Genomic DNA, 57,671 nt, shown 5'->3' with positions numbered 1-57,671 from the left:
GTGCTGTGGCTGGCGTCGGACGCGTCGAGCCACGTGGTCGGGCACGACCTGGTCGTCGACGGCGGCGCGACCGCCTGACGACGCTTTTCGGGGCGGCCCACGGGGCAGACTCAGTCCATGGCGCGCACACCCGACCACGACTCCGATTCCGAGCGCTTCCGCCTCGCCGCGAGGGTCACCAGGAAGTACCTGATCGGGGCGCGGAGCCTGCACGACCACATCGCCGCGAAGCTGCTCCACGAAAAGCCGTCCCGTGTTCTGGACATCGGCTGCGGGGAGGGCGCCCTCCGCGACGCGCTCCCCGACCCGCCGCCGTTCCGGCTCGTCGGGCTGGACGCGTCCGCGGCCCTGCTGCGGGCCCATCCGGGTCCGCGCGTGCGGGCGGACGCGGCTCGGCTCCCCTTCCGGGACGGAACGTTCGACGCCGCCGTCGCCGTGAACATGCTCTACCACCTGGACGATCCGCGCCTCGCCCTCCGCGAGGCACGCCGTGTCCTCGCCCCCGGCGGCGTCCTGCTCGCCACCGCGATCTGCCGGAACGACAGCCCCGAACTGGCGCCCGTCTGGCGGCCCCGGCCGACCACGTTCGACGCCGAGGAGGCCGCCGACCGGGTCTGCGAGGTGTTCGACGAGGTCGAGGTGGAACGCTGGGACGCACCGCTGATCACGCTGCCCGACCACGACGCCATCCGCGACTACCTGGTCGCCCGCCGCGTCCCCCGCCCGGAGGCCGCGGCGGCCGCCCGCCGCCTCCGCACCCCCCTTCCCGTGACCAAGCGGGGAAGCCTCGTCATGGCCCGCCGTTAGGGGCGGCGGCGCGTCCGACGAGACGTCCACCTGCGGCGACCGGAACGGTCCGGCCTCGATCCGCCAGGGGCGCGGAGGTGACGGAACGGAACCGATTTCGGTGAACCGGCCGCCGCACCCGGTGGGGCTGGCGAAAGATGTCCCCGGGACCGGCCACAATGTGGGGCATGGCACGACGCGGATCCCAGGCACCTCCCCCACCGCCGGACTTCGAGGAGAACATCGTCGACGTCGACGTCTCCGACGAGATGCGCGGCAGCTACCTCGAGTACGCCCTGTCGGTGATCTACCAGCGGGCGCTTCCCGACGTGCGCGACGGGTTGAAGCCCGTGCAGCGCCGGATCCTGTACTCGATGAACGAGATGGGGCTGCGCCCCGACCGCGGGCACGTCAAGTGCGCCCGCGTCGTCGGCGAGGTCATGGGCAAGCTGCACCCGCACGGCGACAGCGCCATCTACGACGCGATGGTGCGGATGGCGCAGTCCTGGGCGATGCGGATGCCGCTGGTGGACGGGCACGGCAACTTCGGGTCGCTGGGCGGCGACGACCTGCCCGCCGCCATGCGGTACACCGAGGCCCGCCTGTCGCGCGAGGCGATGCTCATGGTCGCCTCCATCGACGAGGACACGGTCGACTTCCGCCCGAACTACGACGGGCAGGAGACCGAGCCGGAGGTCCTGCCGGCCGCGTTCCCGAACCTGCTCGTCAACGGGGCGTCCGGCATCGCGGTCGGCATGGCCACGAACATGGCGCCGCACAACCTCGGCGAGGTCATCGCCGCGGCCCGGCACCTGATCGACCACCCGGACGCCACGCTGGACGAGCTGATGCGCCACGTCCCCGGACCCGACCTGCCCACCGGAGGCAAGATCGTCGGCCTGGACGGGATCCGCGACGCCTACGAGCGCGGGCGGGGGACGTTCCGCACCCGCGCCACCACGTCCATCGAGAACGTCACGCCCCGCCGCAAGGGCATCGTCGTCAGCGAACTCCCCTACGCCGTCGGCCCGGAACGCGTCAAGGCCAAGATCAAGGAACTGGTCAACGCGAAGAAGCTCCAGGGCATCGCCGACCTGAAGGACCTCACCGACCGGAACGTCGGCCTCCGCCTGGTCATCGAGATCAAGAACGGGTTCAACCCGGAGGCCGTCCTGCAGGACCTCTACCGGCTGACGCCGATGGAGGAGACGTTCGGCATCAACAACGTCGCGCTCGTCGACGGCCAGCCCCGCACCCTAGGCCTGCGCGACATGCTGCAGGTCTACATCGACCATCGCATCGAGGTCGTCCGGCGCCGGTCGCTGTACCGCCGCACCAAGCGCGAGGACCGCCTGCACCTCGTGGAGGGCCTGCTGGTGGCGCTCCTCAACATCGACGAGGTCATCCAGGTCATCCGGCAGAGCGACGACGCCGCGCAGGCCAAGCAACGGCTGATGCAGATCTTCGAGCTCTCCGACATCCAGGCGCAGTACATCCTGGACACCCCGCTGCGCCGCCTCACCCGGTACGACCGGCTCGAACTGGAGAAGGAGAAGGAGCAGCTCGCCAAGGAGATCGCCAAGCTGACCGCGATCCTGGAGTCGGAGCGCAAGCTCCGCGGTGTCGTCTCCCGGGAGCTCGGCGAGGTCGCGAAGGAGTTCGCGACGCCCCGCCGGACGATCCTGCTGGAGTCCTCGGGCCACACCGCAGCGGCGGCCGTGCCGCTGGAGGTGGCCGACGACCCGTGCACGGTGCTGCTGTCGTCCACCGGTCTGCTGGCCCGCACCCAGGACGCCGGTCCGCTGCCCGACAGCGGCCCCCGCGCCGCGCACGACGTGCTGACGTCCGTCGTGCCCACCACGGTCCGGGGGCAGGTCGGCGCGGTGACGTCGCTGGGCCGGATGGTCCGCATCGACGTCCTCGACCTACCTGGGCTACCACCGTCGGCGTCACCACCGTCCCTGGCGGGCGGGGCACCGATCACCGAATACCTCGACCTGGAGCCCGACGAGACGGTCGTGGGTCTGGCGGCCGTGTCCGAGGTGGGAGGCGGCCTCGCCCTCGGCACCGCCCAGGGCGTGGTCAAACGGGTCGTCCCCGACTTCCCCGCCAACCGTGACGAGTTCGAGGTCATCTCGTTGAAGGACGGTGACCGCGTCGTCGGCGCCGTCCAACTGCTCGCCGAGGATCAGCACCTCGTGTTCATCACCACCGACGCGCAACTCCTGCACTTCGCCGCCTCGCTCGTCCGGCCGCAGGGCCGCGCCGCGGGCGGCATGGCGGGCATCAAACTCGGCGCGGGCGCCCGCGTCCTGTGGTTCGGCGCCATCGACCCGACCCGTGAGGCACGGGTCATCACGGTCTCCGGGTCGTCGTCGGCGCTGCCCGGCACCCAGACCGGCGCGATCAAACTCGCCGACTTCGCCGACTTCCCGTCCAAGGGCCGCGCCACCGGCGGGGTCCGCGCGCACCGGTTCCTCAAGGGCGAGGACGTCCTGCTCCAGGCCTGGGCGGCACCGACACCGCTACGAGCCGCCGCCGCGGGCGGCCGCCCGGCGACACTGAACGTGACGATGGGCCGCCGCGACGGCTCAGGCGAGCGACTCGACACCCCCCTGACGTCGATCAGCGGCCCCCTGGGGCCACCACCCCCAGAGGAGGACGAGAGCTGACCGCGGAGAGCCCCAACGCGGCCTGCCCGACCACCAGGCGTAGCGCCCAGCAGCCGACACCGGACCGCCGCATCGGGGGATGAAACGCGGGGCCGGGCCGGACGAGCGGCGCGACAGCCCGCTGACGTCGGCCAGCGGCCCCTGGCGCCGCTGCCTCCGGAGGAGGACGAGAGCTGACCGCGGAGGGTCCCGGATGGATCACGGGCGCGTACCCGCGCGGTTTCCGCACCGGCGCGACGGCACGCGGGACTCGTCGGCCGTCCGGGCCTTCGCTGCTCCCCTGACCGCGTCGGCGTGCGCGACAATGGCGCGCATGGCGATCGAATCCTTCATGGTTCCGCTTGGGTCCACGGTTCCCGCGTTCACGTTGCCGTCCATCGACGGCCGGACGGTGTCGCACGACGACTTCCCGGACGCGTCCGCGCTGCTGGTCATGTTCCTGTCCAACCACTGCCCGTACGTCCGCCGCATCGAGGACGAGATCGGCGCCGTCACGGCCGAGTACGCGGGCAAGGGCCTCGCCACCGTCGCCGTGTGCAGCAACGACGTGACGAACTACCCGGACGACGGCGCGGAGCGTCTGCGTGAGCAGACCGAACGGGCCGGGTTCACGTTCCCCTACCTGGTGGACGAGTCGCAGGAGACCGCCCGGGCGTTCAGGGCCGCCTGCACCCCGGACTTCTTCCTCTACGACGGTGAGCGTCGGCTCGCGTACCGGGGCCAGTTCGACGGTGCGCGGCCCAGGAACGACGTGGCGTCGGACGGGGCGTCGCTCAGGGCCGCGCTCGACCTGGTGCTCGCGGGCCGGGACGTCCCGGAGCCGCACACGCCGAGCATCGGCTGCGGAATCAAGTGGAAGCCCGAAGACGACCCGGCGTAATTTCAGCGCGTGTAATCACAAGGCCTGAACCACACCGGACGAATTACGCCGGAGTGACTTCGCCCTGGCGTGGACGCGGCAACGTCGCCAGGTCGTGTCCCTGACGCGCCTCGCGCGGGCCGTGACGCGTCCCGTGTTCGGCGGACGCCGCCAAGGCCTCAAGGAGATCCGGCGGGCCGCCGTCGACGCTGTCGTAGTGCCAGAAGCGGACGAGTCTCTCGCCTTCGGGCCCCGGATCGAAATGGCCCCGGTCGAAGCAACCGGCGAGGGCCAGGCGGACGATGACGGGTTCGCCGTCCTCCAGTTGCGTCACGTAGGTCGCCGCGTCGATGAGACCGATCGCGGCGCGGGCGTTGCGGCCGTCGTCACACGGGTCCGGACGGTTGATCCGCCATTGCGCGTACGGGCGCAGGTAGTGCGCGATCATGCGGGTTCTGAGCACGGTCCCCATGCTCGGGGCAGCCGGGCGGCGTCGCGCGGGAGTTGACCGAGCTCTTGCCGCCCGATGATCGACGATCAACCCCTGACCACGGAGAACGGGACCGCGCGGGCGGGTGAGGTGGCGAGCCGCCGGTCAGACGTCGATGCGTTCGGCGTCGAGTTCCGAGGCGCCCGCGGTGATGAACGCGCGCCGTGGGGCCACGTCGCTGCCCATCAGCAACTCGAAGATCTTGGTCGCCTCGTCGGCGTCCTCGACGCGGATCCGGCGCAGCATGCGGTACCGCGGGTCCATGGTGGTCTCCGCGAGCTGGTCGGCGTCCATCTCACCGAGGCCCTTGTAGCGCTGGACGGGCTCCTTCCACCGCTGGCCCTTGCGCTCGAACTCCACCAGCTTCCGGGTCAACTCGCCGTCGCTGTAGCAGTAGACGTACTTGTCCTGCCCCTTCTTCGGCTTGACCAGCTCGATGCGGTGCAGCGGCGGGACGGCGGTGTAGACGCGTCCCTCCTCCAGCATCGGCCGCATGTACCGGTACAGCAGGGTGAGCAGCAGGGTGCGGATGTGGGAGCCGTCGACGTCCGCGTCCGCCATCAGGATGATCCGGCCGTAGCGGGAGGCGTTGATGTCGAAGGTGCGGCCCGAGCCGGCGCCGATGACCTGGATGATCGCGGCGCATTCGGCGTTCTTCAGCATGTCGGCGACGGACGCCTTCTGCACATTGAGGATCTTGCCGCGGATCGGCAGCAGCGCCTGGAACTCGGAGTCGCGGGCGAGCTTGGCGGTGCCGAGCGCCGAGTCGCCCTCGACGATGAACAACTCGCTGCGGTCGTCGGTGGCGCGGCAGTCGACGAGCTTGGCGGGCAGCGCCGAGTTCTCCAGCGCGTTCTTGCGGCGCTGGTTGTCGCGCTGAGTGCGGGCGGCGATGCGGGTCTTGGCGGCCCCGGCGACCTTTTCCAGGACGGCCCGCAGCGGCTGCTTCCGCCCGCGCGACGGGTTCTCGAAGACCGCGCGCAGCTCCCGCAGGACGACCTGGGAGACGATGCGGGTGGCGGCGGAGGTGCCGAGGATCTCCTTGGTCTGGCCCTCGAACTGCGGTTCGGGCAACCGGACCGTCACCACCGCGGTGAGGCCTTCCAGGACGTCCTCCTTGACGACGTCCTCGTCGCCGTTCTTCAGCAGCTTGGTGGCGCGGAGCTGCTCGTTGAGCACCTTCAGCACCGCCCGCTCGAAGCCGCGAACGTGGGTGCCGCCCTTCGGGGTGGCGATCACGTTGACGAACGACTTGGTGACCGTGTCGTAGCCGGTGCCCCACCGCAGCGCGACGTCGACCTCGAGGTCGCGTTCGACGTCGGTGGGCGTCAGGTGGCCCTGGTCGTCCAGGACGGGAACGGTCTCGGTGAAGTGGCCGCGCCCCTGGAGCCGCAGCACGTCGATGATGGGGGCGTCCTTGGTCAGGTAGGCGCAGTACTCGCTGATGCCGCCGTCGAACCGGAACGTCTCGTCGACGGTCTCCTCACCGCGCTCGTCGCGGACGTCGATGGTGAGGCCCGGGATGAGGAACGCGGTCTGCCGCATCCGGTCGAGGACGAGGGCCTGGTCGACCGTGGCCTCTTTCAGGAAGATCTGCTGGTCGGGCCAGAAGCGGGTCCGGGTGCCGGTGACCTTTCTGGCGACCTTGCGGATCTGCCGGAGGCCGGACCTCTTCTTGAACCGGGCGTTCGGGCGGCCGTCGTCGGCGAACTCGCCGGGCAGCCCGCGCCGGAAGCTGATCGCGTGGGTGTGCCCGTCGCGGTCGACCTCCACGTCCAGCCGGGCGGAGAGCGCGTTGACCACGGACGCGCCGACACCGTGCAGGCCACCGGACGCCGTGTAGGACACCCCGCCGAACTTGCCGCCCGCGTGCAACCGCGTCATGACCAGCTCGACGCCGGGCAGGCCCGTCTTCGGCTCGATGTCGACCGGGATGCCACGGCCGTTGTCGGCCACCTCGAAGGACCCGTCGGCGCGCAGCGTCACGCTGATGTGCGTGCAGTGGCCCGCCAGGGCCTCGTCGACGCTGTTGTCGACGATCTCCCACAGGCAGTGCGCGAGGCCTCGGCTGTCGGTCGACCCGACGTACATGCCGGGTCGCTTGCGCACGGCCTCCAGGCCCTCCAGCACCGACAGGTGCCGGGCGGAGTAGCCGTGCGGGTCTTCGGTGGTGGCTTCTGCGGTCGCGGCGGTCAACGTGCCTGTGCTCCTCGGGGGTGGGACGGTCGGCAGAAGAGTACCCCCGGTCACCGACAGTCCTCCGAAAGGCTCGCCGCCACGGACGTTCCAGCGCTTCCGCCGGCTCGGCCGCACGACGAAATCCGACCTTTGGCAGGCTACCCGGAACGCTCCCGTCCCGGTCGCCGGTCACGGATCAAGGTCCGGTCACGGGTGTCGCCGCGGCCGTCGCCGCCCTTCTCACGAAGGATCGCGGGCGAGCAGTCGCATGTCCCGTCGCATCGTACCGTCTAATGTGATGTCGGTCACTTATTGGGCCATTCTGCTGTGGGCGTACGAAGAACCAGGTTGGGAACGTCGGCGTCGGGTTAGATGTTGTCCTAAGTACCGACCCCGAGCATGAGGAAGGTGCCGTGACTGGAGCCCTTGCCCCAACCAAGCCGTTGACCGTCGCCGATCGATGCGACCGCTGCGGCGCTCAGGCCTACGTCCGTGCAGTCCTTGTCGGCGGCGGCGACCTCCTGTTCTGCGCCCACCACGGACGCAAGTACGCAGAGGCCCTCCGCGCCAACGGGGCCGACATTCAGGACGAGACCGACCGGCTCAACGAAACCCCGGCCACCGCCCCGACCGACGAGCGGTGATCCCCATATAGCAGGAGCCCCGAACGGCGGCCACCGGAAACGGTGGCCGCCGTTCGCATTTCCACGCCCGTTCAGCCAATCGACCACAACTACATAACGTTATTGATTGATCACGATACGTGGCAGAAAGGTATCGTCCAGTGACGCGGACCACCGAGTTCGTCCAACTCTAACCTTCAGGTGACATTCTTCACCCCTCCCTCAGGCGACCACATGACCGGACCCGTCACCGGCCACCGGAGTGCCGCAGCCCGCCGTCGGCCCCCCGATTCAGCCACCAGGTTCGGCCACGACGCCCTCTGGGACCTGCTGACGGAGCCGGGGCGCCCGGTGGTCGGCTGCGCCCGACCGGCCTGCGGATACGCGCCACCACAGGCCGCACCACACCGTCCGGCACCGTGATCCGGCAATCGGGTTCGGCCACCGCGGCTTCTGGAAGCTGGTGGTCGCCTGCGCCCCGCGTCGCGGCGGTGGCGGACGTCGTCGAGCCAGGGAGGGCTGTTGTCGTAGGGACGTGCGCGATCGTCCCTAGGGGGCCTTCGGCTCCAGGCGGTAGCGCGAAAATCAGGGCCCCTCCGAGAGGAGGGGCCCTGAATTCGTGCCTGTCGGGTGACGGTCAGTCGAGGTAGTCGCGCAGGACCTGCGAGCGGGACGGGTGGCGCAGCTTCGACATGGTCTTGGACTCGATCTGGCGGATGCGTTCCCGGGTCACCCCGTACACCTTGCCGATCTCGTCCAGGGTCTTCGGCTGGCCGTCGGTGAGGCCGAACCGCATCGACACCACACCCGCCTCGCGTTCGCTGAGCGTGTCCAGGACGGAGTGGAGCTGCTCCTGAAGGAGCGTGAAGCTGACCGCGTCCGCCGGGACGATGGCCTCGGAGTCCTCGATGAGGTCGCCGAACTCGCTGTCGCCGTCCTCACCGAGCGGGGTGTGCAGGGAGATGGGCTCGCGGCCGTACTTCTGGACCTCGACGACCTTCTCCGGGGTCATGTCGAGTTCCTTGGCGAGTTCCTCCGGGGTGGGCTCGCGGCCCAGGTCCTGGAGCATCTGCCGCTGCACGCGGGCCAGCTTGTTGATGACCTCGACCATGTGCACCGGAATGCGGATGGTGCGGGCCTGGTCGGCCATCGCGCGGGTGATCGCCTGCCGGATCCACCAGGTGGCGTACGTGGAGAACTTGTAGCCCTTGGTGTAGTCGAACTTCTCCACGGCGCGGATCAGACCGAGGTTGCCCTCCTGGATCAGGTCCAGGAACAGCATGCCGCGGCCGGTGTAGCGCTTGGCCAGCGACACCACCAGGCGGAGGTTGGCCTCCAGGAGGTGGTTCTTGGCGCGGCGGCCGTCCTCGGCGATCCACTCGAAGTCCTCCAGGTCCTCCTCGGACATGGCGGACGCGGCGACGGCGAGGCGTTCCTCGGCGAACAGCCCGGCCTCGATGCGCTTGGCGAGCTCCACCTCCTGCTCGGCGTTGAGCAGGGGAACCTTGCCGATCTGCTTGAGGTAGTCCTTGACCGGGTCGGCGGTGGCGCCCGCGGCCGCGATCTGCTGCGCGGGGGCGTCCTCGTCGTCGTCGCCGAGGGTGAAGCCCTCCTCCTCGTTGGCGGCGCCCTCGGTCGGCTTGCCGGTGGGCGCGGCCTTCGCGGCGGGCGCGGCGACGGCCTCGTCGTCCTCGGGGGTCTCCACGACCTCGGCGGCCGCGTCGTCCTCCAGGTCGACGTCGAGGTCGGCGAGGTCGGCGTCGATGTCGACGTCCACGTCGTCCTCGACCTCGGGGTCGTCGGACGCCTTCTTGGCGTCGGGCTTGGCCGGGACCGCCGCCTTGGCGGCCTGCGCCACGCCCTTCTTCGCGGGCGCGGCCTTCTTGGACTTGGCGCCCTTGGCGGGCGCGGCCTTCTTCGGCGCGGGTTCGACGGCCGCGGGGCGCGGCTCGGCCGCGACCCCTTCGGCGGCGCCCCCGGGGACCGCGTCGTCGCCGACGACCGCGGTCACCGTGTCGGGCTGCTCCTTGGCCGCCGCGGCGGTCTTGGGCCTGCGCACCGGTTGCGACGCGCGTTTGCGCGAACGCTTGGGCGCCGCGGAGTCGGCAGCGCTCACCATGACGGTCACACCCTCCTTGCTGAGGCTCCGCAGAATGCTGGAGGCCGCAGACACGGGGATGTCGGCCTCCTCGAACGTACGTCGTACGTCGTCGGCTTCGAGGCGATTGCCCTGGGACCGTCCACGCTCGATCAGTTGCGCGATGACGTGATCGTGCAGATCTGACGCTTTCGAGGTCGAGCTAGCAGGCGACACAAATACCTCTCGAACGAACGTGTGGCTTGGCTGACCCGAGTGCCCTGATGGGCCCGGCCTCACACTGGGTGGGACCACACACGGAACGGACCTCCCGGTGCGGGACCGCAGCGTACCCGCTCTCATTGGGTCAAGCATTCTGGCACTGCTGCGCATTCCGCCTGTGAAGTCCTACCCGGTAACTCTCCACCTTAGAGGGCGCCGGACGGTCCTTCGAACGTGCTCCGCCGTCTTCGCGTCGTCTCCGGCGCGTTTCAGGCGAACTTGGGCGGGACGTGCAGAGCAAGCACGGTCACATCGTCTACCTGCTCATACCCGGCAAGCATCCGATCGACCAGGAAGTCGACGAGTCTCTCGGGATCTCCTACCACTTCAGGTGGGGCGTCCGCCGCGACGGCGACAAGCTCCTCCAGCCCTGCGTCCACCCCACGTCTACGGTTCTCCACAAGTCCATCGGAATAGAAGACCACAGTGTTGCCGGTCTCGATGGAAAAACTTGTCTGCTGTCGCTGACTCGGCCAGCCGAGGGGCGTGCCGGGCTCCCGGGCGCTGACGCGTGCGGGCGCGTCCGGGGAGATCAGGAGGGGTGGCGGGTGCCCGGCGTTGCTGAACTCGCCCTGCCCGGTCTCCGGGTCGATGACCGCGTAGGCGACGGTGGTGAACTGTTCCTCGTCCTCGGTGGCGCTGAACAGGCGGTCGAGCCCGGCCAGGACCGCGGCCGGACGCGGATCGTTCAGCGCGAGCGCCCTGAGGGCGTTGCGGACGCGTCCCATACCGGCCGCGGCGAGGACGCCCTTGCCCATGACGTCGCCGACGGCCATGGCGAGCCGGTCGTCGGGGAGCCGGAACACGTCGTACCAGTCGCCGCCGACCTGGACGTGGCGGGTCGCGGGGTTGTAGCGGGCGGCCAGCACCATGCTGGGAAGCTGGGGCAGATCGCTCGGCAGCAGGCTGCGCTGGAGCTCCTCGGCCGTCCGGTGCTCGCGTTCGAACAGCAGGGCACGCTCCACGGCCAGCGCGCACTGCCCCGCGAGCGCCTCCAGGAAGACCCGCTCCTCCTCGGTGATCTCCCGGGGCCGGGTGAACGAGAAGCGCAGCGCGCCGATCGGGGCGCCCGCCGCGAGCAGGGGAAGGCCCACCCAGGCGCGTTCCTCGATGTGCTGGGCGAACAGGTCCCGCTCTCCGTGGCCGAGTTGCAGGCGCAGGCTGTCGGGGTGCTCGGCCAGGAACGGCCGGCTCTCGCGCACCGCCACCGACATCACGGTCTGGTCACTGACCTTGATCTCGTCGCGGGAGACGGGCGCGGTCTCGCTCTCGGCGCCCGGCTGGGACGGCGCCACGATCCTGAGGCGGAGTTTGTCGTCGTCCAGGAGCGCCACCGCGGAGTAGTCGGCGCCGATGGCCGACCGTCCCACCTCGGTGATGACCTGGACGACCTGGGACACGGTCAGGGCCTCGGCGAGCATCGACGTGGCCTGCTGGAGGCGCGCCGTGCGCAGCGCCGCCGCCGACAGCTGCTCGGTCAGCCGCCCGCGCATCTCCTCGGCCTCGCGCTGCCCGGTGACGTCGGTGTTGGCGCCGACCCACTCGATGACCGCGTCGCCCTGCCAGATGGGCACGGCCCGCACGTCGAAGTGGCGGTAGGTGCCGCTCTTGGTGCGGACCCGGTAGTTGGTCTCGAAGACGCGGTTCTCCTCGACGCAGTCGCGCCAGGCGGCCTCGATGCGGGGACGGTCCTCGGGGTGCACCACCGACAGCCATCCGCCGACCGCGTAGTCGTCCGGCGTCTGGCCGGTGATCGCGCGCCACTCGGGCGCGTCGTCGATCACGCCGCCGGCCGGGGCGGCGACCCACACCACCTGGGCGCTGGCCTCCACGAGCGAGCGGTAGCGCTGCTCCTTGCGGCGGATGACCTCCTCGCCCCTGCGCCGGTCGGTCACGTCCAGCGCGGTCAGGACGACGCCCAGGTGCTCGCCGTCGGCGCCCTTGGCGGGCAGCCACGAGCAGGCCAGGATGCGCTCGTCGAGCGCCGTGGCCGTGACGGTGTGCGCGGTGGACGTGGAAGCCGACGTGGAAGCCGACGTGGACGATGGCGCCGGTGGCGGGGACGGCGACGCGGAAGGTTCGTCCGCTTCGTGCGGGTCGGGTGACGGCTCACCGGCCGGGACGACCAGATCGAGGTCGCTCAGCGGACGGTTCTCGTCGATCACCCTGCGCAGCGCGGTCTCGAACGCCGTCGCCAGCGCCTCGGGCAGAACCTCGCGCGGCCTTCGCTGTTGCAGGTCGCGCACGGGCACCCGCAGGAGCGCCGCGAGCGCGTCGTTGGCCCTACGGCAGCGCAGGTCGCGGTCGAAGAACGCCAGCCCGGCGGGGGCCTCGGTCAGCAAGGTCGCGTACAGCGCGGCGTCGGTCGCATCCATGGGCTGCCCCTCCACCCCTGAGACGCGGGGATGCGGAACGGACGTCTCGGTGCTCAAGGACAACACCTCCGCCCCAGAGGGTCCCGTACCGCGCGGCAATTTTTCATCACTATGAGTGAATGGGAGCAGGCTAGCGCTCCCGCCTCCATCACAACACCGGTCGGAGTCAGGTACTCATCATCCCGATGGTTCGCCGCGTACGGAACCCCTGCTGAAACATACTTGTCCCCTTCGGCCCCGGCGAACACGTCGGATCGGACACCGTCGTGGAGGACACGGGAGGCGGTCCGCCAGGACGGCGAGTCGAGATGTTACGGCGCTACCGTGTCACAGGGCGTCAACTCGGCTTTTTCGGCGAGTTGACGCGATGGCGTCCGCGTCGGCGACGGGCCCGCTCAGGTGGCGGACTTGGCGGACTTGGCGGACTTGGCGGCGGCCTTCTGCTCCTGCTTGAAGGCCCGGACCTGGGCGAGCGACTCGGGGCCGGTGATGTCGGCGACGGACCGGTGGGAGCCCTCCTCCCCGTACGCCCCGGCCGCCTCACGCCAGCCGTCCGGCCGGATCCCGTACTGCTTGCCCAGCAGCGCCAGGAAGATCTGGGCCTTCTGCTTACCGAAGCCGGGAAGGCCGTTGAGGCGCTTGAACAGTTCCTTGCCGGTGTCCACGCCCTTCCAGACCTGCTCAGCGTCCCCGTCGTAGTTGTCCACGAGGTACTGGCACAGCTGCTGAACCCGCTTCGCCATGGAGCCCGGGTACCTGTGCACGGCGGGCTTCTCCGACAGCAACGCGGCGAACCGTTCCGGGTCGTACGCGGCGATCTCGTGGGCGTCCAGGTCGTCGGAGCCGAGCCGCTGGGCGATGGTGTAGGGACCGGTGAAGGCCCACTCCATCGGAATCTGCTGGTCGAGCAGCATGCCCACAAGCGCGGCCAGGGGGCTGCGGCCGAGCAGTTCGTCGGCTTCAGGACGCTGGGTGAGATGAACCTTCGTGGCCATGAGCCCAGCTTAGGGCCGGTCCGAATCTCTCAGAAGTCTTACGAGAACGCCCGAAACCTGGGCATCACGCCTGGCGCGAGTGTTCGATTGTGGAGGTGAACGAGAACGAACGGGCGGAGGGGCGAAGATGATACGTCAGGCGAACGAGCCGACCGTGGACCCGAGTGGGTTGAGTCCGGCGCAGCGTCGGGGCGCCGCGTGCGTCGTCTGCCACAAGAGGTGGCCTCGGCCGCGTGTTCGCGTCGGACACTTGCCGGACTCGACCGGGGTGTTCGCGTGCGATGACTGCGCGCCGATTCCCCCACCGCCCCGCTTTCCCCCGGCGCTCCGCGCACGGCGGGGCTCTCGGAAGCCACCCACTGACGCCGGACGGCCGATCGAGGCGGGGCCGACGACGATGACGCCGTCGCCCCGCTTATGGACGGGCGACTTATGGACGGGCGCCACCGTCAGAGGTCTGCGCAGTGTCTGAGGTCCGTCCAGCCCAGGGTGACACCCGCGGTTCGCGAGGCCTCCACCAGGGACGGCGCAGAATTTGCCAAACCACCTCCCGGAACGTATTGACTCTCCCCGCAAAAGCACTGGAATGGGACATCAAGGCAGAGCCTTCTACCGGAACCCCGTGCACGGAGGTGTGCGCTGATGCCTGCACTGGCCGATCACCGGAGCCAAATCCGCGAGGCACTGACCCGGCGGCTCTGCGACGAGTTCGTGTCCGTCCCGTCGGACACGGTGCACCGGTGCGTGGCCGACGTCCAGGCGCGCATGGCCCATCTGGGTCTGGAGGTCACTTCCGCCAGGGTCGAACGGATGGCTCGCGAGCATCTCACCGGGAGACTCAAATCGGAGCCGCCCTCACGGCGCGCGTCGGCGGCCGGGGCGGACGGCTGAGGTCCCTCTTCGGACGTGTAGGGGACACCGCCCACGTCTGATCTGAGAGGCTAGAGGGGTGAGTCCCCGTAGCCGCCACCGCCCCTCCGGGGAACCGGGCCGGGACGAGTCGACACCCCCGGGCGAGGTCTCCGCGATTTTCGACGGCATGCTCCAGCACGCACGCGAGCTGCTTGCCGTGCGCAGCCCCCTGGACGCCGAACTCATCGTCAGCGAGATCCTCGGGGCGTGGTGGGGGAAGCGGGTGCCGGGCGGCGACGTCGAGGAGGTCATCGGCGAGGCCCTCGTCGACCACGCCACGGCGGCCGGGACCCCTGCCGCGCTGGGGCTGCTCATCGGAATGGCCTACATGGGCACCCCCCGTCAGGCGGCGAAGGCCGAACGCGCCGCGCTGGACCTGATGGGGAACGGCGTCGCCAGGCCCGGCTGGGCCGACCACGTGGGGATGGTCGCGTCCGAGGAGTGCTTCGTGTCCCGGGACGTCTACGGCGACCAGGACTCCGTCGTCTGCACCTACACGTACGGCGGCACCGAACGGCACGCCCTGGTCGTCCTGGTCGACCGAAACAAGGCCGGGGTCTTCGATCCGACCGACCCGTTCGCCCGCGCCACGCGTGTCGTGCGCCCGCCGATGCCGGGGATGGTCAGGGACGCCTGGGTCTCGTCCAGGGTCGATGACCTCCTGGAGCAGTGCCGCCGCGAGGGCCGCGAGAACCCCCTCATTCGGTTCGAGCCCCTCGATCCACGGGACGCCAGGGCGTTGCTGTTGAGCGCGCTGGACGTGACCGACGACACCCGCGACCCGCCGGTGAACGAGAACTTCGGGTCCTACCACGCCTTCGTCCGAGCACGTGTGGACATCCTCCCGCCGGGTGGGCGCCTGCCCGACCCTCCGGTGTACGGGCACGACAGGCGGGCGACGATCGCGGCGAGGTTCCTGGCGTCGGAGGAGGCCGGGCACCTGTCCGACCTGTCCGCCGCCAGCCGGTGCGTCGACCGCATCATCGACTACGGCTGCACCCACGACTTCGGGCGGCCACTTCGGGTCAGTCCCGTCAAATGCGAGATGTTCCTGCTCGACTGGCTGCCGCGCAAAGTGCTGCTGTCCCCGACCGAGCAGGAGGCCGTGCCGCACGTGCTGGCCGCGTGGGTGCGGTGGGCGGGTCGGCGCACGGGGCTGCCCGAGGAGGGCATCAGGGTGACGTTGGACGCCCTCTGGGACGCCACCGCCAAGTTCGCCGACGCCTACCGCGACCCGGCCGCATTCGGCCTCGACCGCGCGGTGGTCGACCGCCTCCTGCCCGACGGAGACCTGGAGGCGCTCCCCCGCCGCGCGTTCGCCCTGCCGTTCCTGTCCGGGACGCACAGGCGGACCGGGCGGCACGGCTACCTCGATCTATCGACCCTGGACCCCTCCGACCCCGACGACCGGCGCGTCATCCTGGAATTCGAACACCCCGGCGGCGACGAGGAGCACCTGGACGCGCACGAACGCCTCACCCGGCGGCTGTGGGACGGCGAGCCGCCGCAGCTGTGGGATACCGCACAGTCGCTGCTCGACGTCGGCTACGAACGCCACGAGATCCTGCACAGACTCATCGATGTCCTGGACCTCCACGGGGACGATCCCGACGCGCTCCACGAGGCGCTGCGCGCGCTCCGCCACGAACCCGCACCGGAGTGAACTCCCGGTTTGCACGCGGCGTCCCCGGCGGCAATCATCAGGTCTCGGACACGGTCTCGCGGGGGACCCGGGGGGCCGGCCCCGGTCGTAGGGAGTGATCTTGTTGGAGTGGTCCGAGTTCGCCCGGCGGCTGGGTCGTGAGCTGGCGGGTCTCGAACGGGACACGATCCTCATCGTGCGGGAGCGGGACGAGAGCCGGCACTACGTCCAGGCCATGCGCGAGCCCGACCGGCTCTACGCCGAGGCCGTCAGCAACAACTTCCTCGAAGGGCCGCTGCTGCTCACGAAGGCCGACGAGGAGATCATGAGCGACGTGGGCTGGCGCCCGCCCGCCGACCCCGCCCCCCGCAACTGGTGGACGGAACTGCCGGAGTTCGGCACGCCCGGCGGGATGCCGGCGGTGACCGACGGCGACTTCTCGCGGCTGGCCGACGTCATGGTCACCGCCCTTCGCGACGTCCAGGGCGTCCGGCGGCCGTCCGACCTGGTGTACGAATCGTTCCACCGGCACGGCACCGGCCTGATCGAGTTGACGGACTTCGGCATCGACGTCGCGGACCCGTCGCGCGTGAACAAGCGCCGCGCCTCGTCCGGCGGCGCCTCCGATCACCCGTTCGGTGGGTGGTTCGCGGAGGCGGGGTCGCCGCCCACCGCGGCGCCGCCGCCCCCGCCGCCCCCGCCGCCCCTCTCGCCGCCGCCCACACCGCCCGCCCTGCCGCCCGCCGCGGCTCCGCCCGCGGGGACCCCCCTCGCCCCCGACGGCCCGCCCCACGCGGACGCCGACCCGCTGGAGCCCCGTCTCGCCGAGGCCAAGGCGAACGGCGACAACACCACGTACTTCCGGCTGCTGGCGAGCGCCGACCTGGTGCTCCCCGCGACCGCCCCCGCCGTGGAGGATCCCGACCACGCCGAGTTCCCCACCATCACGATCGGCAGCAGCACCTACGTCACGGTCTTCACCTCGCCGGGCGCGCTGGCCCGCACCGGCGACCGGCACCCGGGCCTCTACCGGCGCACCTCCTTCGCCCGGCTCGCGGCGGGTTGGCCCGATCCCACCTGGCGGCTGGCGATCAACTGGGGCCTGCCGAGCGAGGTCCTGCTGGACTCGTCGGTCATCACCCGCATGCTCGGAGTCACCGGCGCGGCACCGTCCCTCGCCCCGGACGTCACCAACCCGTACGGGACGGTGAACCCGAACGCGCTCTCGGGGCCCAACCCGATCGTCGGCGGCACGCCCCCACCGGTGAACGGCTCCTCCCACGGCGTCGATCGGGCGCACGGCGTCGATCGGGCGCACGGTGTCGACCGGGCGCAGGACGAATCGCACACCGCGATCGACCCGTACACGCTCTCCGAGCTGAGCGCGGCGCTCGACCCGAACAAGACCCACCCGAACGGCTTGTCACCCGAGCCGGTCGCGGCGGAGGAGCCCGCCGAGCCGGAACCCGCGGCTCCGGAACCCGCCACCCCCGAAGAGGCCGCCCCCGAACCCGTCACCCCCGAACAGGCCGTCCACGAACCCGCCGTCCACGAGCAGGCCGCTGCTGAACCTGCCGCTCCGGAACCGTCGGCCCCCGACGTCGCTGTGCCTGAGGCCGCTGTGCCGGAGGCCGCCGGGAAGCTCCCCCTGGGCGCGCCGACGAGGAAGAGCCCGGTGGTGGACGGCCCGGCTCAAAAGTCCGCGGGCGTCCCGATGCGGCCGCCGCACGGGGCCCGCCTCTGGCGCTCGACCGGCGACGGCGAGGAGACGATCCTGGCGGTCTACGACGCCATCGGCGGCGTGTGGGCCCCGGCCAGGACCGACGCCCTCCCGGCTCCGCGCCCCGAGTGAACTCCCCGCCCCTACGGCCATCAGCCCGCCACAGAGCCCTTCTCGGACGCGGACGAGAACTGGGCGGCCTTCCCCGCCCTTCGGGGTCTCACAGGCGCTCACAGGCGCGTCCGACGTGCTCGGACGCCACCCTCCCGGTTCACGATCACGCGGATCGGGACACGAGCGGCGGAACACGACCGGGGCGGCCGTCTGAGACACGAAGATCGGTGATAGGTCTTGGGCATGGCGGTCATCGACATCAACGCCGATCTCGGTGAGGGGTTCGGCATCTGGGAGCTGGGCGACGACCTCGCCCTCCTGGACGTGATCACGAGCGCGAACGTGGCGTGCGGGTTCCACGCGGGCGATCCGTCGATCATGCGGCGGGTGTGCGCGGCGGCCGTCGAGCGCGGGGTGACGATCGGCGCGCAGGTGTCGTACCGGGACCTGGCCGGTTTCGGACGCCGGGAGATCGACGTTCCCGCGCCGGAACTGACCGCCGAGGTCCTGTACCAGATCGCGGCGTTGGACGGCATAGCCCGCGCGGAGGGGGGCCGGGTGGCGTACGTCAAACCGCACGGGGCGCTCTACAACCGCGCGGTCCGCGATACCGAGCAGGCCGGTGCGGTGGCCGAGGCGGTGCGGGCGTACGACCCGTCGCTTCCGTTGCTGACGCTCGGCGACTCCGCGCTGCGCGACGTCGCCGACGGGCTCACCGTCGTCACCGAGTGTTTCGCCGACCGGGCGTACACGCCGTCGGGGCGGCTCGTGTCCCGCCGTGAACCGGGGGCCGTCATCCACGACCGGGACACCGTCGCCCGGCGCGCCGTCCAGATGGCGACCGAGGGAACCGTCACGGCGGTGGACGGCGGTGAGATCGTGCTCAACGCCCGGTCCATGTGCGTGCACGGTGACACTCCCGGCGCTGTGGAGCTGGCCCGATCGGTACGGTCGGCGCTGACGGAGGCGGGTGTGGTGTTGGAGTCGTTCGCGTGAGAGTGCTGCGCGCCGGTGACACGGCCCTGCTCGTGGAGGCCGATGACCTCGCGACCGCCCACCGCTTGAACACCGCCCTGCGGGACGAACCGATCCCTGGCGTCGTGGACGTCGTCGTCGGTGAACAGACCGTCCTGGTGATCCTCGACCCGTCCGCCGACCTGGACCTGCTCGCCGCGCGGCTTCCACGGTTGCGGCTGCCTGAGAGCGCCGGGGGTGACACCGAACCGGTCGAGATCCCGGTGGTCTACGACGGCGCAGACTTGGACGAGGTCGCCGACGACACGGGGTTGTCGCGCGAGGAGGTCGTCCACCGGCACGCCGCGGCCGAGTACACGGTCGCCTACCTGGGTTTCTCTCCCGGTTTCGGGTATCTGACGGGTCTCGATCCCCGCCTGCACGTGGCGCGGCGCGCGTCGCCGCGGACGTCGGTCCCGGCGGGTTCGGTGGCGATCGCGGGTCCGTACGCGGCCGTCTACCCGTCGCGGTCGCCGGGCGGCTGGCGGCTCCTCGGCCGGACCGGACTGCGGCTGTGGGACGTGACGCGCGATCCGCCGTCTCTGCTCCGTCCGGGGACACGCGTCCGTTTCGTGCCTGAGGGGTCCTCTTGATCGAGGTGGTGCGGCCCGGGCCGCTCGCGACCGTCCAGGACCTCGGCAGGCCGGGCCGCGCGCAGTTCGGCGTGCCGCGTTCCGGAGCCGCCGACGAGCCCGCCCTCCGCCTCGCCAACCGGCTCGTCGGCAATTCCGAGGGCGCGGCGGGCGTGGAGTTGACGCTCGGCGGGGCCGCGCTGCGGTTTCACCGGCACGCCTGGATCGCGGTGACTGGGGCGCCCGTTCCGCTGCGGGTCGACGGCCGCGCATGCGGGATGGGCGCGCCGTGTCACGTCCCGGACGGTGCGCTGGTCGAGTTCGGGACGCCGACGTCCGGGCTGCGCAGTTACCTCGCCGTCCGCGGTGGTGTCGTAGTCGACGAAGTCCTGGGGAGCCGTTCGACCGACCTTCTGTCCGGTCTCGGGCCCGCGCCGCTGTCGTCCGGGGATCGCCTTCCAATAGGCGACACCAAACATCTCGGTGACATCGTCGTGGACGTCGCGCCCGTGCCGTCCCTCCCCGAGACGCCGGTACTGCGCATACTGCCGGGTCCACGTGACGACTGGTTCGCGGAAGACGCGTTGACCACGCTCACCACCGCGTCCTACATGGTGTCGCCGGACAGCAACCGGGTCGGCGTGCGGCTGGACGGGCCACCGCTGGCCCGAGCCCGCGACGGCGAACTCGGCAGCGAGGGCATGGTGACCGGTTCGCTCCAGGTGCCGCCCAGCGGGACGCCCATCATCTTCCTGGCCGACCATCCGACGACCGGCGGCTACCCCGTCATCGCGGTGCTCGCCTCGTCCTCGGTCGCCGACGCCGCGCAGTTGCGTCCGGGCCAGCGCCTCCGCTTTCACCTGTGACGGCCGCCCGTGCGACGCCTTACAGCAGCGGCTTCACACGACCCAGCGCGTCGTTGAGCGGAGCGGCGGGAATGTCCTCGAACGGGGTCACGGTCACGTCATCGTCCTTGGCCTCCCACACGCCGGCCACGCGTCCCTGGTACAGCACGACCGGGGATATCCAGCCCGCGGCCCGGCTCACCTCTTTGCGACGCGCCGGGGGCACAAGGTAGGCCGCGCCCGTTCCCGCGCCCAGAACGTACTGGTCGAAGGCTCCGAGCAGCCGGACGGACGTGCTGGGCTCAGTGGCCAGAAGTTCGTCCCGGTGCTCGTCGAGGACGTACATCTGCTCGCCGTCCACCTCGATGGTGGAAAGCCCGTCCTCGGCCGCGGCGAACCAGCCCTTGACGTCCCTCTTCCGGTTCATCTTGCGCATCAGCCAGTTGTCGAACATGTCGGGGGTCGCGGGCCCGTGCGCACCGAGGAACGCGTGGATCGCGGTGCGGGCGGCGTCCTCCACGGACGGCAGGCCCCTCCAACCGGGCAGCCACCGCTCCGGTGAGGTGAACGTCACGCGCGTTCCCTGTGACGGACCGTGGCAGAGGACGCCCCACCAGGCCAGGGGTTTGAGGATGGTGCCCCAACCCGAGCCGAGGACCTCGGCGAGGTGCCGGGAGCCGGTCTCGGCGACGATGGCCTCGGTGAGTTCCTCCCGCGTGAGCGCCGCGCCGTCCGCGAGCGCGTCGGCGGCCGCCCCGGCCATCGCCTCCAGGTCGGCGGGCGTGGCCCCGAAGTTGCGCTGCCAGACGGGTTTCTCCCAGTGGCGGACGGCGGCGCACAGCACGAGATAGGCGGCGGCCTCGTCGACGGGCAGCAGATGCAGCGTTCCACGCATGGCCCACGTCTTGACGAGGGTCCGTTCGTCGATGAGCGCCCGTCGTACCGCACCCGCTTCAGGGGCCGCCTGCCGCACCGCGATGGCGAATTCGGCTGACGAGGCGACCTGCGCCTGCACCCCGGCCAGACGCCGGGCGACCTCCACCACCGGCGCGTCGCCCGCGCGTTCGACGAGCTGCCGCCGCATACGCCAGCCCAGGACCTGCGCCCATGTCACCGATTCCATCCACCGATTACATCGCACGCCGCCGACACGACACGCCCCTCCCGGCCGCCGACGCTCTCCGTGAGCTCCGGATCGCCCGCACCCCGTCCTGACGGCACTCCAGAACACGGCATCGGCCCGGCGGATGAGGGACTTGGGGGCGTCGAGGAGGTGCCGCAGGAGACGTGACAGGGCTCGGCGTGTCCGTTTCGCCTAGCGTCAGCCCAGGCGATGGGTGAGTTCGGCGAAGGCGTCGCGCACGTCGTCGGCGGTGAGGACCGTGAGGTCGGCGGCGGTGGCGGCGTCGCCCAGCCCGGCGGCCCGCAGCGCGCGCCGCGCGCATGCCTTCTCGTACATGGACCGGGCGAACCGGCCGTTGCCCAGTTCGTCGATCCGTCCCGATCCGCAGGCGCGCTGGAACACCAGGGCGAGGTCGTCCAGGGCGCGGTCCTCCCAATGGTCGCCGCCTTCCTCGGCGATGAGCTGCGCGATGCGCAGCAACTCGTCGGGCCCGTAGGAGGGGAAGTCGACGCGGACGTCGAACCGTGACGCCAGCCCGGGGTTGGACGACAGGAACCCGTCCATCTCGGTCTCGTATCCGGCGAGGACGATGACGAGACGGTCCCGGTCGTCCTCCGCGCGCTTGAGCAGGGTCTGTACGGCTTCGGCGCCGAACGCGTCCCCTCCGGAGTAACCCGGGTTGCTCAGGGCGTACGCCTCGTCGACGAACAGAATTCCACCGAGTGCGGAGTCGACCACCTTGTTCGTCTTGAGGGCCGTCGCGCCCAGGTGCTCACCGACGAGGTCCGCGCGCTGCGCCTCGACCACTTCCGGACGGGCGAGGAGCCCGGCCGCGGCGAAGATGCGGCCGAGGACACGGGCGACGGTCGTCTTGCCGGTTCCGGGCGGCCCGGTGAACACGAAGTGGCGTGTCGGCGGGCGGGTGACCAGGCCCTGCTCCTCACGCATCCGGGCGACCTGGAGCTGGGCGGCGATCTCGCGGACCTGCCGTTTCACCGGTTCGAGCCCGATCATCGCGTCGAGCGAGCGGAGCGCCTCGTCGAGCGTCGGGGTCTCCGCGTACCCGCGGTACCGTTCGGTGACCTCGGCGAACGCGGCCTCGACGTCCTCGGCGCGCAGGGTGACCAGGTCGTCGGCGCTGGGCGCGGCCGGTCCGGCGGACCCGGAGGCGGCGTTCACGACGCGCACGTCGCGCGCCCGCGCGGCCGCCTCGGTCAGGGACCTGACGAACCGTCCGTTGCCCAGCTCGTCGACGATGCCGCGCCGTTCGACCTCCTCGAACCGCGCGGCGAGACGCCGCCGCGCCTCCGGGTCGAACCGGTCCTCGCGGAGGCCGACGTGGTAGTCGGCGATCCGGAGCAGTTCGGACGGACGGTACGACGGGAAGTGCACGCGCGTGCCGAACCGTGACGCCAGCCCGGGGTTGGAGTCGAGGAACTCGGCCATCTGCGCGTCGTATCCCGCGAGGATGATGACCAGGTTGTCGCGGTCGTCCTCCGCGCGTTTGAGGAGCGTCTGCACGGCCTCGTCCCCGAACCGGTCGGGCTGCCCCTCGGCGGAGTTGACGAGACCGTACGCCTCGTCGACGAACAGCACGCCGCCCAGGGCCGAGTCGACGAGCCGGTTGGTCTTGAGGGCCGTGGCGCCGAGGAACTCCCCGACGAGGTCCGCGCGGTGCGCCTCGACCAACGCCGGTTCCGGCAGCAACCCGAAGGCGTAGAAGATTTTGGCGAGGACGCGCGCCACGGTCGTCTTGCCCGTCCCGGACGGTCCGACGAACACGAAGTGCCGCATCGGCTTCTCCGTGGGCACCCCGGCGGCGGCGCGCATGTGCGCCGCCTCGATCGACGCGGCGATCGACCGGACCTGCCGTTTGACCGGCTCCAACCCGATCATGTCCTCGAGTTCGGCGAGCGCGTCCGCCACCGAGATCTCCGGGGTGGCCTCCCCGCGCGGCTCCGCGGGCGCCGCGCGTCCGGGTTCGGCGGTGTCGGTCGTCTGCGCCGCGACGCGCTGGTCGTGGCCCGCGTGCCCGGCCGACGCGGCACCGGCCTCGGCGTCGTCGGCGGCACGCCGGTCGGGTCTGCCGGGGCGGCCCGGCCCGTCGTCCTTCGCGGCCCTGTCGACACGTTCCGGCCGGTCGCGTTTGTCGTTGCCGGACGGGTTCTTTCGCGATGTCGCCGTTCCGTCCCCCTTCGGACCCGCCTGTTCCTGGACCCACCCCGTCTCGTACGCCTCGGCGGGCACCGTGCGCCGCGCCTGATCCCAGCGGTAGCCGAGGACGATCAGTGCCGCGATCCAGCCCGGTGCCACGTTCGCCTCCGGCAGCGGATGCACCACGGCCGCCGTCGTCATTCCGGCGGTGCCCAGGGCGACGAGCGTGGAACGCCACGGCGTGTACCCGCGCAACCGGAACGCGACGAACGCGACCGGAAGTGCCAGCAATGCCAGGAGCAGCTCAGGACTCAGATACGGCGGGTGTTCTTCGTCCGGGTAGAGCCGTCCCAACGGCACCGAGAGAACCAGCCAGGCCGTGATGACGGCGACGACCGCCATCCCCGTCGGCGAACGCAACGTCAGATGGGCGACGACGAGCAGGATCGCCGTGAACGCCGCCGCGGCGAGGAACGGCCCGTCCAGTACCACCGTCGCCGACACCACCAGGGCGATCAGCAGCAGCCCGCCCAGGAACCGCACTCCCGGGGTCACCTGGAAGTACCGCCACCGCAGGCGCTCGAATAGATCCCGCGCCGCGGCGTCCTTCGCCGCACGGGAGCGAGACCTGCCGAACAATGCCATCAGAAGCGAGTAAAGCGCAGGACCGCCCGGAACGGCACTCCCCGCGCCCGGTTCGTTGGCCTCCCCGCGCCTGCCTGGTACGGAACAGGGAAGACCTCCGTCCCAGCACCACCACATTTGTGCTGTCCAGAAGTAGCGGTTCGGTTCCCCACGGTGGGAACAGGCGGCTGCGATGATGAGCGGCATGGAATCCCCGACCGATCCCACGGGCGCTCTGCCCGGCCTCGAACCCGGCCCCGCCGCCAAGGAGATCTCGCGTGTCGCGGGCTATGAGATCGAGGACGAGCTGCTCGCCCTGTCGGCCCCGAAGGGCCGCACGGTCACGATCGCCGGGGTGGACGAAGTGGGACGCGGCGCGTGGGCGGGCCCCGTCGTGGTGTGCGCGGCGGTCACGGACCTGACCCCGCCACCCGTCCTCCAGGGACGCGGCAACAGGACGATCGGCCTGACCGACTCGAAACTCCTCACCGAGACGCACCGCGAGTCGTTCGCCGCCCTGCTGCCCGGATGGCTCACCGGCCACGCCATCGGCGAGTCCGGCCCCGGGGAGATCGACGAGGTCGGCATGACCGAGGCCCTGCGTCGCGCCGCCGTCCGCGCGTTGGAGTCGCTGCCCGTACCGCCCGACGTGGTCATCCTCGACGGCAAGCACGATTTCCTGAGCCGCCCCTGGCGTGTGCGCTGCGAGGTCAAGGCCGACCAGAGGTCGGTCACCGTCGCGGCCGCATCCGTCCTGGCCAAAGTCCATCGTGACCGGCTGATGGCGGGCCTGGACGAAGATTTCCCCGGCTACGGGTTCGCGGACAGCGCCGGTTATCCGTCACCCGTCCACCAGAAGGCCCTGGAGGAGTTCGGGCCGACGCCGCATCACCGGATGTCCTGGTCCTACCTCGACGACCTGCCGCGCTGGCGGCATCTGAAGAAGCCCCGTGACCCGCTCGCAGGAGAAGGGCAACTCAGTCTCCTGTGACCGTGCCTCTCGTCCCTGATCGGCGTCCCGGCATGAGTCATCGCCACAGTCCCGGGTAGGGCCGCGTCAACGGGAGGTGCATGCCATGGACACCGTCGTGAAGAAGTTGCTGCATGAGTCCGGTGAGACGTTCGCCGAACAGGCCGGCATCCCGCTGAAGGACCAGCCGGCCGCACTGTTCAAACTCCTCGTCCTGGCCAACCTGCTGAGCGCGCGCATCTCGTCCGACATCGCCGTCGCCGCCGCCCGGGAACTGTTCGAGGCGGGCGGTGGAACACCACGCGGAATGAGCAGACTGACCTGGCAGGAACGGGTCGACGCACTCGGACGCGGCCACTACGTCCGCTACGACGAGAGCACCGCGTCCCGCCTGGGCGACACCGCGCGGATCGTCCAGGACAAGTACAAGGGAGACCTGCGACGTCTCGCCATCGACGCCGGACGCGACCCGCGCAAGGCGGCCGAACTGCTCCGCGAGTTCCCCGGCATCGGCCCCACCGGCGTGGACATCTTCTGCCGCGAGGCCCAGTCCATCTGGCCCTGGCTGCGCCCCTACGTCGACGGCCAGGTGAAGAAGGGCGCCGAACGGCTCGGGCTTCCCACCGACGCCCGCGAACTCGCCTCCACCGTGCCCGACAAGGACCTGGCGCGGCTGACCGCCGCCCTGGTGCGGGTCGCCCGCGACAAGAAGCTCGCCGACTCCCTGAAGGCCGCGTAGGTCGCCTCAGCGGCGCCCTCCGCGGCCCTCCGCCCCGGCGGGGTCACAGCCGGACGATGACGTCCTCCACCGGTTTCCGCGTGATGTCGGGCACCATCGCGTCGTCGGCCGGATACCCGACCGGGATCACGACGTAGGCCCGTTCCTCCTGCGGACGGTCGCACACCTCGTTCAGGAACCGCATGGGGCTCGGCGTGTGCGTGAGGGTCGCCAGGCCCGCCTGATGCAGTCCCGCCAGCAGGAACCCCACGGCGATCCCCACCGACTCCTTCACGTAGTAGGGACGCGGCGTCTCCGGACCCTTGTGCACCTCGAAGACCACGATGACGGCCGGGGCGTCCTCCAGGAACGGCTTACGCCAGTCGGTTCCCAACGGCGCCAGCGCGTCGAGCCACTCCTGGGAGGCGCGCCGTTCATAGAACTCGCGTTCCTCCTGCTCCGCAGCCGCCCTGAGCCTCCGCTTGCGTTCCGGATCGGTGACGACCACGAACCGCCACGGTTGCAGGTTGGCGCCGCTCGGAGCGGTCGCCGCCGCACGGATCGCGTGGTCGATGACGTCCATCGGCACGGGGCGTCGGGAGAAGTCGCGCACGGTACGGCGCAACGTCATCGTGTCGGCGAACGCCTCCACACGCTGAACCGCCTCCCCCTCCGGAACCTCGAAACGCGGTGCGGGAACAACTGGATACTGCCGCTCAGAGCTCATGCGACGTTCCTACCCTCGCCATCGGGCCCGGAGCAATCGGCAGGATCAGCCAACGTCCGGGCCCGTACCAGCACACATGCAGACAGGGGACGTTCAGTCCTTACCGCGTGAGGCGACCCACTCCAGGTTCCACCCGTACGCCTGGTCGACCGTCATCTTCCCCCAGCGGGGACGGCCGGGGGGCGGCAGGATGAACCGGCCCTCCCTGCGGACGACCAGTTCGCCGTTCACGTTCTCGATGAGAGCGAGGACCGCGTCACGGGACGCGTCGACGCAGTCGTCCATGCGCATGTCGATCGGCGGCGCGCCCACCGGGTACAGCGTCGCGACCGCGTCCAGGCCACGGAAGTCGTCGGCACCGTCGTAGATCTCGGCGAACACCAGGATCCGCTTGAAGTCCGCGGTGTGGTCGAGGTTGATGTGCAGGTTCTCGCCCGTCTCGACCGCGCCCGTCCGGTCGTCCTTGTCGAGCTTGATGTACGGCGGGCGTTCCAGGGCGCCCATGTCGCCGAGCGCGTGGATGATGCCCTTCTGACCGTTCTTCAGCTCCCAGAGGCAGCACAGGTCGAGGTCGAGGTCGACGCCCCGGCGCCGCTTGCCGAACCGTCCCTTGGCGACGCCCTCACGCGCGGTCCAGTTGAGATTGACCCGCATGTGACCGGACGTCGCGCCGTGCTTGGTGAGCGACACCGACGGAGAGTTCTTGGTCAGCGAGATCGCGGCGCCCTGCCGCTGCGGCGCCTGGGGCGGCGCGGGCGGAGGCGGAGGGGAGGGTGGCGCGTACTGGCCGCCCGGCGGCGGAGGCGGCGTGTACTGCCCACCGGGCGGCGGAGGCACGTACTGGCCACCGGGCGGCGGGGGCGGGGGCGCGTACTGGCCGGCGGGCGGCGGAGGCGGCGCCGCCTGCGGCTGCGCGGGCGCGGGAGGGGGCGTCGGCGCGGGAGGGGGCGCGGGCGGCGGAGGCGCGGCGGCCTGGCCGGGGTCGTCGACCGAGATGCCGAAGTCGGTGGCCAGACCGGCGAGACCCGAGTCGTAGCCCTGGCCGACCGCGCGGAACTTCCACGCGCCCTGCCGCCGGTACAGCTCCCCGAGCACGAACGCCGTCTCGGTCGTGGCGCCCTGGCTGTCGAACCGCGCGACCTCCGTTCCCGCTCCGGCGTCCACCACGCGGACGTACAGCCCCTGGAACTGACCGAACGTCCCGCCGTCCGACGACGCCGCCACGACGATCTTGTCGATGGCGGGTTCGACGCGGTCGAGATCGATCGACAGGACGTCCAGGACCGTCGGCCCCCGCTGTTTGCCGTCATGCCGGACCGCGCCCGACTTGTGCGCCGGTTGGTTGTAGAAGACGAAGTCATCGTCCGAACGCACCCGACCCGTGTCCGCCAGCAGGAGCGCGGACGCGTCCGCGTCCGGAACGCCCGGACCACCCTGCCACCCCAGTTCGACCCGGACCGAGGGAACCGGCACCGCGGTGTTGGCGCCCTTCTGCATCGACATGAACGCTCCCCATCATCGATCGATGTCCCCAAACCTACGGGCCCTCGCACGGGCCCCGCGACCTGCCATGAGGGACGCACGGAAACCACCGGGAGTTCCGGTCCGACCGTCGACCCCCGTTTCGGGGCACCGCCCACCGGACAGGACACGACGCCCCCACCCACAGAAACCGGCCCTCGACCGGCCTCAGGGGACGCGAGCCGTCCATTCCCGCGTGCTGAACTTGTCGGTCACGTACTTCCGGGCCAGCCGCACCTCGTCCTCGCCCAGACGATCGTCGACCAGGCCGTACCGGCCCCGAAAATGCGCGATCATCCGATCGATGATCTCCTCGCGGGCGAGACCGGTCTGGCGGCGCAGCGGATCCACCCGCTTCACCGCGCTGGCGACCCCCTTGTCGGAGATCTTCTCCCTGCCGATCCGCAACACCCGCAGCATCTTCTCGGCGTCGATGTCGTAGGCCATCGTCACATGGTGCAGCACCGTGCCGGCGGCGAGCCGCTTCTGCGCCGCACCCGCGATCTTGCCCTGGTCGGACGTGATGTCGTTCAACGGCTGGTACCACGCCTTGATCCCCAACTCGCCGAGCGCGCCGAGCACCCAGTCGTCCAGGAACGCGTAGCTCTCCACGAACGACATGCCCGCCACCAGCGACTCCGGCGCGTACAGCGAATAGGTGATCGTGTTGCCGGGCTCGATGAACATCGCGCCGCCGCCACTGATACGGCGGACGACCTCCACGCCGTACCGTCCGGCCGCCTCGGCGTCGACCTCGTTCCGCAGCGACTGGAAACTCCCGATGACCACCGCGGGCGACGCCCACTCCCACACCCGCAGCGTCGGCGGGCGCCGTCCCGCGCCCACCTCCTCGGCGAGCACCTGGTCCAGCGCCATGTGCAGCGCCGGCTCCTGCGGCGCCTCGTGAACCAGCCGCCAGGGGTGGTCGCGCCAGTCGGACGCCCGCGTGACGGCACGCCGCACCGCGATCCCCACCGCCTCCGCGGTGATGCCGAGCATCACCGTGCCCTCCGGCAGACCCGCCTCGACGCGCTCGCCGATCGCCTTGGCGTCCAACCCCGCGGGAAGGCCCTCTAGTGCCGCGTTGATGTCCTCCAAGGCCCTGTCGGGTTCCATGAAGAAGTCGCCACTGATCCTCGGCCCGCGCAGGAGGCCGTCCACCACGTCCACATCGGCGACGACGAGCTTGCCACCGGGAACCTTGTACTCACCGTGCATCACGTACATTCGAACCCCGCCGTCCGACCGCTGATTCCGGTCGGCTTGACGGACGGGTCGCGGGGAACCGTCAACGGTGGCGATCGCGGAAGGACGGCGCAGGTGAGCAACCTCGATGTTCGACCGAAGACGGTCGAGTGCGGCGGACGGGACGACGTGCCGGGCCGTCCCGTGCGCGAACTCCTACCTCCACGGCGCGTCCCGCTCGGCGAGAGCACGGTCGTCCGCCGGCTACTGCCCAGCCTGGGACGCCGCATGGTCGGCGCCTGGTGCTTCGTCGACCACTACGGCCCGGACGACATCACCGACGAACCCGGCATGCAGGTGCCCCCGCACCCGCACGTAGGACTGCAGACGGTGAGCTGGCTCCACGAGGGCGAAGTCCTGCACCGCGACAGCCTGGGCAGCCTCCAGACCGTCCGTCCCAGACAACTCGGACTGATGACCGCCGGACGCGCCATCGCCCACTCGGAGGAGTCACCGCGTACACACGCCCCCCTCCTGCACGGGGCCCAACTGTGGGTCGCACTCCCCGACACCCACCGCGACACCGACCCCGCCTTCGAACACCACCCCGAACTCCCCACCGTGCGCGCCCCCGGCTTCGACGCCACGGTGATCCTCGGACGGCTCGACACGGCCACGTCCCCCGGCACCGCCTTCACCCCGATCATGGGCGCGGACCTCGCCCTGGCGGACGGAGCCGAGGCGCGCCTGCCGGTCGAACCCGACTTCGAGTACGCCGCCCTCACCATGTCCGGAATAACGGAAATAGACGGAATGCTCGTTGAGCCGGGCTCCATGCTGTACCTCGGCTCGGGCCGCCGCGAACTCCCCCTCCGGGCGGCCGATGGCGACAGCGGAGTCGTCCTCCTGGGCGGCGAACCCTTCGCGGAGAAACTGGTCATGTGGTGGAACTTCGTCGCCCGCACCGGCGACGAGATCGCCCGAGCACGCCAGGACTGGATGACCGGCGACCGGTTCGGCGAAGTGCACGGCTACGACGGCCCGCCGATCCCCGCACCCACCCTTCCCGCCACCCCCCTGAAACCCCGCGGCCGCACCCGCTGACCACCCGAACGCCACGGTCGTGGTTGACTCCGACGATGATCGACTGGGCACGCCTGCACGATGTGTACGGCCCGGCACACGATGTCCCCGCACTGCTCCAGGCGGCGGAGACCGGCGCCGACGATGCCTGGGCAGAGCTCTGGACCCGGCTCTGGCACCAGGGGACCACCTGCGACGCGGGCATCGCGGCGATACCGCCGCTGGCCTCGCTCGCCCGACACGCGAACCGGGCGGTGCGACCTCGCGCGGTCGAACTCGCCGGCGCGATCTACGGAGCCGGTCTACGAGAAGGGCGACCTCTGAACGAGAAGGAGGAACTCCGCCGTCCCGTCACCATCCTCAGCGCCTCAGCCGACGAATGCCTGTCGGGAAATCCGGCCGACTACGGGGCCCTCTTCCGCGCAAAACTGGCACTGGACGGCTTTCCCATGCTGAGCGACCTGCTGGACGATTTCCTGGACTTCTGCTGTGACGTCCCCTGCCCCCGGTGCTCCGACAAGGTCAGCATCGTGATCGGGGACTACGGCTGTTACTCGTCCATTCGCGACTGGGACCTCGGTGACGTCCACCCCATCCCGCTCCGCCCGGCCTCCCCGGACGACCTGGGGCACGTCCAACGGCACCTGCACCACGCAGCCGTGCGGGACGCCCGACCAAGGCTCGCCTGGGGCCTCACACACGTTTTCGGCGACGCGACGTGCGGCACCTGCGACGCGGCCTTCTCCGTCATCTCCGCCTTGGAAACCGAGCGAACACCGCTAGACGAACCAACGGATAAGACCCGCTGACCACAGAACGAGAACAGCGGCCCCAAGACACCACTTCAGCCGGAAACGCAGGACGGGGAGCCGACCGAAATCGACTCCCCTGCCCCGCTGCTTCAACGCTTCAGCTGCATCCGCTGGTGGAGCCGCAGCCCTCACACACGTAGCAGCTGCCCGCCGGGCGCATCTTCGTCCCGCAGGTGAGGCACAACGGCGCGTCCGCGGTACGGCCCTGCCGGCTCTCGATGACCTCCATGGACGAGTGCGCCTCGCTCGCCGGAGCGGACACCGGCGCCGCGGGCCGGGCGATCGCCGCGGACTGCGCCAGGGACTCGTGGTCGACCTCGTCCTCGGCGTGCAGGGCGGCGGGGTCCTCTCCGTTGGCCTGCATCGCGCGCTCCTCGGCGGACAGGATGCCGAGACCCGCACGCTCCTCGTAGGGCAGGTGATCGAGGGCCAGCCGACGGAAGATGTAGTCCATCACCGAGGTGGCCATGCGGATGTCCGGGTCGTCGGTCATCCCGGCGGGCTCGAACCGCATGTTGGTGAACTTCTCCACCCAGGTCTCCAGCGGCACGCCGTACTGGAGGCTGATGGAGATCGCCATCGAGAAGGCGTCCATCACACCGGCGAGCGTGGAACCCTGCTTGCCCAGCTTGAGGAACACCTCACCGACACCGTCGTCCGGGTAGGACGAAGCGGTCATGTAACCCTCGGCGCCCGCGACGGAGAAGCGCGTGACGGTCGCGGGACGCTGCTTCGGCAGCCGCCTGCGCACCGGCGGCGTCGGCCCGGTCGCCGCCGGGACCTCCTTGACCGTCTCCTTCTTCCCCGCCGCCGACAGCGGCTGGCCGACCTTGCAGTTGTCCCGGTAGATCGCCAGGGCCTTCAGGCCGAGCCGCCACCCCTCGAAGTACACCTTCTCGATGTCCTCGACGGTCGCCTTCTCCGGCATGTTCACCGTCTTGGAGATCGCGCCGGACAGGAACGGCTGGACGGCCGCCATCATCCGCACGTGCCCCATCGGGCTGATCGCCCGCTCCCCCATCGCGCAGTCGAACACCTCGTAGTGCTCGGGACGCAGCCCGGGCGCGTCCACGACGTGCCCGTGCTCGGAGATGTACTCGACGATCGCCTCGATCTGCTCCTGCTGGTAACCGAGCTTCTCCAGCGCCCGCGGCACCGTCAGGTTGACGATCTGCATGGACCCGCCGCCGACGAGCTTCTTGAACTTCATCAACGCGAGATCGGGCTCGATACCGGTCGTATCGCAGTCCATCATCAATCCGATGGTGTTATGGCTCACCATGCCGTTGGCCACGTAAGTGACGTTCTCCGGCACGGACAGGTCGTACGTCGGCTGGACGCCGCCGTCCTCATTGGCCGCCACGCGCTCGAACAGGTACTCCAGCGCGTGTCCGAGCCGCTCATGGAACGTCTCGGTGAAGAGGGAGCGCGCCACCATCCGGGGGACGCCACCGTTCTTCCGGATCGACTGGAGGACGGTGGCCCTCAAGGGATGACCCACCGGAACGATCTCGTCCCAATCAGTCCGAGAGAGCACCACATAGTCGTTCTTCGCGGATCGCGCCGGTTCCAACGCGGCCATGAGCCGCGCCTTCCGCTCACCGATGAAGCCCACGATCTCGTCGAAGCTCAACGCATGGTCGAGGTTCCGGATACGGACCTGGTAGATGTCCCCACCGAAGCCGCTGACGGTCGTACGTGTGGTCGTTGCGAGGCCCAGCGCGAGCAGCAGCGTCCGAATTTCGCCCGCGAAGGACTCGGAGGCGGTCGACAGGCTGGGGACGCCTTCGGTCACCGTCCCGTCCGCCTCGAAGAGCCCCCGCAGGAACCCGGCGTAGACCTCGACGTCGTTCGTTTCGAGGATCGCGGAGGGCACCCGGGGCGTCCAGCCCTTGCCCGAATGGTCGGCGCCGGGCAGGTCCTTCGCGAAGCCCGCCGCCTTCCACCACCGGGCGAGCCGCATGGATGAGAGGGTCACCTCGCGATATCCCTGCTGTTCGACCACGACGGGCGTGATGCCGAACAAGTCCTTCGCGAGAATCTGCAACCGCTCGGCGACGTCGAACGAGTCGTCCGCCACGCACAGTCGCAGGCCCTTCGCGTGGAGGCTCCCGTCCCCCATGAAGTAGCCGACGAGTTCGGCCAGCTCCGGAGTGACGGAGTCGGGAACATCGATATGCCGGTCACCGGCGTAGTAGGCCTGATCGAGGACCGGCAGCGGAACCTGTCGACGGTCGCCGACGAGCGTCCGCATCTGCATGGGCACCAGGTCACCCTCACGGATGTCCGCCAGTCGACGCCACACCCATGCGCCCGTCCCTGCCTCGACCACCTTCACGCGGTGAGTCAGAGTTCCCTGGATCGTGTAACCACCCCCGGTACGAATGAGGCGGGTCGGCTCCTCACCGTTGACGAAGAACTTGGTCGCCTGACGCGGCCCTTCGTCGGTGGACACGACCATGTCCAAGTCCTGCCAGCGATCGCCGTACACGTCGCCGATCTCGGACAGGCGCATCAGGCCGCGGTCGGTCGTCACCAGCGTGTCGCCCGTCAGGCACCCCGTCGGAGCGAGCAGGCTGGCCTGGGCGTTCCGGTAGCCGTGCTTCTCACCGACCTTCAGGCACTCCTGCCACTGCTTCGCGGCCGCCGCGTGGATCGCCTTGTCCATCGCATCCAAAGTGCGGATTCCGTCGTTCGCGGCGGCGTGCTTGCGCATGACGCGCTTGTGCCCCTCGGCGTTGCGCGCGTAGCCCACGTACGGACCGACCACACCGGCGAGCTCCGCCGACCGGCGGTAGGCGACACCCGTCATCAGCGACGTGATCGCCGCGGCGATCGCCCGTCCACCCTCGGAGTCGTAGGCGTGCCCGGTCGCCATGAGCAGCGCGCCGAGGTTGGCGTACCCGATCCCGAGCTGCCGGTAGTCGCGCGTCGTCTCCGCGATCTTCTCCGTCGGGAAGTCGGCGAACGTGATCGAGACGTCCATCGCCGTGATGATCAGCTCGGTGAGCTTCACGAACTTCGGAACGTCGAACGTCCCCTCGTCCGTGAGGAACTTGAGCAGGTTGATGCTCGCCAGATTGCAGGACGAGTTGTCCAGACTCATATATTCGGAACAAGGGTTACTTGCTGTGATACGTCCGGTTTCGGGGTTGGTGTGCCAGTCGTTGATCGTGTCGTCGTACTGGATGCCGGGGTCGGCGCACTCCCACGCGGCCTGCGCCATCAGCCGGAACAGGTCCTTGGCCTTGACGGTCTCGACGACCTCGCCGGTCATCCGGGCGCGCAGCCCGAACTCGCCGTCGGATTCGACGGCGTGCATGAACTCGTCCGAGACGCGGACCGAGTTGTTGGCGTTCTGATACTGGACGCTGCCGATGTCCTTGCCGCCGAGGTCCATGTCGAACCCGGCGTCCCGCAGCGCGCGGATCTTGTCCTCCTCGCGCGCCTTGGTCTCGATGAACTCCTCGATGTCGGGGTGGTCGACGTCCAGCACCACCATCTTGGCGGCCCGCCGCGTCGCGCCGCCCGACTTGATCGTCCCCGCGGAGGCGTCGGCGCCGCGCATGAACGAGACGGGTCCGCTGGCCGTCCCTCCGGACGAGAGCAGTTCCTTGCTGGACCGGATACGTGACAGGTTCAGCCCGGCACCGGACCCGCCCTTGAAGATGACGCCTTCTTCCTTGTACCAGTCGAGAATCGACTCCATCGTGTCGTCCACAGATAGGATGAAGCAGTTGTGGACCCGGATGTTGTCGGAGAGGAACTCTCCGCTCTCGGTTTGGATGTCATAGACGTCCATGGGACCCAGGTGCTCGACCTTGGCGATTTCCAGCCGCTTGGTCGGGTGGGCGGGGCGTCCAGGCTTGTCGAAACCCTGGTGCATCTTGAGCGCCTTCGCCGGGTCGACGAATCCGATCTCGTCGGCGAAGATGCGGCGATCTCCCGCGTTCTGGATGCGGAGCGTCCAGCAGCCGTGCCGGTCCGCCCGCGCGTCCTCCTTGAAGCCGACCCTTGAGAAGATTCCGAAACGCAGCAGGAGTCGCTGCATGCCGCGAATCAGCTTCTCGGAGATCATGTCGACTTCGATGACCGTCGAGGACGGGCGCGCGGACACGAAACCCTCGGCCTGGAAGATGCTGCGGAGGTACGCGGCGACGTCGGGCAGGGGGGCCGTGAACAGCCGTTCGGGGACCACCATGTCGACCCCGCGGGCCATCAGCCCCCACTCGTCCACGAACTCCTGGAGCACGTTCCCGTAGAGCCTGGTACGACGGCAGTCGAGGGTGGGGTCCTGCGTTTCGACGGTGCGCTCGTGCCGGTGAACGTCGGGGAAGACGACATTCAGGTGACGTTGGACCCACTCCCGTTCGGCGTCGGTCACAGTCATGGCCTCGATGGTCAGCGAACGGTTCGTCCCGTTCTCGTAGCGGCCCACGAAGCCGTCGGACTGGAGCCAGCCCGCGAGCGCGGCCTCGGCGAAGCCACGCGGCGTGATCTCGGATTCGCCGAAGGCGTCGCGCCTGTGCCATTCGAGCTGGTCACCGACCTTGAGTTCGCCGGCGGGGACGAAGCGTCCCGTCCCGGCGCCCGTGGCCTTCCAGACGAGGTGGTCGGCGGTGACGTCCAAGGTGTAGCCGGCCTTGGTGTGGACGCGGAGCACATCCTTCACACCATTGGCCTTGGTGGCGACGACGCGGGTGAGCCCCTGGGCGTCGTACACCTTGGCCCCGACCGCGTCCTGCTCCACCAGTCGGCCGATCGGAACCAGTCCCGCGGGTGTGCTGACCAGCGAGTCGTAGGGCAGACACGCGCTCACCTGCTGCGGGGACTTGGTGCCTACGTTGAACCAGACGGGCGAGTTGAAGCTGAAGAGCTGGTGGACGAGGGCGTACTTCAGTTCGTGGTCGAAGATTTCGGCGTCCTGCTCGGACGCGAAGTAGCCCTCTTTGAGGCCCGTGTCCGTGTACATGCGGACGACGCGGTCGACGAGTTGCTTCAGGCTCCATTCCCGCTGCGGCGTGCCGACCGCCCCTCGGAAGTACTTCGAGGTGACGATGTTGACGGCGTTCACCGACCAGAAGTCGGGGAACTCGACGCCGCGTTGCTCGAAGTTCACCGAGCCGTCGCGCCAGTTGGTCATGACGACGTCACGACGTTCCCAGCGCAGCTCGTCGTACGGATGCACGCCGGGTGTGGTGAAGATGCGCTCGACCTTCAGCCCTTTGCGCCCCCCCTTGCCGCGCCGTGCCGCCGAGCCGCTCACCGTCTCCGTCATGACCTTCCCCCTCTCGGGCCCACCCGCCGGGGCCCTGTTCAGGAACAACCCCGCCGCCGCGCGGGCCATGCCCGCGCGGTGGCGCTCTTACGTGTGCTGCTGTGTTTCGGAATCCGTCCCTAGCGGGACGGGCCGGGCTCCCCCGGGGAGCCGGTCCTTCGCAGTGCTTCGATCTCCTTGGCGAAGTCGTCGATGGACTCGAAGCTCCGGTAGACCGAGGCGAATCGCAGATATGCGACCTCATCGAGTTCACGAAGCGGGCCCAGGATCGCGAGCCCGACCTCATGGGAGGGGATTTCCGCGGAGCCGGACGATCTGATCGCCTCTTCGACCCGCTGCCCCAGTTTCGCGAGCGCATCCTCGTCGACCGGGCGGCCCTGGCAGGCTCTGCGCACCCCGGCGATGATCTTTTCTCGGGAGAACGGCTCGGTGACCCCGCTTCGCTTGGCCACCATCACGAGCACATTCTCCTGTGTGGTGAATCGCCGACCGCATTCGGCGCACGACCGGCGACGCCTGATGGCGCCCCCGTCGTCGGTCGCACGACTGTCGATCACTTTGGTGTCAGGGTTGCGGCAGAACGGGCAGTGCACGTTGGATACCTCCCCTGACGAAAACGCTTCAACCGCCGCGCGGTGCTACATATGGGTAAAGCACATTGGTGTGACTACTAGATGTTGTGGTCAACGGTACGGCTCGGCGCAGGCATGTGCAACCTGATCCGGTGCCTCGAACGTCACATCCGCCCGTCCGGCCAGCTCATGTTCGGCTGTCCCGGCTTCCTCCCCGGGCGTGTCGCTCCCCTCGGCCCCCGGGCGTCACAACGGGGGCTGCCGGTGCCCTTGGGCCCCAGATGTCCCAGAAATTAGCGGGTCTCGCGGCCCGGGCGGTCGGCGACCTCCCGTGGCCGCGCACGCGGGCACATGCGCCACAACGGACGCGCATCCGGCTCGGGGAGAGGACGGCCTGTCTCACATGGGAGACATTTTCTTAGGGATGTGTTCCAAGGGTCGCTAACGGGCTTCGCGCACGTGCCGGGTGTACGGTCATCGGGCGGGGAGGCGGAGCTCTTGGCCCGGCACGACGGTGGGGTCGCCGCCCAGGCCGTTGAGGTCGATGATGCGCTGGACGACGAGGCGCGGGTCCGTGTCGGGATCGGCGTCGGCGGCGAAGTCCCAGAGGGTGTCGCCTGGTTCGACGACGACGGTCCTGGTGGCGCGGGACGGGGTGTCGCGGGAGTCGCGGCCCCCGGCCAGGGCGCCGGGGCCGACGTTCAGCCACAGCGAGACGAGCGTGACGGTCGCGGCGAAGCAGATGACGACGGCGCGTCCGCGGCGGGTCAGGCGGATCGGGGCAGGGTCACTGCGCGGCGAACCGGACATCTCTCCCCTCCTCGACGTCGAATGCATTTTCGATCGAACGTCTGTACGATGTTCTACCAGGAGGCGCCGAGAAAAAGCGAGTACCACTTCGAACAATTGTTTGATCATCGCGCTTCGACGCGATAGCGTTCATGACAAGGAGTGACGGATCGAGGCGCCCGGGAGGCGACGAGCGATGAGCAAGGTCCGGGAGCTGCCCGACGGCCCCATGGACGAGACGGGGTTGACGCAGCGGCAGCGCATGGTGCTGGAGGTGATCCGCGACTCGGTCCAGCGCCGTGGGTACCCGCCCTCGATGCGCGAGATCGGCGAGGCGGTCGGGCTGACCAGCACCTCCAGCGTGTCCCACCAGCTCCGGGCATTGCAGCGCAAGGGTTTCCTGCGCCGCGACCCCAACCGGCCGCGTGCCGTCGAGGTGCGGGTGCCGGGCGCCACGCCGGTGCGGACGGACGAGGAGACCTACGAGGCGGCGGGCGTCCAGTCGGCCTCCGCACAGCCCGCGCCCGCGTACGTGCCGCTCGTCGGTCGGATCGCCGCGGGTGGGCCGATCCTCGCCGAGGAGGCCGTGGAGGACGTGTTCACGCTGCCGAAGCAGCTCGTCGGCGAGGGCACGCACTTCCTGCTGAAGGTCACCGGTGACTCGATGATCGAGGCCGCGATCGCGGACGGTGACTGGGTGGTCGTCCGGCAGCAGCCGGTGGCCGAGCAGGGCGACATCGTGGCCGCCATGATCGACGGTGAGGCGACGGTGAAGACGTTCAAGCGCCGCGACGACGGGCACCTCTGGCTGCTGCCGCAGAACCCGGCGTACGAGCCGATTCCCGCCGACGAGGCGACGGTGCTCGGACGCGTCGTGGCGGTCCTCCGCAAGATGTGACCTCCGCGCCCTTCCCGGGCGACGAACCAGGGGCGGACCATCGGTGACCATCGGTGGCCGCCCTTCGTTCGTTCTGGAGGGGATTGAGGCGCTTGACGTCACCTGGAGCGGTCGACGAAGCGCGGCGGTCAGCGACCTGAACGACCGGGTTCAGAGATGCGCGACGCCAGATGACGTTCGTGGGCGCAATTCTCGGCGTAGGCCTCTGTCGCCGCCTCGAAGCGGCCCGAAAAGTGTGTCAAGGGGGCGTTCACGGCGCCCGGTCGGGCGCCGTGAACGGGGTGTGGCGTGCCGGGGGTCAGCGCTTGGGGACGACGTTCACGATCTTGGGCGGGCGAACGATGATCTTGGCGATCTCGGCGCCGCCCAGGGCGTCCTGGACCTTGGTCGAGGCCAGGGCCTGACGTTCCAGGTCGGCCTCCGTGATGCCGGGCGGAACCTCCAGGCGGTCCCGGACCTTCCCGGCGACCTGGACGACGCAGGTCACCGACTCCTCCACCAGCAGGGCCGGGTCGGCGGAGGGCCAACCAGCGTTGATCACCGGTGCGGCGCGGCCCAGCAGTTCCCAGGTCTCGTCGGCGGTGTAGGGCGCGAACAGCGACAGCATCACCGCCATGGCCTCGGCCGCCTCCCGGACGGCGGGGTCCGCGGGGCCGGGGCCCGAGTCGATGGCCTTGCGGGTCGCGGTGACCAGTTCCATGATCCGGGCGATCGCCACGTTGAACCGTTGCGTCTCGATCAGGGTGGTGGCCTCGTCGATCGTGCGGGCGGTGACGCGGCGCAGGGCCTGGTCGCCGGACGTGGCGTCGGCGCCGGGCGGGGACGTGACCTCGGCGGCGATGCGGTGCACGCGGGACAGGAACTTCGCCATGCCGTGCGGGGACACGTCCGCCCAGTCGATGTCGTCCTCCGGCGGTCCGGAGAACAGGATCGCCAGCCGGACGACGTCCACCCCGAACTCGGCGATCTGCTCGCCCAGGTCGACGCCGTTGCCCAGCGACTTCGACATCGCCTTGCCCTGGTTGATGACCTGCCCCTGGTTCAGCAGCCGGCGGAACGGCTCGGTGAACCCGACCATGCCCATGTCGTACAGGACCTTGGTGAAGAACCGGCTGTACAGCAGGTGCAGGATGGCGTGCTCGACACCGCCCGTGTACTGGTCGACCGGCATCCACTTACGGACCTGCTCGACGTCGAACGGGCCGTCCTCGTAGTGGGGCGAGCAGTAGCGGAAGAAGTACCAGGACGAGTCGACGAACGTGTCCATGGTGTCGGTGTCGCGTTTGGCGGGGCCGTGGCATTTGGGGCATGCCACGTTCACCCAGTCGGTCGCGGCGGCCAGCGGGGAGGTGCCCTTCGGGGCCAGGTCGGCGCCGCGCAGTCCCTCGGGCAGCGTCACCGGCAGTTGCTCGTCGGGGACGGGGACCTCGCCGCACGCCTCGCAGTGCACGATCGGGATCGGGCAGCCCCAGAACCGCTGCCGTGACACCAGCCAGTCGCGCAGCCGGAAGTTCACGGCGGCGCGGCCGGTGCCCCGCGACTCCAGGATCTCGATGATGCGGGAGATCGCCGCGTCCTTCGCCAGCCCGTCGATCGGCCCGGAGTTGACGATCGCGCCGTCGCCTGGCGTGGCGACGCCGGTGTCGGCCGGGTCGGGCAGGCCGGTGTCGACGACGACGCGGACGGGCAGGCCGAACTTCAGCGCGAAGTCCAGGTCGCGCTGGTCGTGCGCCGGAACCGCCATGATCGCGCCATGGCCGTATTCGGCCAGGACGTAGTCCGACGCCCAGATCGGCAGCCGCTCCCCGTTGACCGGGTTCACCGCGTAGCGACCCAGGAACACGCCGGTCTTCTCACGTTCGGTGGACAGCCGCTCGATCTCGCTCTCGCGGGAGACCTCATCGCGGTACGCCTCGAACGCGGCCCGCTGGTCGGGGGCGCAGATCTCCTCGGCCAGGGCGGCGTCGGCGGCGACGACCATGAACGTCGCGCCGAACAGGGTGTCGGGCCGGGTGGTGTAGACGGTGACGGGCTCGTCGCGTCCCTCGATGACGAAGTCGACGTCGGCGCCGGTGGAGCGGCCGATCCAGTTGCGCTGCATCAGCAGGACGCGCTCGGGCCATTTGCCCTCCAGCTGCTCCATGTCGTCCAGCAGCCGGTCGGCATAGTCGGTGATCTTGAAGTACCACTGGGTCAGGACGCGCTTCTCGACCAGGGTGCCGCAGCGTTCGCAGTGCCCGCCGACGACCTGCTCGTTGGCCAGGACGGTCTGGTCCTTCGGGCACCAGTTGACGTGGCCCCCCTTACGGTAGGCCAGGCCGCGGTCGTAGAAGCGCAGGAACAGCCACTGCGTCCACCTGTAGTACTCGGGGTCGGACGTGTGCAGCCGCCGCGTCCAGTCGAACGACGGGGCGTAGCGGTGGAACGACGTCGCCTGGGTCTCGATGTTGGCGTAGGTCCATTCGGCGGGGTGCGAGTCGCGTTTGATGGCGGCGTTCTCGGCGGGCAGGCCGAAGGAGTCCCAGCCGATGGGGTGCAGGACGTTGAAGCCGCGCTGGAACCAGTACCGGGCGGGGACGTCGCCGATGGCGAACGCCTCCGCGTGGCCCATGTGCAGGTCACCGCTCGGGTAGGGGAACATGTCCAGCGCGTAGCGCCGTTCCCGGGTGTCGTCCTTCTCGTCGGCCGCGAACGGTTCGAGCTCCGCCCATCGGGCCTGCCATTTGTCCTGAACGGCCCGTGGATCGTACGAGTCGTTCAGGGGGGACGACCCTCCTGTTCCCCTCGTCGTCGTGCGAGGGGTGACGTCGCTGCTCACGTTTCCAGACTCCGGTTTCTTGCTCGCTCGCTGGCTGCACCAAGGCGGTGGGCCGTCCTCCGACATGAAAGGGCCCCTCGCGCAGGAGGGGCCACCACGTCGACGTCAGCGCGTCAACGTGGTCGTTCGAGGAGCAGCCTTGCCGACATACATCAACAGTAGCGCAATCGCAAGCGGGGCCGCGGGTTCTTGCCGCCTGTTCAGTGGCCGGATTCCTGGCGGGCCAGGGAGATGACGCCGGTGACCTGGACGCGGGTGAGCCGGAGGTCGGCGCCGACGGCGGACAGGGTCTCCTCCTCCGAGACGCTGAGCGGGCCGTCCACGAGGGCGATCTCGGCGGCGGCCCGCAGGATGCTCTCGCGGGCCTCGGGCGCCAGGGCGGGCGCGGCGTGGCCGATCTCGACGCGGACCTCCTCGAACGGTCGGCCGAGGTCGGCGTTCAGGGCGTTGTCGTCGTAGGCGTGCTCGCCCGCCTGCCGGACGACGGCGACGGCGCGGCCGCGGGCGGTCGGGTCGGTGTAGTCGCCCGAGCGCAGGACCTGGGCGATCGTCATCCGCAGGAGCATGGCGGGCATCTGGGCGAGCTGCGCGGTGGTCGGCACGTCGAGGACGGCGGGTTCCCAGCGTCCGTGGCAGACGTCGCACTCGACGATCTCGCCGCCCGCCTTGGTCAGCGGGATGACGGGGACGAAGAACAGGGTGAAGAAGTTGCGGCCCTGTCTGCGCCGGTAGTCGCGGTCGCCGCCGCAGTTGGGACAGTGGAAGACTCCCCTGGTCAGGGTGAAGAACACCACCCGCCAGCCGAAGATGATCAAAATGGCGCACCTCTTCTCGGTGGAAGTCGCACATAGTAACGGTGCCGGGGTGGGTGATGGGGTGGGATTCGACCGATGGGGAGGCCCTCGCCGCGGGCCGGGACGGCCGGTCCCGGGTCGCGGAAATTCGGGGGTTGACGCGGTGGGCGTCCATCCTCCATCCTCAAATCTAATAGGAAGGTTTCCTATAAAAAGCTTCCGCACTCCATGTCCGCCCGTCCGTTCGTGGCTACCGAACTCCGAGACCAAGGTCGCCTCCACCCCCCGCCAGGAGGACCGAGTATGCCCGCCAACCTCCGTACCCCCAGAAAACGCACATTCGCGTACGCGGCCGTCGCTGCCGCCGGGATCACCATGGTGACGACCGCTCCCGCGCTGTCCCACGGCTACACCACCGCCCCGATCAGCCGTGCCCTGTTCTGTCAGAAGGGCACCGCGCGGAACTGTGGCGAGATCCAGTACGAACCTTCGAGCGTCGAGGGCCCGAAGGGGTTCCCGCAGCGCGGCCCCCGTGACGGCACGATCTGCGCCGGGGGCGTCGGCCGCTTCAAGCAGCTCGACGACCCGCGCAACGGCCAGTGGCCCACGAACAAGCTCACGAGCGGCCAGTCGTTCACGTTCACCTGGCGTCACGCCGTCCCCCACGCCACCACCTCGTGGCACTACTACGTCACCAAGGACGGCTGGGACCCCACGAAGCCGCTCACGCGCGCCGACCTGGAATCGAAGCCGCTCGGGACCTTCAGCGGCGGTGGCCGGCGTCCGCCGAGCACCCTCTCCCACGAGGTCGCGCTGCCGCCCAAGCAGGGCAGGCACCTTCTGCTCGCGGTGTGGGACATCGCCGACACCGGCAACGCGTTCTACCAGTGCTCCGACGTGGAGTTCAGCTGACACAAGACCACCCTCCGCGGGCCGCGTCGCTCTCCGTCGCCCGCACCTGAGGGACCGGGCGGGACCGCGCTCCCGCCCGGTCCCTCCTTCTTTTTCCGGGCGGTCTCCCCGCAGCGTCCGTCCGTCTCGCCCGGTGCGCGTCGACGAGCCCGGCACTCCCCCGTCGCGCCACCTGGACGCCCAGGAGATCGCCCATCGGCGCGGCGCGAAACATGGCGCCGGTGGACGCCATGTATGAGGATGAGCGAAACGGGTCATGGACCCTTCGAGGGCCCAACCAGCCGGTCACCGTCCGCGCGAGGAGTGCCATGCTCAACCTGTCCGTGCTGCTGGAGGACGCCGCCAGGGAAACACCCGACCGTGAAGCGGTCGTCTTCGGCGACATCCGGCTGCCCTACTCGTTCATCGACTCGGTCGCGAACCAGGTCGCGAACCTGCTGCGGGATCGCGGTGTCCGGCCCGGCGACAAGGTGGCCCTGTCCTGCCCCAACCTGCCGTACTTCCCGATGGTGTACTTCGGGGCGCTGAAGGCGGGCGCGGTGGTCGTTCCGCTGAACGTGCTGCTCAAGCCGCGGGAGGTCGCCTACCACCTGAGAGACTCCGACGCGAAGGTTCTGTTCTGCTTCGAGGGGACGCCGGAGCTGCCGCTCGGCGAAATGGGGTATGCCGGTTTCGAGCAGGCCGAGGGCTGCGAGCACTTCGTCCTGCTGCCCGTGAACCCGGCGGCGACGGAGTCCCCGATCGAAGGGGCGGAGTTGTTCTGGGCGGCGCTCGGCGGCCGGCCGAACACGTTCGAGACGGTGCAGACCGAGCCGAACGACACCGCCGTCATCATCTACACCAGCGGGACGACCGGGCAGCCGAAGGGCGCCGAGCTGACGCACCACAACCTCCTGCTGAACGCCATGGTGGACGACACGCTCTTCTACCGGACGCTGCACGACACGATGCTGGCGACGTTGCCGCTGTTCCACATCTTCGGGCAGACCTGCGTGATGAACGTGGGGTTCTACCGTCACGCGACGCTCGTCATGCAGGCCAGGTTCGACGCCGAGCAGGCCGTCGAGCTGATGGTCAAGGAGAAGGTGAGCGTCTTCGCGGGCGTCCCGACGATGTACTGGGGGCTCCTGACCCACGCCACCTCCGACGAGGACATCGCGACGATCCGGGAGAACCTGCGGGTCGCGGTGTCGGGCGGCTCGGCGATGCCGATGGAGGTCCTCAAAGGGATCAAGCGGAAGTTCGACGTGGACGTCCTGGAGGGTTACGGGCTGTCGGAGACGTCGCCGGTGGCGTCGTTCAACCGTCCGGACCGTCCGACCAAGCCCGGGTCGATCGGCCTGCCCGTCTGGGGCGTCGAGATGAAGCTGATCGACGAGGAGTGGAAGGAGATCGAGGGCGAGGGGCCCGGCGAGATCGCGATCCGCGGGCACAACATCATGAAGGGCTACCACGGCCGCCCCGACGCGACCGCGGACGCGATCAGGGACGGCTGGTTCCGCACCGGTGATGTGGCCCGCCGCGACGAGGACGGCTACTACTTCATCATCGACCGCTCCAAGGACATGATCATCCGGGGCGGGTACAACGTGTATCCGCGGGAGCTGGAAGAGGTCCTGATGACCCATCCGGACGTGTCGCTGGCCGCGGTCGTGGGCGTCGGGCACCCGTCCCTCGGCGAGGAGATCAAGGCGTACGTGATCCGGACGCCGGACGCGACCGTCACCGAGGACGACCTGGTCGCGTGGGGCAGGGAGCAGTTCGCGAGCTACAAGTACCCGCGGATCGTCGAGTTCCGGGACGAGCTGCCCATGACCGCCACCGGCAAGATCCTCAAACGCGAACTGCGCTGAGCGGTACGGGGCGGGCTGGTGCCCCGTCCCGCGGCCTTCTTCGCGAGGGACCCCTCCGCGGGCGTCGCCTGCGCTGTGCGGCGCGGGCGGGGCACCGCCGCGGCGTTCGCTTCGCGGAAGTCCTCCGCGCGGGCCCTGCGTCCTGGTCGGGTGGCCGGGCTCAGAACGTGTACGGCAGGCGTTTGATGCCGTTGAGGAAGCTGGACTCCAGCCGATCGGGCTCGCCGGTGGCGCGGATGCCGGGCGTCCGGCGGAACAGTTCGCGGAACACCACGGTGATCTCGCGCCGGGCCAGATGCGCGCCGAGGCAGAAGTGCGGCCCCGGCCCGCCGAACCCCACGTGCGGGTTCGGGTCGCGGAGGATGTCGAACCGCTCCGGGTCGGTGAAGACGGACTCGTCCCGGTTCGCGGACCAGTAGTAGAGGAGGAGCTTGTCGCCCTCCTTGATCTCGTGTTCGTTGAGCATGGTGTCGCGGGTGGCGGTGCGCCGCATCCAGATCACCGGCGACACGTACCGCACGATCTCCTCGACGGCGCCGGGCATCCGGGCCTCGAAGTCCTCGGTGAGCAGGGCGCGCTGGTCGGGATGGCGGGTGAACAGGTCGAGGCCGTGCGCGATGGCGTTGCGGGTGGTCTCGTTACCGGCGACGACCAGCAGGATGAAGAACGACCCGAGTTCCTGGTCGGTCAGCGACTCGCCGTCGATGTTGGCGTTCACGAGGGCGGAGGTCAGGTCGTCGGTGGGGGCGACGCGGCGTTGCCGTCCGAGTTCCTCGACCAGGCCCTTGAGGGTCTCGCCCGCGCCGAGGAGCGCCAGCCCCATCTGCTCCGGGTCGTCGGACGGGATGAACTCGCTGTCGTTGCCCGCGAGGATGATGTTGGTGGAGTCGAAGACGGTCTGGTAGTGCTCCGGGGCGATCCCCATCATGTCGCAGATGATCTTTAAGGGCAGCCGGGCCGCGATGTCGGCGACGAAGTCGCCCGTGCCCTCGCCCGCCGTGACACGGTCGATGATCTCGGCGGCGACGGTCTCGACCTGGTCCTGGAACCGCTGGATCATCCGCGGGGAGAACGCCCGGGACACGATCCGCCTGATCTTCGCGTGCCGCGGATCGTCCATGCTGATCATCGAGCCGAAGTACTCGTGCAGGTCACCGGGCATGTCCCAGATGCTGGTGGCTCCCTTGCCGGAGCAGAAGTCCTGCGGCCGCCGGGACGCCTCGAGAAGGTCGGCGTGCCGGGTCACCGCGTAGTAGCCGGGGCCCTGCGGCACGAAGGTGACGTCGGGTTCCTCGAAGAGCACCAGCTGGGGGTGTTCGCGCAGGGCCTTGAACGCCTCCTGCCGGTGGTCGTGCGGGCTCCTCCAGAACTCCCAGTCCGTCAGGTTGATGTCGTCGACCTTCAGCACCGCGTCCGCCCCCTCGTCGCTTCCCACCCGAGTTCGGTTTACAGGCAGCCTCTCAAAGTAAACCGGCGTGCGCGCACCGATCACCCGAGTGACCCGCATCACACTACGCACGGTGCGCCCGCGGGGTAGCGTGCGCGACGGACCGAGGAGGCGGCATGGGTGACATCACCACCGGAACGGTCACGGCGAACGGGCTGCGGTTCGGCGTTCTCACGGCGGGCCCGGCGGACGGACCGCTCGCGCTCCTCCTGCACGGCTTCCCCGATTCGGCGCACACGTGGCGGCATCTCATGCCCGATCTGGCCGCCGCCGGATACCGCGCCGTCGCGCCGTTCCTGCGCGGTTACGCGCCGACGTCCGTCCCCGGCGACGGCGACTACCGGTGCGACACCCTCGCCGCCGACGCCGTCGCCTTACACGAGGCCCTCGGCGGCGGCCCCGACGCCGTCCTCATCGGCCACGACTGGGGCGCCCTCGCCGCCTACGGCGCGGCGGATCTCGCTCCCGGACGGTGGCGCAGGGCCGTCGCGATGTCCGTGCCGCCGCTCCCCGTGACCGCCGCGACGTTCCTCGACTACCAGCAGACCAAGCGGTCGTTCTACGTCTTCCTCTTCCAGACCCCGCTCGCCGAGGCGGTCGTCGACCGCGCGTTCGTCGAAGGGCTGTGGCGCGACTGGTCCCCGTCCGGCGACCACACGCCGGACGTGGATCACGCCATGGACTGCCTAGCCGCACCCGCCAACGTGGCCGCCGCGATCGGCTACTACCGCGCGATGTTCAACGCCTCGTTCCGTCCGTCCGAGTCCCCGACCGGGGCCGGGCAGGTGCCCGTCCTGTATCTGCACGGCTCCGAGGACGGCTGCCTGGGCGCGGACGTGGTGGCGCCCGGCGGCGACCTCGGCGGCGTCCTCGCGGCGCTTCCCCCCGGCTCCCGCGCCCACCTGGTGACCGGCGCGGGGCACTTCCTCCAGCTCGACCGTCCCACCGAGGTGAACGGTCATGTCCTCGGCTGGCTGGAGTGACTCAGGCGCCGAACGGCGGAGCCTGCGACGGCTCCAGATCCGGTCGGACGCGGACGAACCGGACGGCGTGTCGCCAGCGTCCCCGTTCGACGGCCGCGTCCGCGCTGATCTCCACGACCGTCTCCGGCTCCGTCCGGACGTAGCGGATCGGCGGATGCGACCCGTACACGCCGCCCGCGAGCCCCGCGGGCAGTTCCGCGGGCCACGGATGATCGGGTCCGGCGTGCCGCAGCAGGTCGCCGAGCGCGGCGCGCGCCCCGGGCGGCAGCGGCGTCGTCCGCGCCACGACCCGGAGTCGGCCGTCGGCGTCGTAGCGGCCGAGGATCAGCGACTCGGGGGCCTGCCGGGTCCCGGTGACACCGCCGACGATCGCCTCGGTCGTGACGCGGCGCTTCACCTTCCGCCAGCGGCGCCGTCCCTCCAGGTACGGGCCGTCGGCGTCCTTGACGACAAGGCCCTCCACCCCTTGGACGGCGAGCGCGTCGAACCAGACCATCGCCTCCTCCACCTCGGAGGTCTGCGGGGTGAGGACGACCCGAGCGGACGACTCGCCGCCGCCGAGCAGGGCCTCCAGGATCGAGCGGCGTTCACGCAGCGGGCGGGGCCGCAGGTCCTCGCCCCCGTGTTCGAGGACGTCGAACACCACGTAGTGGCACGGTTCCGTCCTGGCGAGTTCGGCGCGGCGCCGTCCGGCGACGTGGCGGCGTTGCAGCGCGCCGAAGTCGAGGCGTCCGTCCGTCCCCCAGCGGATGATCTCGCCGTCGACGACCGTTCCGGGGGCGAGCCGCTCACGGACGGCCGCCACGATCTCGGGGAACCCGTCGTCCAGGCGGGTCCGGCGGCGGGACGACAGCCGGACGGCACCGCCGTCGTCCACGATCGCGATCGCCCGGAAACCGTCGAACTTCGGCTCGTACCGGCAGCCGCCCGGGCACGACCGCGGCGGCGGGATCCGGTCGATGGCCGCGGCCAGCATCGGCCTCACCGGGGACCGGATGTGCATGGCCTCGCGTCCCCCCGAACTCGACGGTCCTGAGCAACGCCTACCCCCGTTCACCTGCGGCGATATCCCGGCAGTACGAATGTTGACCCGGGGTTGGGCACCCTGGGGCCCGCGACGCCGACGAGCCGACCGGATGCCCGGTCGGCTCGTCATGGTTCGCGGACGACTACAAGGTCACGATCCCCAGTCGGGACGCAGCGGCATGTGGCTCGAACCGTCGGCGTCCAGTTTGACGCCCAGCGTCTGGTGGAGCTGGATCCAGTTCTGGTTGAAGCCGAGCACACAGCCCGCCATGTACACACGCCACACCCGGGCGGTGCCGTCACCGACCTCGGCGACGGCGTCGTCCCAGCGCTCGTCGAGGTTCCTGCACCAACCGGTCAACGTGCGGGCGTAGTGCTCGCGCAGGTTCTCCTGGTGGCGGATCTCGAACCCGGCGTCGTTCATCTTCATCTGGATGAAACCGGGGCCTTCGAGCTCACCGTCCGGGAACACGTACCGGTTGATGAACCCGTTCTCCTTACGGGGCGGCGCCAGGTTGTCCGGACGGGTGATGGTGTGGTTCAGCATCCGCCCGCCCGTCCTCAGCTTCCCGTACAGGAACGAGAAATAGGACGGCAGGTTCTGCTTGCCGATGTGCTCGGTGAGGCCGATGGAGCTGACCGCGTCGAAACCGGACTCGGTCACATCCCGGTAGTCCAGATGACGGACCTCCGCCAGGTCGGACAGCCCCCGGTCGGCGATCGCCTTCTGCGCCCACTCCGCCTGCTGCTTCGACAGTGTGACGCCGAGCGCCTTGACGCCGTACTCCCGCGCGGCGTGCATCACCATGCCGCCCCAGCCGCAGCCCACGTCCAGCAGCCGCATCCCCGGCCTCAGCGCGAGCTTCCTCGCCACGAGGTCGTGCTTGTGGAACTGCGCCTCCTCCAGCGTCGCGTCCTCTCGGGGGTAGCACGCGCACGTGTAGGCCATGGACGGGCCGAGCACCCACTCGTAGAAGGTGTTGGACACGTCGTAGTGGTGCGAGATCGCCTTCGCGTCACGCTTCTTGGAGTGCCGCAGCCACGACGGGATGCGGCTGAACGGCGCCTCCTGCGGCGGAGGGTCCAGCCGACGCGTCACCGCGCCGCGCAGCAGCGGATCACGCATCACCGTGCGGAGGATCCGCGCCTTGTCGCGCGGTGTCACCTCCCCGAGGATCTGCTGCATCGTGGTCAACGCCGCGATCATGTCGCCGTCGATGTCGATCATGCCTGTGACGTAGGCGCGTGCCAGGCCCAGCGCCCCCGGCGAGTGCAGCAGGTACGACACCGCGTACGGCGAACGGACGTCGACCCGGATGTCGGCGCCGGGTGACCCCGCCCGGGACCCGTCGTAGGCCGTGAACTCCACTGGCGCCGCAGCCCCGGCGAGCTGCTCGAAGACCCTGGCCAGCGTCATGGTGATCCCTCCTGTCTCTTCACCCGCCCGGGACGGCGAAGGTCGCCGCTCCCGTCCGGGCAATCCCCCGATGCGGCCGCCTGGTCAGCGTCCGCGCACGCACTTGTCGTAGAGGTCCAGCAGCCGCCCGCCGGGGTCGTAACTCCCCTTGAGCCGCCGGTAGGTCTCCCCGTCGTAGTTCCGCCAGAACTCGTCCCTGCTGTAAAAAGCGGTCGAGTACAGGGACTTGTGGCCGTCAAGGGCCGCGACCTTACGCTCGATGAGCCGGTTGTGGTACTCGGGGATCTGCCCGGGTGGAAGCCGCACCGTCCCCCAGAAGCCCACGTTCACATACGTCCGTCCCGTCTCCAGCGGGTAGAGCGGCCACCGCTCCTTCGCGCGCAACGGGCACAGCCAGACCGGGCTCATGCCGACCTTGTCATGGAAGAACTCCAGGAACTCCGGCAGCCGCTCGACCGGCACCTCGATGTCCTGGATGACGTCCTCGCGTGGCCGCTGCCCCCGCCACCGGTCCACGCGCGCCACGATGTGGTACCGCCGGTCGTAGGTGACGAGCCTGCGGTAGACGTCCGACCGCTTGTACTTGTCGGGCCACAGCCGCCGGACGGTCGGGTTCTGGACGCCGAACGCGCCCGAGCACCAGAACCAGTCGGTGTCCCAGCGCCACAGGTAGTCGCGGATCGTCAGGAAGTCGACCGACCGCTGCCGGATCGACCGGTAGTAGATCTTCTGCCCGGTGTAGTCGGACGTGTAGGGCGCCGATTCCGCGAAGAAACCGAGCGTGATGTACTGCTCGTCGGCGCCGAAGACCGTGCCGTCCATGAAGTCGACGTTCTCGCCCTCGAACGTCCCCGACTCGGTGATCTCGCCCATCACGCGGGACAACTCCGCCGCGTCCCGGAACCGCAGATGCCGCAGCCGGACATACGGACTGACCGGCCTGAGTTCGATCTTCAGCCGGAGCGTGTACCCGAGAGTCCCGTACGAGTTGGGAAAGCCGTAGAACAGATCGGCGTGCTCGTTGTCACGCGTCGCGGTGACGATCCGGCCGTCTCCGGTGAGGACCTCCATCTCCAGGACGGCCTCGTGCGGGAGCCCGTCCCGGAACGACGTCGACTCGATCCCCAGCCCCGTGACCGCCCCGCCCAGCGTGATGGTCTTCAACTGCGGGACGACCGTCGGCATGAGGCCGTGCGGAAGCGTCGCGTCCACCAGCGCCTCATAGGTCGTCATGCCCTGGACCTGCGCCGTCCGCTCCTCCGGATCGACGCCCAGCACCTTGTCGAACCCGGACACGTCCAGGCCGGGCGCCTCCGAGGGGTCGCGCCAGCGGAACAGGTTCGAGGTCCGCTTGGCCAACCGCACCGGCGTGCCCGCCGGAATCGCCTCGTAGGACCTTCGAAGCGCCTCCACCGCGCGCTCGTGACCGCCCTCGACCGCAAGCTCCGTCATCTACCCCTCCCGGACACAGTTAATCGATCATCCCATGGACGGTCCATACGACTCGGACGTTAGGGGAGTCACAGGTAGGAAGGGGAATAAGGCCACAGGCACATACATCGGTGTCGTTTCATCTCCCGGAGGCGACGCGACCGCAGGAAGGCGGCCACGCTCAACTTTCCCCGATGTCCCACCTCGACAAACCAGCCTCACCGCCCCCACCCCACCAGCCCCCCACCTCGAACACAACACCATGAGAACCCGGCAGTCTCAAGGGAGCCCCGACAACGCGACCACCAGCCACACCACCACATGCCACAACCCCAACCACAACACCACTGGAAGCCCCACCGCACTTACACACTCCCACCCACCACCACCAACCGCAGCACGCCCACAGGCCATCCCCAAACCAGACGCCCCGGCCCCAAGCACACCACCCCTAGAGCCCGCCGCGCCACCGAAACACGATCCATGCAGAACAAGATCCGCAACCAAAACCCTCTGCACCTCGACCACACCACCACACGCCACCGACACCCGAGCACAGCATCACTCGAATCCTCAGCGTGCTCACAAACGACCGCTCACGCGACCGCACAGCAACATTTCGACCGGGCTCGGGTCTGGTGTTGCCGCATCGCGGCGGGCTAGCCGTGAGGCCCGGTACGACACGCGCGGTGTACCCGAGCCATGACACGCGGGCGCGTGTCTCATCCGCTGATGCCGGGGCGCGGCTCCTTCACCAGGCGCAGGATCCACGGGTAGCGGAACGTGCGGCCCGCCAGGGCGTGGAACGCCGCGATGATCGACAGGATCCACGTCACCGCGTACAGCAGTCCGCCGACCCCGAACGTGACGATCGTGATCAGCAGCAGCGTCACGTGGAGGTTCACGGCCTCCGCCGCCTGCCGCCGGACGTACTCCGACCGTTTGCCGCTCACCAGCATCAGCACCAGCGGCCCGACGAACAGGGTCGGGACCGCCACGGCGTGCGCCGCCGCCGCGAGCATCCGGTCCTCACCCGTCGGCGCCTCGTCGACCGCACCGAACCGGGGCGCGGAAGCCAGGTCCGCGGTGATGACGGCGAGGTCGCCACGCGTCTTGGCCGTCATCGCCAGTTGCATGCGCGTGTCGAACTCGTCGTGCTCCAGCCTGCCATCGGCGTACGCGTCTTGAAGGCGTTCGACGACTCCGTCCCGTTCGGCGTCCGAGACCCTCAGATCTCCTACCGCGTAACTGCTGTTCATGCCTTCCATCCTCGGCGCCGCCGGCGCGCCCGACCATCAGGGAAGACCCTGAGGCTCCCCTGAGTTCCGCCGGACGAACTCCTGCCCGGGTTCGAGGCGCCCTCCGAACAGCTCCGTCACCGTCACGAACACGTACCCCTCGGCCGCCAACCGGTCGATGATCTTCGGGACGGCTCGTACGGTCGTGCGGTGGATGTCGTGCATCAGCACGATGTCGCCCGGCTTCACCGCCTTCAGCACCCGGCGCTCGACGTCTCCGGTGTCGCGGTGCTCCCAGTCCAAGGGGTCCACCGACCACATCACCTGCGCCAGGCCCATCCGCCGCGTGATCCCGGCCAGCCGCTCGGACGTCGACCCGTACGGCGGACGCAGGAGCACGGGCGTCACACCGGACGCCCGCCGGATCGCGTCCTGCGTCTTCGTCAGCTCGGAGCGCACGTCTTCCTTGGACGCGGCCCCGAGGTCGGCATGCGTGTAGCTGTGGTCGGCGAGCTCGTGCCCGGCCTCATGCTCACGCCGCACCAGGTCCGGGTGCTTGGCGACGTTCTCCCCTATCAGGAAGAACGTCGCCTTCACTTTGCGGGCGGCGAGGATGTCCAGCAGCTCACTCGTGCTCTCCGCAGGACCGTCGTCGAACGTCAGCGCCACGCATTTCGCGCGGGCACAGTCCGGGGGCGGTGGCTTCGGCTTCGGCTTCGGAGCGGGCTTCGGCGGAGGGTCCTCGCTCCGCGTCGCGGCGAGGAGCTCGACCGGTGCGGCGCTCTGTCCCAGCGTGCTCAGCCAACCGCAGATCGCGGCCGCGAGCACCGCGGCGGCCCCCCTCCGGACCACGTTCGGCCCGTCCATCAACACCCCCGCTGCCGATCCCCCCTGAGCGGCCAGTCTAGGGCTCGGCCCCCACGCCGCCGGGGACGCCGCAACTGTGTCGGGAACCCGGCACCATCGAACCGTCGTTATCGTCTACACCACGACCGACCCCGGAACCGATCCGGGGCACAGGACGACAGGGCGGGCAATGAGGTTCCGGGACCGATTCGGTATCCGCAAGAACCGCGGATCAACGGTGACGAGATTCGACCGCGAGGCGACCGATTCCGACATCGAAGCACTGATCGACTTCGCCCGGTCGCGCCGGGGCGTCGAGTTCTTCGTCGAACCGGAGACCTTCGCCACCGACACGACCGCCGTGGCCGTCGCCCACGACGGCGAATGGACCCGCCGCCGCGTCGGCTCCCCCAAGGTCATCGGCAAGGTGGCCCGCGACCTCGGCCTCCCGGTGTACGACGTCCAGATCGTCGGCTACCCGCCCCGCATGCGCGACTGGAACGCCCGCAACCCCGGCCGCCGCCTCGACCCCGGCACCCCCGGCCAGGCCGTATCCCCCTGATCATCTCCACCGATCTCCGAAATCCGATTCTGCATGCGCGTCACGCAAGCAGCGTCTCCTTGTCGAGTCGCGCACCGATCGTGGCGCTGACGAAGTCGCCGTCTGTTTTTCCGAAGACAGGCACCACGTACAGCAGCCCGGCCGCGTTGAGGACGACCGCGCCGAGGCCCGCGATGCCCGCGCCCCCATGACGTGGAGGCATCGGTCTCCACATCGTCCTGGCGTCTACGACAGGCCTCAGGCGTCACCACGCCGAAGACGATCCACCACAGGCCGTGGCTCACAACCCGGCGTAGTGCTTGGGGGGGCTTGGTATTGGGGTGTCAGCATGCTTTTCGGTCGTTGTAGGCGGTGGCGAGTTCGTCGGGGGTCATGCGCAGGCGGAGTCTTGCTGGGGGGACTCCGGCGTTGATCACTTCGCGGAGGATGAGGGCCAGGGAGTAGCCGGGGTCGATGTCCAGGGCGCGTTCCAGGGACACGTTGGCGAGGCCACCGTCGCCCGCGGCGTAGGCGGCGAAGGCGAGCAGGGAGGCGGGGGCGGGCACGTACGGTTCTTCCACGCGGCGCACGATGTCGCGCCAGAAGGCGATGTCGGCGGCGGGGGACTCCTCGTCGATGCGGACCCAGGCCTCGTCGCGGAGGCGCAGGTCGGTGAGCAGGACGCCGAGGCGGGCGGCCTCGTCGTCGGTCGGGCGGGTTCCGGTGTGGGCGCGGGCGAGGACGGTCGTGATGAAGGTGATGGCCTCGTGGGTGGTGTCGGGGCGGGTGCGGGAGCGTCTTTCGGCGCGGTCGGTGGCGCGGCGCATGGAGGCGCGGACGGGGCCGTCGAAGGGCTGGACGGTGCGGGCGAGTTCGGCGCGATCGGCGAGGGCTACCTGGCCCGCGAAGGTGGCCTGGGCGGCGACGACGGTGGCGGAGCTGTCGTAGGGAACGCCTTCGGCGGGGCAACAGTCGTCGTCGCAGGTCAGGGACCACCAGCGGCCGTCGGCGACGCGGACGGCCTCGGCGGCGGGAACGCCCGCGGCGTCCAGGGCGGCGCTGAGGGCGGCCACGGATTCGCGGACCTCGCCGTCGGGGCCGTAGCCGAGGAGGAGCGAACGGCGGAAGCCGTTGCCGGCGAGGAGCGCCGCGACCCGATCGGCGGCGCCGGACGACGGCAGGTCGAGCCGGACGGCGCAGGTGCCGTGGACGGCGTTGTCGAAGCCGATCACGACGAGGCTGCGGGACGGATGGAACCCCAGCAGGTACGGAACGGCGGCGATGGCGTCTTCAGCGGTGCGGATTACCAGAGGAGTCATGTTCCCGACACTCTCAGTCACACGCTCACGTCCAACGCCTCCTTGCTGATTGTGGATAACTCCGCGCGGGACGCGGGTGTCCGTCGCGGGCTGTAGCGTTGTGCGACGTGCCCGCCCCTGATCTGTTGAGCGACAGCGATACCCGTATTCCCGACATGGCGACGCTGCTCAGCACGGCCGTGTCCGCCATCGGCGGGGCGGAGCGTCCCGGGCAGGTGACGATGGCGCGGGCGGTGGAGAAGGCGATCACGTCCGGGGAGCATGTCGCCGCGCAGGCCGGTACCGGCACCGGCAAGTCGCTGGCGTATCTCGTCCCGGCGATCCGGCACGCGGTGGAGAAGCAGACGACGGTCGTCGTCTCGACGGCGACGATCGCGTTGCAGCGTCAGCTCGTCGACCGTGACCTGCCGCGGCTCGCGGAGACGCTCGGGCCGCTGCTCGGGACGGAGCTGAGGTTCGCGATCCTCAAGGGCCGCCGTAACTATCTGTGCCTGCACCGGGTGCAGACCGGTGTGCCGGAGGAGGACGAAGGGCCGAGCCTGTTCGATCCGCAGCAGCTTTCCACGCTCGGACGGCAGGTGAAACGGCTGAACGAATGGGCCGAGGAAACCAAGACGGGCGACCGTGACGAGTTGGTGCCGGGGGTGAGCGAGCAGGCGTGGCGGCACGTCGCCGTCACCGCCAGGGAGTGCCTGGGCGCGCAGCGCTGCCCGCACGGCACCGTGTGCTTCTCCGAACTGGCCCGCGCGGAGGCGGGTGACGCGCACATCGTCGTCACCAACCACGCGTTGCTCGCTATCGACGCGTTGGAGGAGTTCCAGGTTCTCCCGGAACACGACGTGGTGATCGTGGACGAGGCGCATGAGCTCGTCGACCGGGTCACGTCGGTGGCCACCGGTGATCTGAGCGCGGCCGCCGTCGAGATGGCGGCCCGCCGGTGCGGTCGGCTCATCGAGGAGGCCACCGCCGACCGGTTGAAGGAGGCCGCGGAGGGCCTCGGGCTCCTGTTGGAGGATCTGCCCGCCGGGCGCATGGACGTCCTGCCCCCCGCCCTGGGCAACGCCCTCGCGGCCGTCCGGGACGCCGCGCACGCGTGTGTCACGGCGCTCGGGCCGGAGAAGAAGGACGCGGACCCGGGTGACATGGCGGCGCGGAAGGCGGCCCGGTCGTCCCTGGAGGAACTGCACGTCACGGCCGTCCGGACGCTGGAGGCGTTCCAACCGGCGATGGCCGAGCGTTTCGACGTGGTGTGGTTGGAGAAACCGTTCGTCCAGGACGGGCGGCCCAAGCGTCCACCGGCACTGCACGTCGCGCCGATCGGGGTCGGCGGGCTGCTGCGGACGACGCTGTTCGAGCAACGCACCGCCATCCTGACATCGGCGACGCTGACGCTCGGCGGGTCATTCGAACCGCTCGCCCGCCAATGGGGCCTGCCGCCGCTGGACGAGAGCGCCTCAGGGGACGCGAAGACGGCGGCCGAGGGCCTGGCCCGAACCGCGACGGAGAAGGGCGAAGAGGTCGAGGTCGCCTGGTCGGGGTTGGACGTGGGGTCGCCCTTCGACCATCCGAAGGCGGGCATCCTGTACGTCGCGCGGCATCTGCCGCAACCAGGACGGGACGGACTCCCCGACGCGTACCTGACGGAGATCACCGAGCTGATCGAGGCGGCGGGCGGCCGCACCCTCGGCCTGTTCTCGTCGATGCGGGCCGCCCGGCAGGCCGCCGACGAACTCAAGGACCACCTGTCGCATCCGCTGCTGTGCCAGGGCGACGACTCGACGTCCCTGCTGGTCAAACAGTTCGCCGAGGACGAGCGGACGTGCCTGTTCGGCACCCTGTCGCTGTGGCAGGGCGTGGACGTCCCCGGACCGTCGCTGCAACTCGTCATCATGGACCGCATCCCGTTCCCCCGCCCCGACGACCCGGTGTCGTCCGCGCGGTCACGGGCGGTCGCGGCACGCGGCGGCAACGGCTTCATGGCGGTCGCCGCGACGCACGCCGCGCTACTCCTCGCGCAGGGCGCCGGACGGCTACTGCGGTCCATGGACGACCGGGGCGTCGTCGCCGTCCTCGACCCGCGGCTCGCCACGGCACGGTACGGCGGCTTCCTCAAGAGCACGCTGCCGCCGTTCTGGGCCACGACCGACCCGGACGTCGTCCGCGGCGCGCTCCGCCGCCTCGACGCTGTGTCTACTCAGGATCGGCCCACTTCGCTCGCCTAGCTGTACTGCCCCGTGAGGTTGGTGACGCGGCTGGCGGGTGGTTGGCCGCCCAGTGCGGTGTGTCCGCGGTGATGGTTGTAGATGTGCAGCCAGGGCGCAAGGGCTTGGCGGCGTTGGGTTTCTGAGTGGTAGGGCCGGGCGTAGGCCCATTCTTGGAGCAGGGTGCGGTGGAAGCGTTCGACCTTGCCGTTGGTTTGGGGCCGGTAGGGGCGGG

At 69.9% G+C, this 57,671-nt stretch carries 45 protein-coding genes (1 of these 45 running past the window's edge); 21 read left to right on the top strand and 24 right to left on the bottom strand.

Annotated features, from left to right (window positions below):
* The 4 genes from D0T12_RS30535 to D0T12_RS30520 form a co-directional block, all read left to right on the top strand.
* Positions 1-78, top strand: the 3' end of a protein-coding gene (locus D0T12_RS30535) for an SDR family NAD(P)-dependent oxidoreductase (protein WP_117404009.1). Its footprint begins 672 nt before the window's first position; only the last 78 of its 750 coding nucleotides appear in the window; the start codon falls outside the window, past its left edge; its stop codon occupies positions 76-78.
* A gap of 39 nt (positions 79-117) precedes the next feature.
* A complete protein-coding gene (locus D0T12_RS30530) occupies positions 118-807 on the top strand; it encodes a class I SAM-dependent methyltransferase (RefSeq protein ID WP_117404007.1) in 690 nt (229 codons plus the stop codon).
* Positions 808-974: 167 nt separating this feature from the next.
* Positions 975-3,458 (top strand): DNA gyrase/topoisomerase IV subunit A, encoded by a 2,484-nt coding sequence (locus D0T12_RS30525; RefSeq protein ID WP_117404176.1) that lies wholly within the window; start codon positions 975-977, stop codon positions 3,456-3,458.
* Positions 3,459-3,771: 313 nt separating this feature from the next.
* Positions 3,772-4,338 carry a thioredoxin family protein gene (locus D0T12_RS30520; RefSeq protein WP_117404175.1) on the top strand — a complete coding sequence of 189 codons (567 nt, stop codon included), beginning with the start codon at positions 3,772-3,774 and terminating at the stop codon, positions 4,336-4,338.
* Between the two features lie 43 nt (positions 4,339-4,381).
* Here the strand turns inward: D0T12_RS30520 and D0T12_RS30515 are convergent, their stop codons facing one another.
* Both D0T12_RS30515 and D0T12_RS30510 read right to left on the bottom strand, forming a co-directional pair.
* On the bottom strand, positions 4,382-4,780 hold the full coding sequence (locus tag D0T12_RS30515; RefSeq protein WP_147339689.1) for a hypothetical protein: 399 nt from the start codon (positions 4,778-4,780) through the stop codon (positions 4,382-4,384).
* A gap of 132 nt (positions 4,781-4,912) precedes the next feature.
* A complete protein-coding gene (locus D0T12_RS30510; protein WP_117404003.1) occupies positions 4,913-7,003 on the bottom strand; it encodes a DNA gyrase/topoisomerase IV subunit B in 2,091 nt (696 codons plus the stop codon).
* Positions 7,004-7,398: 395 nt separating this feature from the next.
* On the opposite strand from D0T12_RS30510, the gene D0T12_RS30505 reads away from it, so the two are divergent.
* On the top strand, positions 7,399-7,629 hold the full coding sequence (locus D0T12_RS30505) for a DUF7455 domain-containing protein (protein ID WP_117404002.1): 231 nt from the start codon (positions 7,399-7,401) through the stop codon (positions 7,627-7,629).
* A 616-nt stretch (positions 7,630-8,245) separates the two neighbouring features.
* Here D0T12_RS30505 and D0T12_RS30500 read toward each other — a convergent pair.
* The 3 genes from D0T12_RS30500 to D0T12_RS30490 form a co-directional block, all read right to left on the bottom strand.
* Positions 8,246-9,922 (bottom strand): RNA polymerase sigma factor, encoded by a 1,677-nt coding sequence (locus tag D0T12_RS30500; RefSeq protein WP_233526377.1) that lies wholly within the window; start codon positions 9,920-9,922, stop codon positions 8,246-8,248.
* A 254-nt stretch (positions 9,923-10,176) separates the two neighbouring features.
* Positions 10,177-12,342: a SpoIIE family protein phosphatase gene (locus tag D0T12_RS30495; RefSeq protein WP_199487794.1), complete on the bottom strand. Its 2,166-nt coding sequence runs from the start codon at positions 12,340-12,342 to the stop codon at positions 10,177-10,179.
* 395 nt (positions 12,343-12,737) lie between these two features.
* Positions 12,738-13,337 carry an HhH-GPD-type base excision DNA repair protein gene (locus D0T12_RS30490; protein WP_117403999.1) on the bottom strand — a complete coding sequence of 200 codons (600 nt, stop codon included), beginning with the start codon at positions 13,335-13,337 and terminating at the stop codon, positions 12,738-12,740.
* A 642-nt stretch (positions 13,338-13,979) separates the two neighbouring features.
* On the opposite strand from D0T12_RS30490, the gene D0T12_RS30480 reads away from it, so the two are divergent.
* The 6 genes from D0T12_RS30480 (at position 13,980) to D0T12_RS30450 (ending at position 20,177) form a co-directional block, all read left to right on the top strand.
* Complete coding sequence (locus D0T12_RS30480; RefSeq protein ID WP_117403997.1) at positions 13,980-14,228, top strand: hypothetical protein; 249 nt, start codon at positions 13,980-13,982, stop codon at positions 14,226-14,228.
* Positions 14,229-14,376: 148 nt separating this feature from the next.
* A complete protein-coding gene (locus D0T12_RS30475; RefSeq protein WP_117403995.1) occupies positions 14,377-15,912 on the top strand; it encodes a hypothetical protein in 1,536 nt (511 codons plus the stop codon).
* 100 nt (positions 15,913-16,012) lie between these two features.
* Complete coding sequence (locus D0T12_RS36825; RefSeq protein WP_233526376.1) at positions 16,013-17,743, top strand: SseB family protein; 1,731 nt, start codon at positions 16,013-16,015, stop codon at positions 17,741-17,743.
* Between the two features lie 225 nt (positions 17,744-17,968).
* Complete coding sequence (locus tag D0T12_RS30460; protein ID WP_117403993.1) at positions 17,969-18,721, top strand: LamB/YcsF family protein; 753 nt, start codon at positions 17,969-17,971, stop codon at positions 18,719-18,721.
* Positions 18,718-19,332: a 5-oxoprolinase subunit PxpB gene (pxpB, locus tag D0T12_RS30455; RefSeq protein ID WP_117403991.1), complete on the top strand. Its 615-nt coding sequence runs from the start codon at positions 18,718-18,720 to the stop codon at positions 19,330-19,332. The genes D0T12_RS30460 and pxpB overlap by 4 nt, the downstream gene beginning before the upstream one ends.
* Positions 19,333-19,337: 5 nt before the next feature.
* On the top strand, positions 19,338-20,177 hold the full coding sequence (locus tag D0T12_RS30450; RefSeq protein ID WP_325050857.1) for a 5-oxoprolinase subunit C family protein: 840 nt from the start codon (positions 19,338-19,340) through the stop codon (positions 20,175-20,177).
* Positions 20,178-20,196: 19 nt separating this feature from the next.
* Here D0T12_RS30450 and D0T12_RS30445 read toward each other — a convergent pair whose 3' ends face one another.
* Positions 20,197-21,279 carry a winged helix DNA-binding domain-containing protein gene (locus tag D0T12_RS30445; RefSeq protein ID WP_117403987.1) on the bottom strand — a complete coding sequence of 361 codons (1,083 nt, stop codon included), beginning with the start codon at positions 21,277-21,279 and terminating at the stop codon, positions 20,197-20,199.
* Between the two features lie 198 nt (positions 21,280-21,477).
* Positions 21,478-24,078, bottom strand: coding sequence for an AAA family ATPase (locus tag D0T12_RS30440; RefSeq protein WP_117403986.1), 2,601 nt, complete (start codon positions 24,076-24,078; stop codon positions 21,478-21,480).
* Between the two features lie 184 nt (positions 24,079-24,262).
* On the opposite strand from D0T12_RS30440, the gene D0T12_RS30435 reads away from it, so the two are divergent.
* Together D0T12_RS30435 and D0T12_RS30430 are read left to right on the top strand one after the other, a co-directional pair.
* Positions 24,263-25,048: a ribonuclease HII gene (locus D0T12_RS30435; protein WP_117403985.1), complete on the top strand. Its 786-nt coding sequence runs from the start codon at positions 24,263-24,265 to the stop codon at positions 25,046-25,048.
* A gap of 85 nt (positions 25,049-25,133) precedes the next feature.
* Positions 25,134-25,766: an HhH-GDP family DNA glycosylase gene (locus D0T12_RS30430; protein ID WP_117403984.1), complete on the top strand. Its 633-nt coding sequence runs from the start codon at positions 25,134-25,136 to the stop codon at positions 25,764-25,766.
* Between the two features lie 43 nt (positions 25,767-25,809).
* Here D0T12_RS30430 and D0T12_RS30425 read toward each other — a convergent pair whose 3' ends face one another.
* The 3 genes from D0T12_RS30425 to D0T12_RS30415 all read right to left on the bottom strand — a co-directional run bounded on the left by D0T12_RS30425 (position 25,810) and on the right by D0T12_RS30415 (position 29,211).
* Positions 25,810-26,472 carry a nitroreductase family protein gene (locus tag D0T12_RS30425; RefSeq protein WP_117403983.1) on the bottom strand — a complete coding sequence of 221 codons (663 nt, stop codon included), beginning with the start codon at positions 26,470-26,472 and terminating at the stop codon, positions 25,810-25,812.
* Positions 26,473-26,565: 93 nt separating this feature from the next.
* Entirely contained in the window at positions 26,566-27,975 is a 1,410-nt protein-coding gene (locus D0T12_RS30420; protein WP_117403982.1) for a TerD family protein, read from the bottom strand.
* A 186-nt stretch (positions 27,976-28,161) separates the two neighbouring features.
* On the bottom strand, positions 28,162-29,211 hold the full coding sequence (locus tag D0T12_RS30415; protein WP_117404174.1) for a lipoate--protein ligase family protein: 1,050 nt from the start codon (positions 29,209-29,211) through the stop codon (positions 28,162-28,164).
* 102 nt (positions 29,212-29,313) lie between these two features.
* Here D0T12_RS30415 and D0T12_RS30410 point away from each other — a divergent pair, with 102 nt between their 5' ends.
* Both D0T12_RS30410 and D0T12_RS30405 read left to right on the top strand, forming a co-directional pair.
* A complete protein-coding gene (locus D0T12_RS30410; RefSeq protein WP_117403981.1) occupies positions 29,314-30,282 on the top strand; it encodes a pirin family protein in 969 nt (322 codons plus the stop codon).
* A gap of 35 nt (positions 30,283-30,317) precedes the next feature.
* Entirely contained in the window at positions 30,318-31,070 is a 753-nt protein-coding gene (locus tag D0T12_RS30405) for a hypothetical protein (RefSeq protein ID WP_117403980.1), read from the top strand.
* Between the two features lie 100 nt (positions 31,071-31,170).
* On the opposite strand, the gene D0T12_RS30400 is transcribed toward D0T12_RS30405, so the two are convergent.
* The 3 genes from D0T12_RS30400 to D0T12_RS30390 form a co-directional block, all read right to left on the bottom strand.
* Complete coding sequence (locus D0T12_RS30400; RefSeq protein WP_117403979.1) at positions 31,171-36,351, bottom strand: adenosylcobalamin-dependent ribonucleoside-diphosphate reductase; 5,181 nt, start codon at positions 36,349-36,351, stop codon at positions 31,171-31,173.
* A 119-nt stretch (positions 36,352-36,470) separates the two neighbouring features.
* Positions 36,471-36,944, bottom strand: coding sequence for a transcriptional regulator NrdR (gene nrdR / locus D0T12_RS30395; protein WP_117403978.1), 474 nt, complete (start codon positions 36,942-36,944; stop codon positions 36,471-36,473).
* A 453-nt stretch (positions 36,945-37,397) separates the two neighbouring features.
* Positions 37,398-37,733, bottom strand: a complete 336-nt coding sequence (locus tag D0T12_RS30390; RefSeq protein ID WP_158581683.1) for a LysM peptidoglycan-binding domain-containing protein — start codon at positions 37,731-37,733, stop codon at positions 37,398-37,400.
* Positions 37,734-37,908: 175 nt separating this feature from the next.
* Between D0T12_RS30390 and lexA the strand changes: the two genes are divergently transcribed.
* Positions 37,909-38,610 carry a transcriptional repressor LexA gene (gene lexA, locus D0T12_RS30385; protein WP_117403976.1) on the top strand — a complete coding sequence of 234 codons (702 nt, stop codon included), beginning with the start codon at positions 37,909-37,911 and terminating at the stop codon, positions 38,608-38,610.
* Positions 38,611-38,908: 298 nt separating this feature from the next.
* Here the strand turns inward: lexA and leuS are convergent, their stop codons facing one another.
* Complete coding sequence (gene leuS / locus D0T12_RS30380) at positions 38,909-41,371, bottom strand: leucine--tRNA ligase (RefSeq protein ID WP_233526399.1); 2,463 nt, start codon at positions 41,369-41,371, stop codon at positions 38,909-38,911.
* A gap of 257 nt (positions 41,372-41,628) precedes the next feature.
* Complete coding sequence (locus tag D0T12_RS30375; protein ID WP_117403974.1) at positions 41,629-42,243, bottom strand: tellurite resistance TerB family protein; 615 nt, start codon at positions 42,241-42,243, stop codon at positions 41,629-41,631.
* A 282-nt stretch (positions 42,244-42,525) separates the two neighbouring features.
* On the opposite strand from D0T12_RS30375, the gene D0T12_RS30370 reads away from it, so the two are divergent.
* Positions 42,526-43,134: a lytic polysaccharide monooxygenase auxiliary activity family 9 protein gene (locus tag D0T12_RS30370; RefSeq protein WP_117403973.1), complete on the top strand. Its 609-nt coding sequence runs from the start codon at positions 42,526-42,528 to the stop codon at positions 43,132-43,134.
* Positions 43,135-43,442: 308 nt separating this feature from the next.
* The gene (locus D0T12_RS30365; RefSeq protein ID WP_117403971.1) at positions 43,443-44,987 is read left to right on the top strand and encodes a long-chain-fatty-acid--CoA ligase; all 1,545 of its coding nucleotides are present in this window, start codon (positions 43,443-43,445) and stop codon (positions 44,985-44,987) included.
* A gap of 160 nt (positions 44,988-45,147) precedes the next feature.
* On the opposite strand, the gene D0T12_RS30360 is transcribed toward D0T12_RS30365, so the two are convergent.
* Positions 45,148-46,422 (bottom strand): cytochrome P450, encoded by a 1,275-nt coding sequence (locus D0T12_RS30360; protein WP_233526375.1) that lies wholly within the window; start codon positions 46,420-46,422, stop codon positions 45,148-45,150.
* Between the two features lie 128 nt (positions 46,423-46,550).
* Between D0T12_RS30360 and D0T12_RS30355 the strand changes: the two genes are divergently transcribed.
* Positions 46,551-47,417, top strand: coding sequence for an alpha/beta fold hydrolase (locus D0T12_RS30355; RefSeq protein ID WP_117403967.1), 867 nt, complete (start codon positions 46,551-46,553; stop codon positions 47,415-47,417).
* Between the two features lies 1 nt (position 47,418).
* Here D0T12_RS30355 and D0T12_RS30350 read toward each other — a convergent pair whose 3' ends face one another.
* The 5 genes from D0T12_RS30350 to D0T12_RS30330 all read right to left on the bottom strand — a co-directional run bounded on the left by D0T12_RS30350 (position 47,419) and on the right by D0T12_RS30330 (position 53,381).
* Positions 47,419-48,420: an ATP-dependent DNA ligase gene (locus D0T12_RS30350; protein WP_233526374.1), complete on the bottom strand. Its 1,002-nt coding sequence runs from the start codon at positions 48,418-48,420 to the stop codon at positions 47,419-47,421.
* A gap of 174 nt (positions 48,421-48,594) precedes the next feature.
* Positions 48,595-49,860, bottom strand: coding sequence for a class I SAM-dependent methyltransferase (locus D0T12_RS30345; RefSeq protein WP_117403965.1), 1,266 nt, complete (start codon positions 49,858-49,860; stop codon positions 48,595-48,597).
* 84 nt (positions 49,861-49,944) lie between these two features.
* Positions 49,945-51,312, bottom strand: coding sequence for an FAD-binding oxidoreductase (locus D0T12_RS30340; RefSeq protein WP_117403963.1), 1,368 nt, complete (start codon positions 51,310-51,312; stop codon positions 49,945-49,947).
* Between the two features lie 701 nt (positions 51,313-52,013).
* On the bottom strand, positions 52,014-52,550 hold the full coding sequence (locus D0T12_RS30335; RefSeq protein ID WP_233526373.1) for a DUF1707 and DUF4870 domain-containing protein: 537 nt from the start codon (positions 52,548-52,550) through the stop codon (positions 52,014-52,016).
* Between the two features lie 36 nt (positions 52,551-52,586).
* Positions 52,587-53,381: a polysaccharide deacetylase family protein gene (locus D0T12_RS30330; protein ID WP_233526372.1), complete on the bottom strand. Its 795-nt coding sequence runs from the start codon at positions 53,379-53,381 to the stop codon at positions 52,587-52,589.
* A gap of 184 nt (positions 53,382-53,565) precedes the next feature.
* Between D0T12_RS30330 and D0T12_RS30325 the strand changes: the two genes are divergently transcribed.
* The gene (locus D0T12_RS30325) at positions 53,566-53,937 is read left to right on the top strand and encodes a hypothetical protein (protein WP_117403957.1); all 372 of its coding nucleotides are present in this window, start codon (positions 53,566-53,568) and stop codon (positions 53,935-53,937) included.
* 40 nt (positions 53,938-53,977) lie between these two features.
* On the opposite strand, the gene D0T12_RS35645 is transcribed toward D0T12_RS30325, so the two are convergent.
* Together D0T12_RS35645 and D0T12_RS30320 are read right to left on the bottom strand one after the other, a co-directional pair.
* Positions 53,978-54,139, bottom strand: coding sequence for a hypothetical protein (locus D0T12_RS35645; RefSeq protein ID WP_158581682.1), 162 nt, complete (start codon positions 54,137-54,139; stop codon positions 53,978-53,980).
* Positions 54,140-54,260: 121 nt separating this feature from the next.
* Entirely contained in the window at positions 54,261-55,235 is a 975-nt protein-coding gene (locus D0T12_RS30320; protein ID WP_117403955.1) for a DUF4192 domain-containing protein, read from the bottom strand.
* A 155-nt stretch (positions 55,236-55,390) separates the two neighbouring features.
* Between D0T12_RS30320 and D0T12_RS30315 the strand changes: the two genes are divergently transcribed.
* Positions 55,391-57,457 (top strand): ATP-dependent DNA helicase, encoded by a 2,067-nt coding sequence (locus D0T12_RS30315; RefSeq protein ID WP_325050856.1) that lies wholly within the window; start codon positions 55,391-55,393, stop codon positions 57,455-57,457.
* Here the strand turns inward: D0T12_RS30315 and D0T12_RS30310 are convergent.
* The coding region (locus tag D0T12_RS30310; protein ID WP_147339688.1) for an integrase core domain-containing protein at positions 57,454-57,671 on the bottom strand (218 nt) is incomplete at its 5' end. The genes D0T12_RS30315 and D0T12_RS30310 overlap by 4 nt on opposite strands.

It is taken from the genome of Actinomadura spongiicola (genome assembly GCF_003432485.1).
In the GTDB taxonomy this organism is placed as follows: Bacteria; Actinomycetota; Actinomycetes; order Streptosporangiales; family Streptosporangiaceae; genus Spirillospora; species Spirillospora spongiicola.
This window is presented reverse-complemented; position numbering and strand designations above follow the sequence as displayed.

Coding starts and splice junctions, on each gene's coding strand:
- D0T12_RS30315 (WP_325050856.1), top strand. CDS start 55,391: ATGGCGACGCTGCTCAGCACGGCCGTGTCCGCCATCGGCGGGGCGGAG.
- D0T12_RS30525 (WP_117404176.1), top strand. CDS start 975: ATGGCACGACGCGGATCCCAGGCACCTCCCCCACCGCCGGACTTCGAG.
- D0T12_RS30430 (WP_117403984.1), top strand. CDS start 25,134: ATGGACACCGTCGTGAAGAAGTTGCTGCATGAGTCCGGTGAGACGTTC.
- D0T12_RS30415 (WP_117404174.1), bottom strand. CDS start 29,211: ATGCACGGTGAGTACAAGGTTCCCGGTGGCAAGCTCGTCGTCGCCGAT.
- D0T12_RS30335 (WP_233526373.1), bottom strand. CDS start 52,550: ATGAACAGCAGTTACGCGGTAGGAGATCTGAGGGTCTCGGACGCCGAA.
- D0T12_RS30340 (WP_117403963.1), bottom strand. CDS start 51,312: ATGACGGAGCTTGCGGTCGAGGGCGGTCACGAGCGCGCGGTGGAGGCG.
- D0T12_RS30400 (WP_117403979.1), bottom strand. CDS start 36,351: ATGACGGAGACGGTGAGCGGCTCGGCGGCACGGCGCGGCAAGGGGGGG.
- D0T12_RS30345 (WP_117403965.1), bottom strand. CDS start 49,860: ATGACGCTGGCCAGGGTCTTCGAGCAGCTCGCCGGGGCTGCGGCGCCA.
- lexA (WP_117403976.1), top strand. CDS start 37,909: ATGAGCAAGGTCCGGGAGCTGCCCGACGGCCCCATGGACGAGACGGGG.
- D0T12_RS30370 (WP_117403973.1), top strand. CDS start 42,526: ATGCCCGCCAACCTCCGTACCCCCAGAAAACGCACATTCGCGTACGCG.
- D0T12_RS30320 (WP_117403955.1), bottom strand. CDS start 55,235: ATGACTCCTCTGGTAATCCGCACCGCTGAAGACGCCATCGCCGCCGTT.
- D0T12_RS30365 (WP_117403971.1), top strand. CDS start 43,443: ATGCTCAACCTGTCCGTGCTGCTGGAGGACGCCGCCAGGGAAACACCC.
- D0T12_RS30435 (WP_117403985.1), top strand. CDS start 24,263: ATGGAATCCCCGACCGATCCCACGGGCGCTCTGCCCGGCCTCGAACCC.
- D0T12_RS30445 (WP_117403987.1), bottom strand. CDS start 21,279: ATGGAATCGGTGACATGGGCGCAGGTCCTGGGCTGGCGTATGCGGCGG.
- D0T12_RS30350 (WP_233526374.1), bottom strand. CDS start 48,420: ATGCACATCCGGTCCCCGGTGAGGCCGATGCTGGCCGCGGCCATCGAC.
- D0T12_RS35645 (WP_158581682.1), bottom strand. CDS start 54,139: ATGCCTCCACGTCATGGGGGCGCGGGCATCGCGGGCCTCGGCGCGGTC.
- D0T12_RS30420 (WP_117403982.1), bottom strand. CDS start 27,975: ATGTCGATGCAGAAGGGCGCCAACACCGCGGTGCCGGTTCCCTCGGTC.
- D0T12_RS30425 (WP_117403983.1), bottom strand. CDS start 26,472: ATGAGCTCTGAGCGGCAGTATCCAGTTGTTCCCGCACCGCGTTTCGAG.
- D0T12_RS30490 (WP_117403999.1), bottom strand. CDS start 13,337: ATGGCCACGAAGGTTCATCTCACCCAGCGTCCTGAAGCCGACGAACTG.
- D0T12_RS30325 (WP_117403957.1), top strand. CDS start 53,566: ATGAGGTTCCGGGACCGATTCGGTATCCGCAAGAACCGCGGATCAACG.
- D0T12_RS30495 (WP_199487794.1), bottom strand. CDS start 12,342: ATGGATGCGACCGACGCCGCGCTGTACGCGACCTTGCTGACCGAGGCC.
- D0T12_RS30355 (WP_117403967.1), top strand. CDS start 46,551: ATGGGTGACATCACCACCGGAACGGTCACGGCGAACGGGCTGCGGTTC.
- D0T12_RS30390 (WP_158581683.1), bottom strand. CDS start 37,733: ATGTCCGGTTCGCCGCGCAGTGACCCTGCCCCGATCCGCCTGACCCGC.
- D0T12_RS30460 (WP_117403993.1), top strand. CDS start 17,969: ATGGCGGTCATCGACATCAACGCCGATCTCGGTGAGGGGTTCGGCATC.
- D0T12_RS30440 (WP_117403986.1), bottom strand. CDS start 24,078: ATGGCATTGTTCGGCAGGTCTCGCTCCCGTGCGGCGAAGGACGCCGCG.
- D0T12_RS30405 (WP_117403980.1), top strand. CDS start 30,318: ATGATCGACTGGGCACGCCTGCACGATGTGTACGGCCCGGCACACGAT.
- D0T12_RS30530 (WP_117404007.1), top strand. CDS start 118: ATGGCGCGCACACCCGACCACGACTCCGATTCCGAGCGCTTCCGCCTC.
- D0T12_RS30475 (WP_117403995.1), top strand. CDS start 14,377: ATGCTCCAGCACGCACGCGAGCTGCTTGCCGTGCGCAGCCCCCTGGAC.
- D0T12_RS30480 (WP_117403997.1), top strand. CDS start 13,980: ATGCCTGCACTGGCCGATCACCGGAGCCAAATCCGCGAGGCACTGACC.
- D0T12_RS30520 (WP_117404175.1), top strand. CDS start 3,772: ATGGCGATCGAATCCTTCATGGTTCCGCTTGGGTCCACGGTTCCCGCG.